This is a genomic window from Methylophilus sp. 'Pure River' (assembly GCF_046765995.1).
In the GTDB taxonomy this organism is placed as follows: domain Bacteria; phylum Pseudomonadota; class Gammaproteobacteria; order Burkholderiales; family Methylophilaceae; genus Methylophilus.
In genome coordinates, this window is record NZ_JBKOUE010000010.1 from 1 (window position 1) to 54,945 (window position 54,945).

Sequence of the window (54,945 nt, forward strand, 5' to 3'; positions counted from 1 at the left end):
TACCACTCATACTGCACCTTTCTTTTATTGCCATTATTACGGCTTAAAGGTGTCTAGTAAATTAGTGGCGATTCACACATTTGGGAAAAGTGTTTTTAGGCCCAACGGAGGATTTGCATTACATCTTTTTGATTCAATTGCGTATGCTCTTCCTAAAGTTTATCCGTCCATCATGGGTAATGAGGCAGCTGTAGCTCATAAAATTGAAGTGTTAACTACAGATGCTCAATATAACAGCATTGGTACAAGTACATTTTCTAATACACGTATTAGAAACCGAATGGACAGGGCACTGGAGATTTTTGCTAGTGACTAATGTACTAGAGGAAATCGTAGAGTCAAATAAATGGCGTGAAAATGAGTTTACTAAGTTTAAGCTAAACTCGGAAAATGTTGATTCAGAGCTTTGGTGTCGAATGTGTGTGCCGATGATCTATGCACATTGGGAAGGGTTTGTTGTAAGTGCATTAAAAATAGTGATAACCCATTTAAACACGCTAGAATTAATTTCAGAAAATACATCTACTAATTTATTAGTGCTCGCATTTAGTGAGAAATATAAGACATTAAGTGGCAAACAATCATTCGGTCAAAGAGTCAGTTTTACAAATGAGTTTAAGTCACTGCTAAAAGACAGTATAAAAATAACCACAAAAATAAATACCAAGTCAAATCTAAACAAGGCTGTTTTAGAGGAGCTTTGTGCAACCTTTAATTTTAACTTTCAATCGTTCAATTCTGATTTTTTACAGCATATTGATCGATTGGTAAATATTAGAAATTCGATTGCTCATGGAGAAAATTCGTTTGTTATAAATCAAGAGAACATTGAGAACTATATAACTGCAGTGCGTCATAGCATTGATACTTTATCTACTGAGATTAAGGATTTTTTAGATAATCAAAAGTATTTATTAGTGTCAGCTAGCGAAGCTGAAAGTTAAGTTGCGCACTACTGACCAGCGCTGAGTTTCTACTATTGCAACATCCTCACTCTAAAGTGGAGTTGAGTAGAATTCCAAAGCAAGAGTGAGAGTTTTTTGAATTGCATGATCTTGTATCTTTCACTTATCACATGGAGATCAAGATATGTTGAGTTCAAAAACGAAAGATGCAGCAGCACAAAAAACCTTAAATGACCCGCGCTGGTGGCAAGTACTGGCGAGGGATGCTCAAGCAGATGGTCAGTTTTATTATTCAGTCAAAACCACGAGTGTTTATTGCCGTTCATCGTGTGGCGCTCGCCCGGCCCGTCCTGAAAATGTTGAGTTTCACCTGACCAGCGAAGCAGCAGAAGCTGCTGGGTTTAGAGCTTGCAAACTTTTCGAGCCTATTCGTACTTAACACCCTTGTAGCTGCTGACTTTTACACTGCCCTGCCAAATTTGTGGCAGCGGCCTTTTGTTCTTCGGTCATTTGCGCAGAAAGATAACTCAGCATTTTCATATGGCGAGTCACAAAGCGCTTATCTTCGTTTTGCGTGGCCAGCATCAACCACATCGCCGCTTTGACGGTACTCTGCTCAACGCCAGCGCCTTGCTGGTATAAGTCGGCTAGATAACCTTGGGCTTCACTATTGTTGTTGCTCGCGGCTAGGTTTAACCATTGCACGGCGGCGGGCATATCTTGCGCAATCACATCACCGCGCAAATACAGCATGCCCAAATTAAGTTGCGATTTCACATGCCCCTGTTTGGCCGCTTGCTCGTAATAGGTCACCGCTTGCGGGTAACTGATGCTTTGAATCTGGCGCTGAAACACCAGTGAGGCCAGCGTGTACTGTGCCTCTTTGTAATTTAACTCTGCCGATTTTGTGAACCACTTGACCGCTTCATCCATGTTTTTGCTGACGCCATCGCCATCCTGGTACATCAGGCCCAGGTTGTAGCAGGCTTTGGCATCGTTTTGATTGGCGAGTGACAGATAAATCGCGTGGGCACCAGCATAGTCTTTTTGCGATAGCTTCTGTTTGGCTTCTTCTAAAGTGTTTGCCTGCGCCAGGCTGACCGCACACAGCGCGAATAGCATCACCGCGGTGAACATCGTTTTGGTGAGTAACTTTGCCAAAAAGCCACTTTCTATTTGCGCCATGCCTGTTCCTTGTGTATGGGTTTGCGTCGAATAATAGTCTCAGACTTGAGCCGTTTTGATAAGTGCTTTATCCAGCCAAGCCCATCCGCTGAGCGGCACCAAGTGCGGAAGCGAGCACTGCTTGTTGATAGGTCGCTGTGGCTGGCAAATGGTCAGCCAGCTGGTTTAGCGAAATATAACCGGGGTCTAAACGGACATCTTTTTCGCGGAAGATGCTGTGCTCTTTGGCGTAGCTTTCCGCCAGTGCCCTGAGCAATTCGGCCAGAGGCTTGTTAGGGTCGCTGGGGGTAAAGTCGCCCAACAGCCACAGGTGCACATCTTCCTCTTGCGTATAACCCGCTTTCGGGTCTGCCAGCATAAATGCATGGTCAACTCTGGTCTGGTTTTCTACCTCTTTCGGGTCGCCATAGGCCACTTCAAAATATTTCACTTCGGCTGTGAGCAGTGAGGTCGGGCCATCAATTGGCACGTTGCCAACGGCATAATAGCCAGCAATGGCGCGCAGGCTTTGTAAATGATGCTCTTTGCCCACAAAGTGGATGGTTTCACCGCGTGCTTGTAGTTCTTTAATGCCTGCCGCCATGTCTTTAGTGGCCGCGTAGATAAGCGCCGCGTAACTGGGGAAAGAGTGGTTCTCGGCATTCTTTCTGGCAAGGCTGTAGTTGATCATGGCTGTGCCATTGTCATACAACTCCATTGCGCTGGTGGCGGCCACCTCATTTTGCGTATCCAGCACCACAGAAACCGCCATTTTGGTGCCGTTGCCATTACCGCCCGCCAAGGCATCGAGCCAGTTTTGCAATTGCTCAGCGGGCCACTCTGGATATTGTTCTCTGGCTAGCGCAAACACTTGCGGCAACAGCCTGGTTTGTTCTGGCGCGCTGAGGTTTTGTAGCCGTGCGGTTGTGTAGGTTGGTGGCAGGTTGAAATCATAGGTCATGGTGATGCACTCATCGTTGGCTGGGGTAAAGCACTAAACATTTTAAAAAACTATCACTGCAATGTGGGTTTTTTCTGCGCGTTTAATATGTTGTCTAGTTTTATGGTTAATATATTTTTCATTTTTACACAAACCCACATTTGTGATAATGTGGGTTTGTGTTTTTAAAAGGAGTACAGTATGGGTAGGCTAACAATTGATATCACTGACCAACAACATCAGGCTTTAAAAGCGATGGCGGCTTTGCAGGGTAAAACTATTAAAGAGTATGCGCTGGAGCGTTTGTTGCCTCAAGCTGGGGATGAGGATGGTTTGGCTGGGTTGAGGTCACTCTTGGCGACTCGTGCAGCAGAAGCTGGTCGTGGAGAGGTGTCTGATAAGAGTATTTCTGAAATTGCTGCTGACGTAATGCAATCAGGCAAGGCTGCGTGAAAACTTACATACTCACCAAAAGCGCAGAAGCTGACCTTAGGGAAGTTGTGCGTTATACGCTCAATGAATGGGGTGAGGCACAATGTAGCCGTTATGTGGCAGCGTTGGAAAAGCAGGCAGAGGCAGTGGCAACGGGTAATGGTGTGTTTAAGGTGATGGATGAGCTCTTACCGACGCTGCGAGTGGCTTTATCTGGCAAGCATTATATTTTTTGCCTGCCTAAAGCGCAGGGGCCGGCAATTATTTTGGCGATTTTGCATGAAAGAATGGATGTAGTTGCAAGGTTAAAGCAGCGTTTATGACCATATTGAGCATTCGATTACCTGACTCACTTTACCAAGCCATTAAAATGGTTGCAGCTGAGGACTCTATCTCGATTAATCAGTTTAAAAAACTAAAGCCGCCAGTCGCGGCTTTTTTGTTTAAAGTGTTTGTTTAGTTGCTGGCAGCAGATGCCTCAGTTTTCTTCAGCAATTTTAATCTCCCCGCATTTATTCATCTTGGCTGTGGCACAGGCGTATTTGTCGGTAGTTGCCAATTCTCTCGCTTTGGCCATGTATATATCGCCAGCTTGATTATTCTGCATGCCGTATGCGGCCTGGGCCAAATAGTAATAGGAGAGGTCAAACATATAGTTAATGTTGATGACTTTATGCACTAAACCTCGCCAGTCTTGTTTGCTGTGCAGCCCCTTTAAGTCACTTTGATTCATATAAAACTTAAGCCCACAGGTTTCGCATTTCATTTCGAGCGTGCCTGCCTTAAAGGCTTCAAAGTCACTGGAATAAAATGCGATGGCTTTGGTGGCGTCTATGGCTGGTGGATCAACCAGGCTGGATTTGCCTTCTTCAATGACCCTGACATTGGACGAGTTCTCCAGCCAATCATTTTTGGCGGTTCTTACATAGTTGTACTCAGGTTTGTAGTCGGCATAGACGGGCAATCTGACTTCGTAAATTTTCAGCATGGGTTCTTGCAGGGCTTTTAATGCTTCGATGCGGTTGGGAGGGGAAGGGTGTGTGCTTAAAAAATCGCCTTTGCTTTTATTGCCGGTGGCCTCCATCATTTTTTCCCACAATGTGACTGAGGCGGCCGGGTTGTAACCTGCCTGTGCAGCAATTTCGATCCCCAGCTTATCCGCCTCGGTTTCTGCGCCACGACTGTTAGGTAGTGTGACAAATGCACCCCCGGCAAGAATGGCTAACTGGTTGGCTGTTTGCACATTGTTATTATTTTGTTGTTGCGTGCCGTTGCTCGATGCGGCGACCGCCACGGTGACTGTTGCGACGGCAATTTTGGTCAGGATATCGACCGACATTTTTTCTGCGGTGTGGTTAGCCAGTGCGTGCGCAATTTCGTGGCCCATGACTTGCGCCAGCTCATCGTCTGTCGGTTTGACCTTTTCTAGCAGGCCGGTATATACCGCCATTTTTCCGCCAGCCATGCAAAACGCATTAATCTCGTCGGACTCAACGACATTCACTTGCCACTTCCATTTTTGCGATTCTGGCTTATACAAGACGGCACGTTCTACAAGCCTGTTGGTGATTTTTTGCACACGCTGATTCGTTTCAACGTCACCACTGAGTTTCTTTTCTTTATCGTAAGCGTCAATCATCGAGCTATACAGTGAGGAGCTTTTATTGATGGCTGCATCTTCAGACACAATCATCAATTGCGATCTGCCCGTCATATTATTAGTAACGCAGCCCGAAAGAAGCGTGACTAAAGCAAACAAACACCCGACTGAAATAGCTTTCATTCATTAAGCCTTATAAGGATTTTTTAAGAACTATAACTAAATCTGATTGAAATTCAAATGCCGCGAAATAGTCAGGCATTTTTATGCAGTTTTGATCACTGCTCACTGATGGGTAAGCAGAGGTGAGTGGAAGAGATGTTCAGTGTGAGGTAGAAAGTTTTTAGGACTAATGGAGATAGTCGACAGTGGGTAATTGAGCGTCAAATGCACGAGGTTTTCTGGGAGGAGGCTCCTTGTTATTTAGCTCGAACCTTATTGGCGCAATCACTACCGACTGACGAAATACATCATCTAACGATGCAGGTGTAAATTTCCAGCTTTGAGCTGATTGAATAGCAGCCTCATTTAAATTGTTATTGGTCGATTGATATATCAAAGCGTCAATAACGTCCCCTGTTTCACTGATTAACAGAATGACCTCAACACGACCCTCCTGTCCAGAGCGTCTTAACTCTCGTGAGTATACGGGGGCGCTGACAGAGAGCATCTTTGGGGATTGATATTTCTTATTAGCTTCTTCTGGATCGGGAAGGTTTGTTGCATTTGGAAAGGTCTTTTTGTTACTTGCAAATAACTTTGCTAACTTTTCGCTTTGATTGATTTTCTTATCGTAATCCGCACTTGTCTCATCAAATTGAGCTTTGTCGAATATTAGCTCGGCCTCCGCTTTCGCAAAGCCTGGAATCATGAAGGCAACGATGAGTATGATGATATAAGGCATTAAGAAGATATTTTTATTTAGATTTCTTCGGATTTACTTCGCATGCAACCTGGCGTTCAACTGATCGATCACCTCTGCCCAATCAGCATCTTTCAAAATCTCTTCACGTAAAAAGGCGGCTTGTGCTGGTGTCCAGTATGGTGCGTCAGCCAGTGAAATGTAGCCTGCCAAATGACTGTGCGTTTGAATAAAACTTTCGATTTCTGCATCACTCGCAGGCAAGCCGAGTTGGGCGAATAGGTTGTTCAGTGTGTGTAATGACGCTTCCATGAGGCTGACTCCTAAGGTCGTTATTTCAAAGTAACTCTTCCACGTGCTTTTGAATGTTTGCGGCCATTTTTGGCGTGGGCAAATCATTGGTATCGGTGCCAAACGGGTCTTCAATTTCTTCGGCGATCAGTTCCAGGCTGGCGAGTACATAAAAGATAAATACCACCACCGGGATCACGTAGTAGCCCAGGCTGAACACGAAGCCAAACGGCAGCGTCATCACATAAAAGAAGATGAATTTTTTGATAAACGCGCTGTAAGAGTACGGAATAGGCGTATTTTTAATGCGCTCGCAGACGCCGCATACGTCGGTAAACGACTTGAGTTCTTCGTGAATAATAAAAAACTGGTCGCCAGTGATTTTGCCGCTGGTGTAGAGCTCATTGGCTTTTTGGAAGATACGTTGCGCAATCTGGTTGGGGTGGTGTTCGTGGTGGTCGATTTCTAAATCGAGGCCGTCAAACAGCATTTTGCTGACGTCTTCATTCATTAAATGTTTCGACAGCACGGCGGCGTAGGTCGGGATGATTTTTTTAAAAAAATCGCGGTCGCTTTCATCAGACAAATAAGCTGACAGTTTAATTGACAGGTTGCGGCTGTTATTGACCAGCGCGCCCCAGGCTTTGCGGCCCTCCCACCAGCGGTCGTAGGCGGTGTTGGTGCGGTAGGCGAGCAATAATGAGAGTACAAAGCCAACAGTGGTGTGGATTAATGAGAGGTTTTTCACATGGCTGCTGTCGGCCAGCTTCCAATACTCGATTTCAAGGTAGGCAATGCCACCGGCATAAGCGCCGATGAGCGCCATCATGGGCATGAGTTGGCGGAAGGTATCTGACTCGTGAAAGCGGAAGATGAAGGTGAGCCAGTCTTTGGGATTGTATTGAATCATGGTTGTTGCTTGGTTGAATAATGGAGTTGAGTGTAGCACGACAGGCGGGCAAGGCCGGTCACTGCGATTGAACTGACGCTGAAATGTTGTGTTTAAGGCAGGCTACGCTGATAAGCGGCAGGGTCGTGCCCGTTTAAAAAGGCGGCAAAGTCATCCGGTGACAGCGGTTTGGCAAACAGGTAGCCTTGCAGCATATCCGCGCCTAGCTCGCGGCACAGGCTGGCTTGTTCCAGGGTTTCTATGCCTTCTACAATCACGTCGAGATCCAGGCTTTTTGCCATGACAATCAGTGCTTTGAGGATGCGGCTGTCGGCTTCACTTTCTGGCACGTTTTGCACAAAAGAGCGGTCTACTTTCAACACAGAGGCGGGCAGGCGTTTTAAATAAGACATGGATGAGTAGCCGATGCCGAAGTCATCGAGCGCGACCTGTACGCCTAAGGCTTTGAGGTCATTTAATACGGCAGACGCTTTTTCAAAGTCTGATACCAGTACGCTCTCGGTGACTTCTATGGACAGACATGCGCCCGGCAGGCCTGTGGCTGCCAAGTCATTTTGAATGTCCTGGTACATGCTCTCTTGCTGTAGCAGTTGTTCACTGGCATTCACCGCTAATACAAACGCGTTGTTGATGAGCCCATCGTTGCGCCATTGCGCGACCTGCATGCACGCCAGCCGCCTGTTTTGGGCGTCAATAGCCGCTAAAAAGCCAAGTTCCTCAACAATGTCGATAAACGCAATCGGCGGTAGCAGGCCTTTGACCGGATGGTTCCAGCGCACCAGCATTTCAGCGCCGCACACCTGGAAATTTTTTGCATCGATGACTGGTTGATAATATTGCACCAACTGGTTTTGCAGGCGTTGCGAACGCAGTTCGCTTTCAAGCATGATTCTGTGCAGAATCTGGTCTTGCAGGTCTTCGCTGTAAAAATGAAAGCCATTACGGCCTTCGCGTTTGACCTGGTACATGGCCAGGTCGGCGTGCTTTTGCATGTCTTCTGCAGTGAGTGCACACTTGGGATAGGTGGCAATGCCTATGCTACAGGTGACAAAATGTTCTGTGTTGTTGATGATAATCGGCTCGCGCACGCTTTCGAGCACCCGTTGAGCCAGCGCACCGACCGAGGTTTCGGTATCCAGGTCGTGGACGACGATGGCAAATTCGTCACCGCCCAGGCGGCACACCACATCGCCGTCGCGCACAACGGCGAGTAGTCGCTGTGCAATCTGCTGCAATAGCTGGTCGCCGGAGTCGTGGCCTGAACTGTCGTTGATCAGTTTGAAGTTATCAATATCGAGGTAAATGAGGCCGAGCTGGAAGTTGAGGCGATGGGCGCGTTGAATCGCGCCGCGCAAATGCTCTTCAAAATAATAGCGGTTGGATAGCCCGGTCATGGGGTCGTTTTCGGCCAGGTATTTGAGGCGTTTATGGGTATCAATAAGTTTGCTGTTGAGGGCATGGCGTGCCTGCGCGTGTACCAGGGCCTTGGTCAGGTGCCGCTCAGACAACTCTTTTTTCAGCAGGAAGTCTTGCGCGCCGGCAAAGATACAGTTGCGTTCTATCACTTCGTTATCTTCCATGCCGGTGAGGATGACGACGGCGGCATGCTTGTCGGTGTGTTGCGTGAGTTGATTTAAGACATCCAGGCATTCCATGTCGGGCAAGCGGTAATCGAGCAGGACGACATCAAAGTGATTTTCATCATAAAGTTTGAGCGCTCTCACAGCGGTATTTGCCTGCACGATGTCTTTAACCAGCTTGGGGTTTTGCAATACGCGGATTACCGCCATCCGATCCAGTTCATCGTCATCCACAAGTAGCAATCGCATTGTTATTCCTTTGTGACCGGGAGTTCGACCAGTCGCCAGTAGTGCTCAATAAAGCCGATGACTTCAAGAAAATCCCGGTCCATATGTTGTTTGAAGACATAGCCTGCGACGTGGTTGCGATAGGCAGCGACCAGGTCTTCGTCAGATTTCGAGGTGGTGAGCACAAAGACCACGGCATGGGTCAGCAAAGGGTCGGTGCGCAAGGTTTGCAAAAACTCGAGGCCGTTCATGCGAGGCATATTGAGGTCTAGCAAAATAATATAGGGTGCTGGCACGGCACCAGTACGCAATAACTCCAGCGCTTCACGGCCATCACGCGCCCGCAGCACGGTGTTTAATAGCCGCAATTTGCGCAGTGCACGTTCCAGGGCGATGGCGTCAATGTCATCGTCATCCACAATAAGCAGGGTGACTTCTTTATAGTTTTGCTTCTGCAAGATTTGCACGCGTCAGTCTCTCTTCTATATTGATGGGCCAGGTAAAACGGATGGAGCAACCACGGATACCGTCGGATGCAATGCTGGTCTGGCCGCCGTAGGTTTCCACAATCTTTTTCACTAGCGCTAATCCCATGCCGCTGCCTTCTACCTCATCGCGCGGCCGCAGGGTTTGAAACATGATGTAGACGCGCTCCTGGTATTCTGGCGAAATGCCTGGTCCGTCGTCGGTCACGCTGAATTCATAGTAGTTTTTACCGGCAAGTTTCCAGCTGAGTTGGATGCGGCCTTGCGACTGATCATGGTGTTTGATGGCATTGGTAAATAAATTACGCAGCACTTGCTCTAATGGCGTGGCGAGGGTGGTCAAGGTGGGCAGGTCTGTGGCGACTTCAAGGGTAAAGCCTTCTGGCGGGGCTTGCAGCTCAAAAATGTTTTGCGCCCATTTGCCGAGGTCAACCTGGCTGACACTACCTTCCATGCGTCCGGCACGTGAGTAAGCCAACAGGTCATCCAGCAAGCGTTCCATCCGGCGCAGGCGCCCGCGTAACAAGTTCATGTGTTGTGGAATCGCGTCGATCTGGCCATTGTTGAGATCTTCTTCTATCCAGTGTGAAATCTGGAAGATGCCGCGCAATGGCGATTTCAGGTCATGTGAGGCGACATAGGCAAAGGTTGCCAATTCTTTATTGCTTCGCTCCAGTTCATCACGGTGCTCAGCCAGTTTTTCACTGGCTTTCACGCGGGCAGAAATATCGGTAATGGCAGAGAGGACCTTGACGCCGTCATCGGTTTCAATCGGGTTGAGGCCGACTTCTACCGGAAACTCACTGCCATCTTTGCGGCGGCCGAATAGGTCGCGGCCGGTGCCCATGGCGCGCGGGCTGAGGTCAGAAAAGAAAGACGCTCTGTGATGCGGATGCTGGTGACGGAAGCGCTCAGGTAACAAAATGTCGATGGTTTTGCCCAGTAACTCGTCCCGGCTGTAGCCAAAAATGCTTTCCGTCTGGTTGTTGACCATTTCGATGATGCCGGTTTTATTCACCATCACCATGGCATTGGGGGCGGCTTCTACCACCTGGCGGAAGCGCTCTTCCATGCGCTTGCGGGCGGAGATGTCGGTAATGGCTGATAGCACTTTGATGCCATCATCGGTTTCAATTGGGTTGAGGCCGACCTCTACCGGGAACTCGCTGCCATCTTTACGGCGGCCAAATAAATCGCGACCGCTGCCCATGGCGCGTGGGCTTAAGTCAGAAAAGAAGGAAGCGCGGTGATGTGGGTGCTGGCGACGGAAACGTTCCGGGAGCAGGATGTCTATCAGTTGGCCCAGAAGCTCGGCCCGGCTATAACCGAAAATGAGCTCTGTCTGGGTATTCACCATTTCGATGACGCCGGTGTTGTTCACCATCACCATGGCGGTCGGCGCGGCTTCCACCACCTGGCGAAAGCGCATATTTGCCCGTTCAATATCCCCAATGTCATCATGCATGACAGACCCCTTTTGAACCAACAAAAACTTGTCTGACGAGTGTGAATTTAACTGCGAATGTTGCTGAAAAGCGTGTTACGGATACTTTATTCTATTGATGCTCAAGTATATCCATGTCATCGTTGGAAATGCAATGCGCTGGCCATTGTTTGCCGCGAATTTTTATTAGCAGGGGCGTGCCTGACAGGGGGATTAGGGAATGCCAATAATCTTTAAATACTCTTCCAGGGTCAGGGTGAGCTCCTGTAACGAGTTATTCACTTCGTCCAGGTGCGCATTGCCGTTGAGGTGCAGTTTTTCTAGCAGCGCTTTGTGTTTATCTACAGCTTCTAAGTGTGCTTCCAGTTTGGCTTCTTTGAGTTCGTTGCTCATGATGCATCCCCTTTACAAGATGTGTTTACTCTAACAGGCTTTGACCGTCTGTGTTTAGCTTATATCAAGGCCTTGAAGGTTGGAGTCATTTAAAGGCTGCAAAGTTTGCGGCGTGTGTGTCACTTGGTCACAAACAGCATGTCTGGGTTGTTTCAATGATGATGGCTCTTTAAAATGGCGGCATGTCTGCTGCATTGATTCAACAATATCTTCCCGGTTACCCGGCGCATTTACGCGCGCAGATCACGCAGTTGTATGCGCAGGGGCAGTTGGGGACGTATATTCAACAGCGCTATCCGCAGGTGCATGCGATTCAAAGCGATAAGGCTTTGTATGATTTTTGTATTGAACTCAAACAGCGCTATTTAAAAAATGCGCCTTTGCTCGACAAAGTACATTTCGATAACAAACTGACAATTGAAAAGCAGACCTTGGGCTTGAATACCGCAATTTCGCGTGTGCAGGGCGGCAAACTCAAGGCCAAGAAAGAAATCCGTATTTCTGCGTTTTTTAAAACGGCACCGCTGGAGTTTTTGCAGATGATTGTCGTGCATGAACTGGCACATTTGAAAGAGCGCGACCATGACAAGGCGTTTTACCAGTTGTGTCTGCATATGGAGCCCAACTATATGCAATATGAGTTTGATTGCCGCGTGTATTTGTTGTGGCAGGCCTTAGATAAGCCTGTGACGCCTGTTGCCTAGCCAAATAAGTCATCTAGCGGATTTTTACCGTTAGATAAAGGCTTGCTGGACACGCGGTTGGCCGTGAATTCTTCTTCAATATTGTCGCGGTAGTAGCTCCATGCTGCGCTGGCGTTTTTTAAATTGCGCCAAATGCTTTCACCCACATTGGCATACTCCAGCGCGTTGCCATCTTCGAGCTCTACCCTCAGCAGGCGTTTGCCAGCGTCGTAGCCCATCGCACGCAGTTTGCCAGAGTGGGTTTTAATCATGTCCATGCGAATATCCTAGCAGCAGCCACCCGTTTTGCAGCCGCAGGATTTGCCTGCTGGTTTCAAGCCTTTGTTTTGCCAGGCTTTTAAAAAGGCTTCTTTGCTCATGGGCTGGATATTGAGCGATTGTTGCAGTGCGTCATCGACGACTTGTGTCTGGTAGTGTTGAAAGTGCGCCAGGTATTTGGCATAGGCGCGGTCGGCACCACGTATTTTCTGCCATTGCGTCCAGAGCCATTTTTTCAGTGCAAACATACAGCCTCCTGCGAGTTTATTGCGTGACTGACGACATATTAAACTAAATTTTGCCGTCAATTTAATGTGCATAATGATTAGAGCCTGTTTGTTTAGTCGAGTTCATAACGCGTGGCCTGGATGCGTCTGACGGTGGCGGGAATCTCGCTGGCGGGCAGTGGTTCTGAAAATAGGAATCCTTGAGCGCCATAGCAGCCCATGGCGACGAGTTGTTGTAAGCAGGCAATGGCGTGTATGCCTTCGGCAATCACTTCTATCTGCAGGTTTTTTGCCAGCTCCAGCGTGGAGCGCACGATGGCCAGGCTGGAAGCGTCGTGGTGCATTTCGCGGATAAATTGCTGATCTATTTTGAGGTAGTGCAAAGACAATTGTTGCAGGTACAGCAGTGAGCTATAGCCGGTGCCATAGTCGTCAATACTGATTTTGACGCCGAGGGCAATCAACGCCGACAACAGCTTTTTCACGCGCCTGGGGTCGGCAATTGCGCTGGACTCGGTAATTTCAACCTCTATACGGTTGGCAGGCGTAGCATGTTTTTCCAGCGCTTGTGCCACCTCTTTTTCCAGGTCAAAATTCATCAGGTCGCGGGCGGTGACATTCAAGGCCATGGTGAGGTCCAACTGCTGTTGGTGCCAGTGTTGCCACTGTCGGGTAGACTCATGAAGCACCAGTTTGAACAGGGTATGGATGAGGTCGGTGTTCTCAATCTGCGGCACAAACTCGCCAGGCATGATCAGTCCGCGCACCGGGTGTTGCCAGCGCACCAGTGCTTCTACGCCCATCACTGTGAGTGTTTGCAAACGTACTTTGGGCTGGTAGTAGACCACAATCTGCCGATAATAAATGGCTTGCCGAAACTCACTGATCACCCAGCTTTTGTCGTTTGTTTTATCGCGGATGGCTTGGTAAAACTCTACTTGCGATTGGTTTTCTTTCGCCCATAGGAGTGCACGCTCACTTTCTCTTTGCATATTGGAAAACGTATGTTTGGTGAAAGAGTCTGCGATGGAGATGCCAATGCTGCAACTGACCTTGGCGGTTAAGCCATTGACCACAAAAGGTTGCTCAAGCAAGTGGTGAATGTGCCAGGCCTGGTGTTCGACCATGGCTTTTTCAGGCACATTGAGCATGAGCAAAATAAACTCATCCCCGTCGACGCGGGCAAAGTGGTCACCGTGGATTTTGCTATCATGATGTAGCCTTTTTGCCACCGCTTTTAAAATCAGATCGCCCAGGCCAAAGCCGAAAATATTGTTAAAAGCCTTAAAGCCGTCTATGTCCATCAGCAACATGGCGTTCAGGCTGTGCGGCAATGCGCGCGTGGAATAAAGGCTGTTTTCAACCACCTGCTCAAGATAGTTGCGGTTAGGAATGCCGGTCAGGTAGTCGGTGCGATTTTGTTGTAGCAGTTGCTGTTTCACCTCGATGATATTGCGCATGGTGGTTCTGAGTTGATACCAGCCGATGATGAACACAATAAAAAATCCCAACAGAATGCCGATGGTGGCCGGATGCAGCGCCTGGAAATAGCGCAGTAGCAAGGCGACTGGAAACAGCATTGCCAGTGGTAAGAGTAGTGTCAGGATATGGTTGGCATGACGGTCGTCTTCACTGGCACGTGGTTGGCCAAGTTGCGCCAGCGCTGGGTGTAGCGCGACACTGCCAAAACTGACATAGCCCAAGAGCCAGAACATGAGGTTGATGTCGTGCGGCACCGCCAGGCTATTGCTGGTACCATGAAAAATGCATTCGCCGATGGCAAAAAAAAGGATGGCCAGGCAGAGCTGTATAAACACCCGCGACGCATAGGCAGCACTACTGATCCATAGCCACAGCAACATGCCCAGTTCTACAAATGACAGCGATGGATATAGCATGCGAAAGACCTGTGGCCGGTCTAGCGAAAAGCCATGTTGCAGGATGGTAGGTAAAAACAAAAACTGCCAGCCGATCAGCATGAGGCTGGTGGCCAGAATCCAGCCCTGAAAAAAACCATGGCGCGGAAATTGTGGCTGTTGATGACAGGCCAGCAGCCACAAGCTATTGACCAGCGTCAGGTGCCCGGTGAGCAAGCATATATCTGCCAGCGATAGCTGCATGCCAAAAGCGCCACTGGCGTCAGTGTTGGCTTCTATGAGTCCGCCCAGGCATTGGGCGCTAATGGCGATGGAAAACTGTTGCCATGGCCGGGAGGGCTGCGGGCGTTGTTGCCAAATGCCTAGCCAGATCGCAGCTGCGCTTAATAAAGCGATAAAAAAATACCAGCTATCCCTGAGTCCCAACGGGCTGAGCAGTGGCAGGCAGCCTGTTGCTAGCAGGCCCAGCAGCCAGAAGAGCTTCCAGTCTAACTTCATGGCTGCCAAATACTGCGGCATGATGACTCCCGGTGGTTGGTGCGCAATACGATAAGAACCTTGGAGCCGCTATTAAACACTGCTTTTATAACATATGTAAATATATGTTTGCAATGTGTGGCCAACCATTTGTGCATACTGTGCCTGACGAAAGACAATCATGCTATGGGCTGCGGGTTAAACAGGTTTTACCTGTTTAAATCAAACCTCTGCCTATGTTTTCCATTACACTCGTTCAGCGTCTGTAGAGGACGTCGATCTGCCTCGTTTTTGTGTGTTTGTCTTTGAAAGTATTGCTGGTTGCCCGCGGGTGGATGCCAGCGCATCGCTAATTTATGTCTAACGAATTCTATTTCAATCTGATTTTATTTTTTCTGGTAGCGATTATTGCGCTGGAAGTCTTGGCAAAGAAATTACGCTGGCCACCTGCTGTAGCGCAACTCATCGGCGGGGCGCTGATCGCCTTTATTCCGGGCTTGCCTGCGTTTGAAATTGACCCTGCGCTGGTGCTGGTGGTTTTTTTGCCACCGCTGCTGATGGCGGGCGCGTATTTCACGGTCTGGCACGAATTCAGGCGTCATCTGGCGGGTATTTTGTTGCTGGCGATAGGCGCCGTGCTGTTTACTACTTTGGTGGTGGGGTTGGCGCTGCATAGCCTGACCCCGGCGCTGCCGTGGGCGGCCTGTTTTGCCTTAGGCGCCATTGTGTCGCCGCCGGATGCCATCGCCGCCAAGGCGGTGTTGCAACGGGTGGCATTGCCGCGCAAATTGCTGGTATTGCTGGAGGGGGAAAGCCTGCTCAATGATGCCACCGGACTGGTGTTGTACAAGTTTTCGATTGTGGCCATGCTCACCGGCGTGTTTTCCATGACTGGCGCGATTGAAGAATTCGCCTGGCTCAGCGTCGGTGGCATCTTGCTCGGTGGCGCGTTTGGTTATCTGGTGTATAAAACCTTGCGCTATCTGCACGACACCGAGCTGATGATTCTCGCTTCTGCCTTGCCGGGCTGGATTTGCTATGTGGTCGGCGAACATATTGGCGTGTCAGGCGTGATCGCTACCGTCACTTACGGCATGATGCTGGGTTGGCACCAGCACGAAATCATGACCGCCACTGCCAGACGTCGTGGTGCTGCTTTTTGGGAAATCATGATTTTTGTCTTTGAGTCGCTGGTGTTTATCCTGATTGGCCTCTCGTTACGTGGTGTATGGGATCGCATTGCCGAAGGCAGCAAATCCATCGCCGATTACAGCATGGAAGTGTTGCTGGTATTGGCGGTGGTGATTGTGTCACGCTTTGTCTGGGTGTTTGCCGTTGATGGCCTGGCTAGGTTGTTCAGCAAGCGTGCCTCACAGGCGCAAAGTAGCTGGCGCGAATCGTTTGTCACCAGTTGGGCTGGCATGCGTGGCGTGGTCACATTGGCGGCGGCGCTGGCCGTGCCTGCCGAAGTGCCGGGGCGGGACCTGATGCTGCTATGTGCGTTTGCCGTCATCCTGGTGACGGTGTTGTTTCAGGGGACGACCATCGGCTGGATCATCCGCGTGCTCAAATTAAAAGCCACGGCACATGAACGGGTTTATTTAAATGAGCCACAAACCTGGGCGCGCATAGAGCAGGCGCAATATGCAGTGGTGAACAAGCTGGCTTACGACGAGCAAGGTGTGCTGAAACACCCGCGTTTGCTGGAACAATATGGCTATCGCCAGAGCTTGTCGGACAAGCATAAAAATGACGCCATGTTGCCGGACGATATCCGTAAAGCCCATTTTAATGTGGTGCTGGCCGCGGTGGCTGCTGGGCGCGAGGAGCTGCTTAAACTGCATCGCTCCGGCCAGATTCATGATGAGTTGCTGCATATGATGGAGCGCGACCTGGATATCCAGGAAATTGCCGCGCTGCATAGCCGTGGTTAGTGCATGGCCGCTTATTTCGCTGGCAGGTTTTGATAGTAGGCTGACGGACTGAGGCCGAAGTGCTTTTTAAATACGGCTGAGAAAGCACTTTGGCTCTGGTAGCCTACAGACAGCGCCACATGCAGTAGTTTGTGCCCTTGGGCAATGGCTTCGAGCGCTTTAAGCATACGTGCCTGTTCACGCCATTGGCCAAAGGTGATGCCCGTCTCCTGCTTGAAATGCCGATGCAGCGATTTGTCGCTAATGCCCAGCTGCAACGCCCACGCCTGCGAGGGTCTGGCATCATCCAGTTGTTGCGTCATTTGCTCACACACTTGCTTTAGTCGCGGCGAGCTGGGCCAGGGCAAATGAAAAGGCAGGGCCGGGTATAACTGGATCTCATCCAGAATCAGTTGTGCGATCCTGGCCTCGCGCGAATCCTGGGCATAACTTAAACCGGCCTGGGCAATTTCCACAATCAGTGCTTTCATCAGTGGCTGGATATCCAGCACACAAGTGCTAGTGGGCAAGCCTGCCGCTGCATCCGCATCAATAAACAGTGTATGCATGCTGACGTCACCATGCATTTTCACTGAGTGCAACTCGCCTTGTTTGATCCATACCCCGCGCGTAGGCGGTACAATCCAGCGGCCATGGTCAGCATCTATCGCCATCACCCCGCGAATGGCGTACAGCAATTGCGCACGGCAATGGCTGTGGGGCGGAATCAGCCAGCCATTGGCGTAATCAGCACGCATGCCTGTGACCGGCATGGTTGCCAGTTCGTAGGGTTTATGTTGATCGTGTGCTGGCGTCAGTAAGTCCATTTTTAGATAAAGATTGACTGATTGTCGAGAGATGGTGATGGTTTTGCACTTTACCATGTTCATTTTCAACGTGACAGGAAGATGTGCATGAAGGGGATTGCTTTTCCATTGCTGGCTATCATGATGTGGTCGGGGAATGTCCTGGTTTCCAAGTTGGCTGCCGGATTGATCCAGCCGCTGGCGATGACATTTTGCCGTTTGCTGGTTGCCCTGGCCGTGATGGCGACATTTATACTGCCATCCATCTGGCGCGATCGGGCGGTGATTATTCAAGTCTTGCCCAAGCTGGCCGTGCTGGGTTTTCTCAGTATGGCGTTGTATCAGTGTTTGTCTTATCAGGCGGCATCGACAACCACGGCAAATCATATGGCGGTGATGACGGCGCTGAACCCTTTGCTGACGATGCTGGTAAGTGCTTGCTTGCTGGGTGAGGTCCTGACCTTGGGCATGGTCATGGGCGGTTTGACCGCCTTGCTGGGGATTATCGTTCTGGTGGCGCATGGCAACCTGATGTCACTGGTGCAGGAGGGGGCACCTGAGGGGGATGTACTGATGTTGGTGGCCTCCGGGGTATATGCGTTTTATAGTGTGCTGATCCGTAAATGGTCGCTGCCACTGACCGTGTGGCAATCGACATGCATGCAGGCAGTGAGCGCCTGTATATGTATGGGGTTTGCATTGCTACTTACCCGGCCTGCTATCAGTATCACTTCGCAAACGTTGCCACTGATTTTGTATGCTGGTGTACTGGCATCGGTACTCTTGCCTTATTTCTGGATTAAGGGTGTGCTCTTGATAGGCCCGGCGCGCTGCAGCTTGTTTATGAATGTGTTACCGGTCTTGACGGCCATCCTGTCCAGCGTCTGGTTACAGGCGCCAGTAGATGCTTATTTTGTGGCCGGCACCAGCCTGGCATTGGGCGGGGTCATGTTGGCGCAAGTGCTGCAACGCCCGCTGCGGCAGCGGTAAAAACAGGGGCACTTGTGTGCTGTCCACATTTTTTGTGGATAACTTTTTGGTTGTGTTGTGGGTGAGTGCTGTAAGTGTATGATTTAATGATGTAAAACAGGGGTGATTAAAATCTGCACGCAAAAAATAAATAGCAAACAACCTTGCTGGACGCTATTTTTTGTGTATTGCCAGCCCGCAGTCGGCGGCGTAGCATAGGCTGATCACTGTTGCAAATCAGGAGGCCATGATGAAACGTCTGTTTTATATTGATTATCCGCAAGAGCATTTTGAAGGCCAGGCGCATCGTTATCGTTGTGTGTTTTGCAAGCAGGAAACCACGCAGATCAACGGCCGTCTCGAAGGGCATTTGCCCAGTTGTGAATACCGCGTGACGCTGGAAAAGGCAGGTTTTGAATGTAATCGCAACTCGCCCACGCCGCATGAAGATATGGCAGATGAAGTTGATTAGCCAGCTTTTGACATTTAACCATTCACACTGAGTCCCGCATGACCACGTTTACCCCTTTGTCATCGCTGATCGGCGGCTTGCTGATTGGTTTTTCTACCTTGTTGCTCATCCGTTGGCTGGGCCAGATTGCCGGTATCAGCAGTATTGTGGGCCAGTTATGGACCGCAACTGCTGGTGACCGCGGCTGGCGCTTTGCTTTTGTGGCTGGCCTGATGATGGCACCGCTACTGTATGCGCTGGTGACAGCTTTGCCTGCCATGCAGATTGTCACCAGTACGCCCGGGCTGATTGTCTCTGGTTTGCTGGTGGGGTTTGGTACGCGACTGGGGTCAGGTTGCACCAGTGGTCATGGCGTATGTGGCTTGTCGCGCTTATCGTTACGCTCGCTGGTAGCGACGCTGATGTTTATGCTGACAGCGATGCTGATGGTTTGGCTGGTGCGCCATGTGCTGGTGGCTGGCTAGGGGGCGCATGATGGTCATTGTGATGGCATGGTTGGCTGGTGTGGTGTTTGGGCTGGGCTTGATTGTGGGCGGGATGACCAATCCTGCCAAGGTCCTCGCGTTTCTGGATATTAGTGGTGATTGGGATCCCTCACTGGCGTTTGTCATGATGGGCGCGATTACTGTTGGATTTTTTGCGTTTAAAGCGGCGGCTAAACAATCGCGCAGCTTATTGGGGTTGCCGATGCAGTTACCTGCCATGAAACAGGTGGATCGCAAGTTGGTCATAGGCGCACTACTGTTTGGTGCCGGCTGGGGCCTGGCTGGCTTTTGCCCTGGTCCGGCGGTCGCCTCGCTCTTGGTTGGCGGTTCTGCCGTGTGGATATTTGTCGCCAGCATGTTGGTGGGCATGGCGCTATATACGCTGGCCGTGCGCCGCGGCTGGCTTTAATCACTCGCTTTTCACCGTCTCTCATAAAACTCTCCTGAGGCACTGACGCATGATTTTCCAACAGTTTTTTGAGGCAGAGAGTTGCACGTATACCTATCTGCTCGGGTGTGAGCAAAGCAAACAGGCGGTGTTGATCGACCCGGTGGAAAGTGAGGTTGCGCGCTATATTGAAACCTTGAATAGCCTGGGGCTCACGCTGGCCTATACGCTGGAAACCCATGTGCACGCTGATCATGTGACTGCAGCGGATGCACTACGCCAGCGATTGGGTAGCCAAAGTGTTGTCCACCGTGATGCGGGGGTGCTCTGCGGTGACCTGCTGGTGACCGATGGCATGCATTTGGGCGTGGGGTCACTGCATATCGAGGTGCGCTACACACCTGGCCATACCAACGGTTGCGTCAGTTACTACCTGGGTGACCGTATTTTTACCGGCGATGCTTTGCTGATTAATGGCTGTGGCCGGACTGACTTTCAGCAGGGGGATGCCGGTCAGCTATACGACAGTGTACATCGTCAAATTTTCAGTCTGCCGGATGCCACCCTGGTCTACCCCGGCCATGATTATCATGGTCAAACGGTATCGACGGTCGGTAAAGAAAAGCAGGATAACTCGCGCCTGGGTGGCCAAATTTCGCGTGCCGCGTTTGTACAGCTCATGGCTAACCTCAAGCTGGCAACGCCAAAACAAATGGCGGTGGCACTGCCAGCCAATCAGTCTTGCGGCAGGCAAGTGATTAATCAATCGTCATGATTTTTTGGCGATAGACAGACAATCCATCGCGGTTAAAACATTAAATTTGCAGACAGATTTTGCCAAAGTGCTGGTTAGTTTCCTGGTATTGAAACGCCTGCACGATTTCCTCTATAGCAAATACTTTATCTACCACAGGCTGCATGCCGTTAGCATCAATCGCTTTGATCATGGCCTGTTGCTGCGCACGATTGCCGACCAGCACACCTTGCAGGCGTAATTGCTTGATAAGTGCGGTCACCAGTGGAAAATCGCCTGCCAGGCCAGTCAATATGCCGATGACCGACACATGGCCACCGACGCGGGCCGCAAGCATGGATTGTTCCAGTGTTGCCGGACCACCCACTTCGACGATATGGTCGACGCCGCGACCGCCCGATATTTCACGCGCCAGTGTGCCCCATTGCGGCGTGCTTTTGTAATTAATCAGGTGGTCTGCGCCCAGGGCGTTGAGTTTCTCCAGTTTGGCGTCGCTGGACGAAGTGGCAATCACGGTGGCACCAGCCAGTTTGGCAAATTGCAGCGCAAAAATAGACACGCCGCCTGTGCCTTGCACGAGTACGGTATCGCCCGGTTTCAGGTGGTCATCTGCCATCAGGGCCCGCCATGCGGTAAGGGCCGCAGTCGTCAGGGTGGAGGATGCCAGATGGCTCCAGCCTTTGGGGGCCAGGGTAAAGGATGATACCGATGCGGTGACCAGCTCGCGGGCGTAACCATCAATGCCATCACCCGGCACGGTGGCAAAGCCTTCAACCAGTGGTTCACCTGACTGCCAGGTGGGAAAGAAGGTGCTGACTACAGCATCTCCTATTTTAAATTCAGTGACGTCTGCGCCTACGGCAATCACTTCCCCGGCGCCGTCGGCCATCGGAATGCGTGGCTCAGTCGGCCCCCACATGCCGCTAACCACGGCAAAATCATGATAGTTCAGCGAGTTGGCATGTAGCCTGACCGTGATCTCGCCTGCTTTGGGGGCGGCCGCTTCACGATTGCCTATAGTCACGTTTTGGTAGCCGCCGCCGGGTTGCACAATGATGGCTTTACTCATTGTTGGTCTCCTCAATGAATGTGATGATTATCATCATCGGATGCGTGTGATAGTTGGATTGTGCCGTGTTGTGATGACGATGTAAATTCTCAGCCCCTTCGTTATATACGGTCTTATATAGCGTGCCTGTAGATAAAATTTAACATCGTTAAATTTCCTGTTTTATCGTGCATGAAATACACATACATACAGATGTGTATGTTAGTATATTTTTCATCATAGCCAACGTTCAGATTGGTTTAGCCACCAGGCACAACAGATATTCACAAGGAACCTACCCGATGAAACTAACGATTAATGGCAAAGAGACCGAGTTAAATGTCAGCGAAGACATGCCTATTTTGTGGGCGATTCGCGACGTGGCTGGCATGACTGGCACCAAATTTGGCTGTGGCATGGCGCAGTGCGGTGCCTGTACCGTGCATCTGGATGGCCAGGCTATCCGTTCATGCGTGACGCCGGTGAGTGCTGCAGTGGGTAAAAAGATCACCACGATTGAAGCCATGCAGGAAGACAAAGTCGGGCAAGCCGTGCAGGCTGCCTGGCAGCAGATTGATGTGGTGCAATGTGGCTACTGCCAGTCTGGCCAGATCATGTCTGCCACCTCATTACTCAAACAAAACCCCAAGCCCAGCGATGCCGATATCGACGCCGCCATGAGTGGCAATATCTGCCGTTGTGGCACTTATCAACGTATCCGCACAGCGATTCACGAAGCTGCTGCCAAACTGGCTTAAGGAGAGGCACCATGAACGATATGATTAATCTCTCTCGCCGCAGCTTTATTAAAAGTACCGCGCTGGTCGCTGGTGGCTTGGTGGTGGCGTTCAGCATTCCGCAGGCCAAGCGTTTTATGGGTGTGGCCAATGCGGCCGAGGCTATGCCGTTGCCTGCGCCCAATGCATTCTTGCGCATAGGTGCCGATGACAGTATTACGGTGATGCTGGCGCACAGTGAAATGGGACAGGGCGTGTGGACCACCTTGCCGATGCTGATCGCCGATGAGCTGGATGCAGACTGGAATACGATCAAGGTTGAGCATGCGCCTGCGGCACCGGCTTATATTCACACCGCTTATGGCATACAAATTACCGGCGGCTCGTCTACCACCTGGTCAGAGTTTGATCGCTACCGTCAGGCTGGCGCTTTAACGCGTGCGCTGTTAATGCAGGCGGCTGCCAAACAATGGAACGTGCCTGTGGCTGGGTTACGCACTGAAAACGGGGCGGTGATCAACGGCAGCCAAAAGTTGCGTTATGGTCAGTTGGTAGAAACCGCTAGCCAGTTGCCAACACCGGCCAGCGTCACGCTGAAAAAACCGGAAGAGTGGAAGTTTATTGGCAAAGCCACCAAACGCCTGGATAGCGCAGAAAAAATTAATGGCACCGCCAAGTTTGGCCAGGATGTGCAATTTGACGGCCTGAAAGTTGCCATGGTGGCACGTGCACCGGTATTTGGTACCAAACTGAAAAGTGTCGCTGACGGTGATACGCTGAAAGTACCGGGTGTGATCAAGGTGGTCAAGGTGCCGACAGGTGTGGCGGTGATTGCCGAGCATTACTGGGCGGCCAAGCAAGGCCGCGAAGCACTCAAACTGGAGTGGGATTTGGCCGGGCATGATAAACCGGACTCTGCGGCTTTATTAAAGCAATACCAGGCGTTGGCACAACAGCCAGGCGTGCAGGCTGCCAAGGCGGGTGATATTGCCAGCAGCAGCAAACAGGCCAAGCAGACCGTGACCGCCGAATATGTATTGCCTTATTTGTCACATGCGCCCATGGAGCCACTCAATTGCGCGGTAAAAATTTCTGAGCAGGGGTGTGACATCTGGACCGGAACGCAAATGCAAACCACGGACCAGGCCTCTGCTGCCAAGATCCTGGGTCTCAAACCGGAACAAGTGAAAATTCATACCCAGTTTTTAGGCGGTGGCTTTGGCCGTCGCGCTAATCCGCGCGCGGACTTTGTGTCTGAGGCCGTCGAGGTTGCAAAAGCCGCTGGCTTGCCAGTGAAAACCGTGTGGAGCCGTGAGGATGATGTTAAAGGCGGTTTTTATCGGCCGATGTTTGTGCACCGCGCAACGGTATCCCTAGACAAGCAGGGCAAGCCATTGGCCTGGCAACACACCCTGGTCGGGCAGTCCATCATCAAAGGCACGCCGTTTGAAGGCGTGATGATCAAGGATGGCATTGATGCCACCTCGGTGGAAGGTGTGGCGGATTCACCTTATGTCAAAGGCACGGCCAACCATCTGGTGCAATTACATTCGGTGCAGAGCGATGTGCCAGTGTTGTGGTGGCGCTCGGTTGGGCATAGCCACTCTGGCTTTGCTATGGAAAGCCTAATCGACGAGCTGGCGCATGCCAGCAAGCAGGATCCGCTGGCTTACAGACGCCAGTTGCTTAAAGACCATCCGCGCCATTTGGCAGCGCTCAACCTGGCTGCCGATAAAGCAGGCTGGGGCAAACCATTAGCTAAGGGCGTGTTCCGCGGCATTGCCGTGCATGAATCATTTGGCAGCTATGTGGCGCAAGTGGCTGAAGTTTCGGTCAAAGAAGGCGAAGTCAAAGTGCACCGTGTGGTGGTGGCGATTGATTGCGGCCTGGCGGTCAACCCGGATGGCGTGAAGGCACAAATGGAGTCTTCAGTGGCTTATGCCTTGGGCGCCGCACTGAGCAGCGAAATCAGCTTTAAAGATGGGCAAGTGGTGCAATCCAATTTCCACGATTACCAGGTGTTACGCATGAAAGACATGCCCAAGGTAGATGTACATATTGTAGCCAGCACCGAGAAAATGGGCGGTGTTGGTGAGCCAGGCGTACCGCCGTTGGCGCCTGCGGTGGCCAATGCCGTATTTGCCGCTACTGGTAAACGACTCCGCCGCCTGCCGATAGGCGACCAACTGGCTTAAGCATATGCAATCGTCAGATTGGGAAGTGCTGCAACGTGCCAGCGATTGGCTGCAACAAGGCTATCGCGCGCACCTGTTCACCGTGATCCAGACCTGGGGCTCGGCACCGCGTTTGCCGGGCGCCATTCTGGTGGTGCGTGAAGATGGCCATCTGGTTGGCTCGGTGTCGGGTGGTTGCATAGAGGATGACCTCGCAGATAAAGCCAGGCATCAGCAGTTGCCCACACAGCCCGCCATTCTCGAATATGGCATCCATCAGGACGAAGCGCAGCGTTTTGGTATCCCGTGCGGTGGGCAGCTAAAGATTTTTGCCGAGCCGCTCACACAGGCGGCGCAATTGGCACCCATGTTGCAAAGCCTGGCACAACGCCGTTTGTTAAAGCGTTCGGTCAATTTGCAGAGTGGCGAAGTACGCCACCAGCCTGTGTTGCCAGAGGGCTTGCCTTACCTGGATAACGACTGGTTCCACAGTTATTTTGGGCCACAGTGGCGCTTGCTCATCATCGGCGCCAACCAGTTAGGGTCAGTGCTGGCAGCCATGGCGCAAGCGCTGGATTTTCACGTCATGATTTGCGACCCACGTGAAGAAATGCGTGCCGAATGGCATGTGGAAGGCGCGGACTGGTTGCCCGGCATGCCGGACGATGTGGTGCTAGACATTGCACCAGATCCGCACACGGCGATTGTGGCGGTGACGCATGATCCTAAACTGGATGACATGGCTTTGCTTGAGGCGCTCAAATCAGATGCGTTTTATATCGGCGCGCTGGGCTCAGTCAAAAACCAGGAAAAGCGCAAGCAGCGTTTGCGCAGTTTTGATTTAAGCGAGCAGGAAGTGAATCGCCTGCATGGCCCGGTCGGTTTGCGCATAGGCAGCCGCACGCCAGCCGAAATTGCCGTCTCTATTCTGGCTGAGCTGATTCAGGCGCGGGCACAATTGCAACAAGTCGGACTCGCTCAAGCCAGTGCCAAACTGGCTGCGGCTTGAGCGAAATTGGCTCACGCCAGGTCTGCAGGGGTATCAATATCCTTTAAGACGCCTGCATCCTGGCATTCAAATCTTAAAATCTCGGCCTGATGCGCGCGCAACACTTCACGCGCGCCCTGGTCTCCCTCGACCAGCAGTAATTCCGGTATCAGGTCACTGGTAAAGCCAACCGGGTGCCCGGGTTGGCCCTGAAACATGGGCTGCACCAGTCGTGCTTGCGTCAGTTGTTGCACGACGCGCGTAATGGTTGCTGCCTGAATGTATGGCATATCTGCCAGCGCAATGACCAGTCCGGATAGGTGTGGAAAGTGCGTTTGTGCCGTGACAACCCCTAATGTCAGGCTGTCCGCCATCTGTTGATGCTGTTCTTCACAAGTCACTACCTTAAATCCCAGTGACATGAGCTGGCCAGTGAGCGGCGACTCATAGGCACGTATCACCGCAATGCTGTTCGGCAACGCTTGAATTAAAGCTTGCGCTGCACTCAGCGCCATTAATTGTCCATCGGCGAGTGGTTGTAGCAGTTTGTTCTGCGCGCCAAAGCGGCGTGAAAAGCCACCTGCCAGCAATAAGCCGACAACCGGTTGTTGTATGGGGGCAAGTGGTGTCATATTTCTGTTCATGCATCGATTGAGCTAAAGCGGTCAACAACTCACTTCACTGGCGCGTTCATGTATGCTTTCCATACGCTTGTCTGGAGTATCTATGATGTTGCCTAAACGATTATATTACCCTGTGTTGCTGGGCTTGCTGACTTTTCCTGCGCTGGTGTGGGCCGGTCTTGCGGCGGGTGATGATGAATTTGCCGTGACTGTGAGCGGAGACCAGCGTCCTTATCTGGTCCATGTGCCCAAGCAGGCACTGTCTGGGCAGGCCTTGCCTATGGTGCTGGTGCTACATGGTGGCCTGGGTAATATGCAAGTGCAGGCCAATGAGCGTTTTTACCACCAAGTGTCGGCCGCTGAGAAATACGGTTATATTGTGGTGTTCCCTAATGGCTACAGCCGCCTGCCGGGTGGCAAGTTTGCGACCTGGAATGCGGGCAATTGCTGTGGCCCGGCGGTTAAAAAGCAGAGTGATGATGTTGCTGTTATCCGTGCCATCATCCAGGACATGCAGCAACGTGCCAATGTCGATGCCAAACGCATTTTTGTCGATGGCATGTCGAATGGCGGCATGATGAGCTACCGATTAGCTTGTGAGCTATCTGACACCGTGAGTGCCATCGCCTCGGTCGCTGGCACCGACAATACCCAACGCTGCCAGCCTGCCAAGCCGGTAGCGGTGCTGCATATCCATGCCAAAGACGATGACCATGTGCCGTTTAATGGCGGCAAAGGTCAGCAGTCCATGGTTGATGTGAGTTTTAACTCAGTGCCAGCGACGATACAGAAGTGGGTGCAGCTCAACCAGGCCAATAGCCAGGCCGAGCGCATCCTGGATGTGCCCGGCGCTTATTGCGAAATCCACCGTGGCGGACTGGCCCCAGTGCAGCTGTGCGTTACGGATACTGGCGGCCATTCCTGGCCCGGAGGCAGTAAACCGCGTGGTGGGCAGGCTGGTTCGGATGCGATCTCTGCCAATGATGTGATCTGGCAGTTTTTTAACGCTAACGGCAGCCGCTAGCTGAGTTAAAAACAGGTGAGTTAAAAAGGAATACTGTAGCCGACATAGGCCATCGGCTGGATTCTGGTTTCGGTAATCGGGCTGTTATGTTGTGCGTTGCTCAGTCGCGTCACAAAGGCGCCAAATAAAAGGGAGTGGTCTTTAAAGGCAGGCATCATGCCATTGACACCCGCCTGCCATTCCACGCCAGAGCCTGCGCGGTAAACCGGGCGGCTGGCAGTTGCTTCGCTGTTGTCGACGCCGAAATAATAGTCGTTAAATTTCTGGTTATTCCATGTCGCGCCAACCACCCCGTTCAAGCGTAGTTGCGGAGCGCGCACCAGGCTTTTAATGTATTGCAACTGAACCTGTTGGCCATTGCTGTTGCCGCTGGCATCTGTGGTCCATTGCGCATTAAACGTGCCATAGTCTGTTTGCCAGCGTAGCAAGGGGCCGACAAAAATCGAGAAGTCGCGGTCATGCATGCCACGGGTGCGATCGCCTTTGCTGGCATCCCAGCCAAATTTGGCTTCAGCAGACAGCCCAAAGCGCACACGCTGGTCATCGCTGTCCAGCAGCCAGACACCTGCTTGTAATGCATTGATGAAAAAGCGATCACCATAGTTGGCATTGATAATTGGCAATGCAAGTACGCGGTACTCATCAGAGCCTGAGGTCTTGGGCAAGACGCCTACGCCTATGCCGTATAAGTTTTGTGCTCTGGGCACGGCCGTTTCAGTTTGGCGGTCTATGCGAGACTCAGCTTCTGCCATGGCACTAAATAAGGCGATGGTCAGCCCGGTGGTGGTGCGTGTTACTGCGTGTTTCATCATGTGTGTATCCATTATTGTTATGCGCTGCATGCTTGAACAGCATTTGCCTGAGAGAGTTCCCGCAAGCAAGATATTTTCTGGCTTGTTTCACAAGCTTAACACGGCGTGTTAACTGCCTTGTTTCAGTTGAATAATTTGCTGCGTGACTTTTTCGCCCTGGTCTTTATCCACTGCGCTGATCGCCGGTTGCAGTGACTGCAAGGTAGTCAGATCTTTTTGCGTAAATGCCACGCGTGACAATGCCAGCATGGCGTCATAGTCGCGCTGGTTCAAGTCATAAGCATGCTTGAGGTCTTGCTCGGCCTGCGCAAACTGTTGCAGGCCTTCTTCTGCCAGGCCGAGAAAGTACCACGCATCGGCTGAGCTGGGCTCTTTATGCGCCCATTCGCTGGCAATGGACTTCAAATTAGCCCAATCTGCATTCTGGTAAGGAATCACCACCTGCATAAAGTAAGGCCGTTGTTCGAGTGGCAATGCCCAGAACGGTACCTCATTGGTTTTGAGCGAGATAATTTCAGGTGCCTCCATGAGCTCTTTGATCCACTCCACTGGCAGGCTGTAGTAAAACGCCTGGTGGCCTGGGCTCTTGAAGGTGGTGAGCCCGATCAGGTTGAAATTTTGGTCAAACAGGGCACCGCCACTGGAGCCCATTAAGAACGAGGCGTTCGAGCGCACAATCATGCTGCCATCGTAAGGGTAAATACCTTTGATATTGCCATAAGACAGTTGTGGCACCGGCGCGGCCGCTGGAAAACTCAAACTAAACACTTCTTCTTCGTATTGCAGGGTTTTGCTATCGCGCATGGGGAGTGGCTTGAACGGCAGCGGGTCAAACTTGAGCAGGCAGACATCGCGTTTCCAGTTGGCCTTGAGCGCAATAGGGCGGTAACCATCACGGAACTTGGCAATATTGGCGCCATTGCTATTGGCAATCACATGGCAGTTGGTGGCCACATATTCCGGGCTCACCACCACGCCGGAGCCTCTGCCATTGGAGCCACCAGGTATATCGGTCGTGACCATCACAATCGAGTGGCCCAGTTCCAGTGTGTCGACGATACTAGGCTGCGCCTGCACAACCCCTGTCCACATTATCAGCAATAGCAATAACCGTTTCATACAGGCTCCCATCGACAAAGGCCAATCGTTCTGATCATGCATCATGCACGAGTCTGAGCTCTCTGACCAGAATATCGCGTAAATGTTTTCTGCGGTAGCTATTTTGTAAGCATTATCTGACAAGTAAATCGGCACCTGCCTACTTATTCAATCCATTTCGACTCTCTACCATAGCGCATGAGATCGTCTGAGAAAAATCGAGTATTAAACATGCAACGAACCAAGTCCTATATGTTACCCAAGCTGATTTTATTAAACATGCTTGCCTTGATGATGATTACTTTCGAGCACGAAGTCCCCGCTGATAATAATCCTTTACTGAGTGCAACTCAGTCCGGGCAGGTGGTGGCACCGGAGGCCGCTGAAACCGTGGCCGCCGCCAATGCATCGCCGCCTGCGGTAAAAGTGGCAGCGGTAGATGAAGCGAAAGTCGACGAAGATAAACAGACTGCCATGAAAAAACCGGCTGTTTATAAAAAACGGGTGCAACAAAAGCATTCGGCGAACAAATCATCTGGCATGGTGTTAAAGGCTAATTACACCGCCAATACGCCGTTGGGCTGCTGCTTCCGCGGTAACCGCATCTAGCATTCATACACGTGACAACACATAAAGCCTCCTCACGGAGGCTTTTTTGTTGCAGGTCTTTTCAAGAGCCAATACACTGGCAGACAATTACTTTCCCCACAAACATCCAAACAAAAATCGTCAAAGAAAGCGCTATGTTTAAATCTTTTTTCCCTGATTCTCGCTGGTTCTGGCCTTCTGTCATTGTGTGGGCAACCGTGTGTTGTGGTGTCTGGTTTGAATTTTCTACTGCCATTGGTGCCATATTCGGCTTATCCGTGGCTGAGGCGGAACCTGTCATTGGCCTGGGCCACTTTGTCACCGATTCATTCAAGTTGTTTTATGGCTACTATGCCGTGAGCGTGGCCCTGTTTGCGCTGGCCTGGTTTCAGTTAAAGCCTACACGCTGGCAGTGGTGGTCTATTGTCGGTTCGTCGTTTATCCTGTTTTCGACCTATTACTCGGTGCAAGTATCCGTGGCGATTAATAACTGGCGCCGACCATTTTTTGACGGCGTGCAGGCAGCCTTATCACCCAACTCCAAGGTGACCACGGCCGAGCTTTATACCTTGATGCTACAGTTTGCCGAAATTGCGTTTGTGGCGATTTTTATCTATGTCATCACGCGTTTTTTTGTCAGCCATTATATTTTCCGCTGGCGCACGGCGATGAACGATTTTTATACCAGCCAGTGGTCACAGGTGCGCCGCATTGAAGGTGCTTCGCAGCGGGTACAGGAAGACACCATGCGTTTTGCCACCATTATGGAGGGCCTGGGTGTGTCTATGGTGGAGGCGATCATGACGCTATTCGCGTTCTTGCCTGTGCTATGGAGCCTGTCTTCTTATGTCAGCGAATTGCCGGTGTTTGGCACCGTGCCTGCGCCACTGTTTACCTCGGCGATTGCCTGGTCGGTATTTGGTACTTTATTACTGGCTGCCGTAGGGATTAAATTGCCGGGGCTGGAATTCAGGAACCAGCGTGTCGAAGCCGCCTACCGTAAAGAGCTGGTGTATGGTGAAGACAATATTGAGCGCGCACAACCGGCAACACTCAAGTCATTGTTTATGGATGTACGTAAAAACTACTTCCGCCTGTATTTCCACTATATGTATTTCAACGTGGCGCGCAGCCTATATTTGCAGGCAGACAATATTTTCGCCTACCTGATTCTGGTGCCGACGATTGCGGCCGGGCGTATCACCTTTGGTATTTTGCAGCAGATCCTGACTGCGTTTTCACAAGTCAGCAACTCATTCCAATACCTGGTGAATTCCTGGACGACGATTGTTGAACTCTTGTCGGTATACAAACGGTTGACCGCATTTGAAGCGGCCATTAAACACGAGGCGTTGCCCGACATTGAAGTAGAGCAGGCTGCGGTTTAACTAGAAAGCACTGTGGCCAGGGTTACCTGGCCACCTGCTGAAAGTGATCGAATTTTGGCTGCTGTTCGCGCATAAACTGCGCCAGCGCTTCATCCGATAACGGTCGGCTGTAATAGTATCCCTGCCCGACATCACATCCACTATGCAGTAAAAAGCGGTGCTGGTATTCGGTTTCTATGCCCTCGGCAGTGACCGATTTATGCAAGCTTTTGCCCAGGTTAATCAGCGCCAGCAAAATGTTGCCATTAGTAACACTTTGCTCCAGGTCTTGCACAAAAGCCTTGTCGATTTTGAGCTCATCAATCGGATAGTTTTTGAGGTAGGCCATATTTGAGTAGCCGATGCCAAAATCATCAATCGCGATGCACACGCCCAGTCGCTTTAGCTGCTCCAGCGTGCGCGTGAACATGGCCTCATCCTTGAAGCGGGCATTTTCGGTGACTTCTAGCGTAATTAAATGTGGCGGTACGCGCTCCTGCCGCAGTACGCGTTGCACGGTTTCAACCAAATTGCCGCGCAAGAACTGAATCGGCGAGACATTGACCGCAATCGGCACCATATAGCCCCACTCGGTTTGCATGGACTTGATCTTCTGGCAGGCGGTTTGCAATACCCATTCACCAATGGCAAAAATATGGCCGGTTTCTTCGGCCACCGGAATAAACTGGTCGGGCGGAATGAGGCCGCGCTCAGGATGTTGCCAGCGGATCAGCGCTTCCAGTGCACTGATATTGCCGTGCTGCATATTGATTTGCGGCTGGTAATACAGCATCAATTCTTGCCGTTGCATGGCATGGCCCAGGCCATATTCAATTTCGTTGCGTTCGCCCAGTTGTTGCGCCAGTGTGCCGCTAAACATCTGCACCTTGTTTTTGCCTGCATTTTTGGCACTGTAAAGCGCCGAGTCGGCGCAACTAAGCAGCGTGTCGATTTCCTTGGCATGGTCGGGGTAAATACTGACGCCCACACTGCAGGTCATATTAAATACATAATCGCCAATGGCAATCGGTTGTGAAATGGCTTCCATCACGCGTGCTAGCAAGGGCTCGGCATCTTCTGCCACGCGCAGGCCGGGGTAGAGCATGACAAATTCATCACCGCCAAAGCGCACAATGGCATCGGTCGGGCGCGTGCTCTGGATCAGCCGTTGCGCGACATTCTCCAGCAGTTTGTCACCAGCGCGGTGGCCCAGCGTATCGTTAATCAGCTTGAAATGGTCGAGGTCGATAAAGGCAATGGCAATCTTGTTTTGCGTTTTATCGGCTTCAGCAATCAGGCTGGCCAGTTTGCCACTGAAGGCGTGGCGGTTGAGCAGGCCGGTCAGGTTGTCAGTGACAGCCAGTTGGCGGATTTGCAGCTCATGGTTCTTGCGGTCGGTAATGTCTTCTACCGTGCCTTCGTAATAGAGAATAGCGCCTTGCGGGTCGCAGACGGCATGGGCGTTTTCTGAAATCCAGATGGTTTCACCATTGAGCCGGTAAACCTCAGATTCAAAATTATGTACCCGGCCTTGCGCGCGGATGGCTTCGGTAAATTCACCGCGCCTGCTTTCGGCCACGTAGAGCTGGGTGCTGATATTGTTGAGGTCGCTGATGAGTGCTTCCGGCGACACATAGCCATACAATTTGGCCAGTGCTGGGTTGGCGTTGAGGTAGGTGCCGGACTCCGTGGTCTGGAACATGCCCAGGGTGGAATTCTCAAACATCGAGCGGTATTTTTGCTCGGTGCTGAATAGCTCGTGTTCGATGCGTTTGCGGCAACTGATGTCTTGGATAATGCCTTCCAGCGCCACTGGTTTGCCCTCACTATCAAACACGGCACTGCCGCGCTCGGCGACCCAGGTGATGTCGCCATTGGCGCGCACAATGCGGTATTCCAGCTCAAAACGCTCGCCTTTTTTAATCGCAGCATCAATCACGGTGCGCGCTTGATCCCTGTCATCTGGGTGCGTGATGATTTCGTAAGAGGTGGTTTTGTTTAGCAGCAACTCATGTGCCGGATAGCCAGTGAGGGCTTCGCAGCCCTTGCTCACATAAATCATGGTCCAGTTGCTGTCATACAGGCAGCGGTAAATCATGCCATCCAGGTTATCCAGCAGCGTATCCAGCAATCGCTGTTGCTGCGCGGTGAGTAAGGATTCCATGATGTCGTTTTGCATGAGTCCGAAAAGGGTAGTCTGACTATTCATCAGGCATACACCTGCTCTGCAGATTGCGAACGCACGGAAAGCACTTTGTCCCACAGGCTTTGTGCGGTGATCAGGGTGAGCATGCTGTTCTGGGCAATATTGGCAATGGCAATGCCAGGATTATGGCTGGCGCCCCTGAAGAAGGTCGTCATCGGCTGAATCTGCGATGGCGCCAGGTAAGGAATTTCGCCCAGGGCAGAGACAAACAGGCCAAACCGCAGCGAGGCCGCTTTGTCTTCAATGACGATGATCTGCCGGTAATCAGTGAAGTAGTGCGGATGCCCCAGCATGCGCGCCAGGTCGATCACCGGAATCACCTCTCCGCGGTAGGCATGCATACCGGCGATAAACGGTGCAGACTCTGGCAAGGTACGCAACTGGTCTTCATCAATCGCCTCGCGCACAAAGCGTGCTTCTATACCCATCCATGAATCACCGACGTAGAAGGTGGCATATTCCTGGCAGTCCTGCCCGGATTGCGCAAACAGGTTGGGGTTGAACTTGTTGTGAATGACTTGCGCTTCGGCGTGGATGCGCTGGTTAATTTCATCCACTTTGCCCAGTGGTGTAAAAATCAGGGCAACCACTTTATTGCGGTAGCTATCCTGTTCGCTCTTAAACTCACGGTAACCATAGGCTGCGCGGGCACCAACGGCGTAATAGGTGTTCTGGTAAATGGCAATATCAAACAGCTGTTCGCTGTCTTTAAGCTTAGCAATGGCGGGCATCAGTTCAAATGTTTCACCGATGGCAAAGTCTTTGTGCGTGCTTGAAATCACACTCATCTGTACATTTACAAACAGGGTAAAACTGCCATTGACCGGCGTATCTGTTTTATCGCGTGGAATCACATCGCGCAGCATGGCCTGGAATTGCGGTGTACTGTCAAACACGATGGCAATGCCACCGACGATACCGCTACCATCTAGGTGACGGATAGGCGCGGCATAAATATAAGTGTGTTTGTCGTTGTAGAGCGGGGTGGGTTCAAACGGGGAGACCACATAATCTTGGGTTGAAGCGCAACTGCGCGTTCGGCCTACCCATTCATCCGCCAGCTGGGTGCCGAGCAGATGGTTATACTGATGGTTAGACACCGCCATCACTTCACCTTTGCGGTCAAACACAATCAGATTGTCATACACGGTATACAGGCTATTGATATAGCGCAGCACCTCTGTCATGGTGCTTTTATCTTCAGCCTGCAAGCTAGCCTTCGCCAGCAAATCCCTGAACACATGCGTCAGTGCCCACCAACGCACATCGTTGGCACGTTCATATAGGTTGCGGTCCATGATTTCTACCGCCAGCTGTGCATAAAAACTGGAGTTTTCCAGCATCACAGACACCACGGTCTGGTAGAGCTCAGAGACCATGTTTTCAATGATCTGCTGTGTTTTGTGGCCGGTATGGCTGATCTCGGAAAGCAGGCTTTTGGAGAAATTTTTCTGCTGGGTATTCACATCATTGCTTTGCCGGATATTACCGTTCCACACTGACTGATTCAGTTTGCTCTGGATATTGGCCGCCTGCTTGGGAATATTCAACAAGCTTTCGGAGAAAATCAGCGGGCTACGCATCACTTTACGCAGAATGTCCGCATCAATATTGTTGACCATGTCGCGAATGCTCTGGTTAAACGCATGTTCTATCGGGATCATGGCCTGGCCCAACCAGCCTGGCCCCAGGTAACCCTGGTAGCCCTCTGACTGTTTGGTCACGCACAGGTATTCGCGCCCGCTAAAACGCGTAATAAACCAGTCCGTGTCGGTATCCACACATAGCGAAATGCCTAGCGGAATCTGGTAAGGGTCGCTGGAGGCAATCACGTTGCGTTCTTCGTCCAGCAACACGCCTATGGTCCAGTCATGATGCGGAATCAGGTTATGGAAGATGGTATCCAGCTCATTGACGAACTTAAAGCACAGGCATAGCACGCCCAGTGTACGCTGGCCGTCTTTGCTGCGTACAGCATGCGCGTAGACCAGCGACTTGTGCATCTTGCCGCCGATCTCTGTTTCATAAAAACGCTCTACATATGGTTCTGTCGATTGCCGCGCCAGTGCCACAATCGGGTGGTAATGAAACAAGGTGGTTTGCGTGTCATCCAGTTGATGCAGCAATTGGCCCTCTTCATCAAACAGCACAATGTTGTCGTAGACGGTGTATTTTTTCTGGTATTCCTGGAAACGAAATGCAAGTCTGTCCTGATCGGCATCTTCCACGATGTCCGCAGCCTGTTTTTCGAGATAGTCGCGCACATCATCGTCGGTCGCGAAAAATCCAATGTCAGCCGTACGCTCAAACAGGTTGCGCACCAGCAGGTTGATGATTTCAAACGCTTTTGACGACAGTTGTGCAGCGGTTTTATGCAGGGTTTCCTGCGATAAATGACGTAATACATCATTTGAAATGGTGTTAAACGCGCTGCGGGTTTCCTCCATTTCGGAGCCGGTGCCGGACAGTTGCGCCATCAATGCCAGGCTATCCCAGGCGTGTTGCAGTTGGTAAATATTTGAACGAAAGTCATTGACCTTCTTGAAGTGGTTAGCCAAGTCCTCGGTTAACGGTTGCGGGTGCATCTTGTTGCCTCTTTCCCTATACATATTTTATTGTTGCCAGGGCGTATACAGCAAAAATGGTTCCCGTTTGGGTAGGTCGAATTGAAAAACAATGGCAAGAAAAATGCTTTTATTACAATATTAAGGCCCTAAATGCACTCAATGTGGCTTGAAAATCGCTTATGAATCGTTGAACTAACATTTAAAACGTTATTTTTTCGAAGAATTGTTTTCTTCATGCTTTTTTCTAGTGCATCCAAAACCAAAAGAGTGCATTTTTGGTGCCTGACTCTCCGTTTGCAAGTACTTTCCTGCCTATGATTAATACCATGATAGAAATCCACAGTGTGTCTGAAGCCATCCGTGATGCGGTAGCGCCGGTGTTTTTATTAACCGGTATCGGCTCGATTTTAGGCGTGCTGATTGGCCGCCTGGGGCGCTCGATAGATCGCGCCCGTTTTTTGACCGATGCACCAGAAGAAAAGCGTGAGCGCTTTAAAGATGAGCTGAGGATTATTGTGCGGCGCACAAAGTGGCTGCGGCGGGCCATTGCTGCGGCCACGTTTGCTGCCTTGTGTATTTGCGTCTCGATTGCCAGTATGTTTTTGTCGGTAGAGACGGGTTTGCGGCTGCCGCACTTGGTGATGGTGTCATTTATTATTTCGATGGCCTCGCTGATTTTCGGCCTGTTATGCTTTTTGCGCGAGATTGTGCTGGCGTCACGTGAAGTGATTGTGCCGTTTCAGCAGCGCGACAAGCCTGCCCAACCTTAACGGTATAACGCACGAATCACGTCTGTTTGCGTCAGAATGCCGACCAGTTTGTTGGATTCATCGACCACCGGCAGCAATTGCAAATGGTGGCTGGTCATGAGCGGGATGGTATGCATGAGATGCATGTGCTCGGTGATGGTGATCGCCGGTGTGGTCATGATCTGGCCGACCACTTCCGGTTTGTCGCTATGCGTGGTGGGTGACCAGCGGATCAGGCGTTTTAAGGCAGGTGCCACTTCGCGGTAGCTCTCTGCCTTGGCGTGGCGCATAAAGTCAGACACGCTGAGCAGGCCTATCACCAATTGGGCCTTGTTCACGACGGGAATCGCTGGCTCGGTCTGTTTGAGTATGGTTTGCCAGGCGGTTTCCAGCGCGTCGCCAAACTCCAGCATGGTTGAGACCGGGCGCATAATTTCCCGGCACTCAATCGCTTCCAGCTTGCGCCTGTAAGCAATCAGTTCGGTTTGTTCCAGCAAACTTTGTAATTGTTCCGGGTGGATATCCAGCACTTCATGAAACTGCCCCAGCGCGGTCTGTAAGTCTTCTGTTTTAAAACCAAACTGGTAGTGCATATGGGTAGGCGAATTGGGCGCGTGCTCGTGATGTGCGGCAGGATAGCGATAGCCGGTCAGCGTATGGTACAGCCAGGCCGTGAGCACCAGTAACACACTATTTGCCAGCACCGGCCACCAGACAAAACTGTAGCCCAGGCTATGAATGGCTTCGCCGCCTAACACGGCTGTCAATGCCACCGCGCCACTGGGTGGATGCAGGCAGCGCAGCGCGAACATGAGTGCGATGGCGCTCAGCATGGCCAGTGCCGCGGCAAACACCAGTTGTTGCGGTAACAGTTGCGTGAAAAATACCCCGGCCAGTGCTGCCAGGGTGTTGCCCGCTAAAATGGCCCAAGGTTGTGCCAATGGGCTGGATGGCAGGCAAAACAGGATGACGGCGGAGGCGCCCATGGGGGCAATTAAAAACACCACACTATGCCAGTCACCAGGTACCACATTCAGGGCAATCAGCCCGGTACACAAAATTCCTAATCCGGCACCGATAGCCGCCCGCGCATAGTCGCGCAAAGTGCCTGTCATTCGGCGGGGCCAATAGGGCTTTAAAAAAGACGGTAACTCTGTCATTGCCTGGTCAAAAAACAAAGAGTGTGAAGTGTATCACGATCAATGCATTTTCCATTTTCTACCGCTGCATGGTCTGTACCGTGAGCGCCAGTGGGCCTGATACATCAAGATACAAAAACAGTGAAACTTCGGCACATTTTTACTGCTCATATGCGCAGAGGTTCTTTGAATGAAGTGCCAATATTAAAAAAGCAAGAAAGGATGTTGTGATGCAATCGTTTTTACAATCAAAACTCACGCATTGGGTGACTGTACCGTTAGCCGTGGCCGCTTTGTTCGGCGCAGGCTATTTCATTAAGGGCAATACGCTGGTGAACCATGCGCAGGCAACTGCGCCGGTCTCGGCAAAAGCCATGACGGCGCCGAGTGCGTATATTACCTTGCCAAACTTTGCCAGCATTGCGTCTAGCCAGGGGGCGGCTGTGGTCAATATCAGCGTCACCGGGACGGTGAAAACGGCAGGCATTCCGGGTGTAGATCCAAACGATCCGATGTTTGAATTGTTCCGCCGTTTTCAACCTAACCTGCCACAAACCGAAACCCCCATGAACGGCCTGGGTTCGGGTTTTATCGTCAAGTCTGATGGCGTGATCCTGACCAATGCGCATGTAGTTGATAAGGCGGATGTGGTGACGGTAAAACTGTCTGATAAGCGTGAGTTTCAGGCCAAGGTGATCGGCGTGGATAAATTGACTGACGTGGCGGTGCTGAAAATTGATGCCAAAGATTTACCGACTGTGCATATCGGTAGCACTAAAAACAGCAATGTCGGTGACTGGGTAGTGGCGATCGGTTCGCCATTTGGTTTTGATAACACGGTGACCGCAGGCATTATTTCTGCCAAGTCGCGCGCATTGCCGGATGAAGGCTATGTGCCGTTCCTGCAAACTGACGTGGCGATTAACCCAGGCAATTCGGGTGGTCCGCTGTTTAACCTGAACGGCGAAGTGATTGGTATCAACTCGCAGATCTACAGCCGTAGTGGTGGCTATCAGGGGCTGTCATTCGCGATCCCGATTGATGTCGCCATGGGTATTGAGCAGCAATTGCTAGAAAAAGGCAAAGTCAGCCGTGGCCGTTTGGGCATCGGTGTGCAGTCGATCAACCAGGATCTGGCGAGCTCGTTTGGTTTGCAGTCGCCGAGCGGTGCGCTGGTCAGCAATATTGAGAAAAATGGCCCGGCCGATAAAGCAGGCCTGGAACCTGGTGATGTGATTGTCAAATTCAATGGACAAAGTATAGACCGCTCCAGCGATTTGCCACCAATGGTGGCCAGTGTCAAACCGGGTAGCACCGTGAGTATGGAGGTGTGGCGTAACAAGCAGTTGAAGAAACTGTCTGTGCGCATTGATGAAATGCAAACGGCTCAAGCCGGTCCGGCGGTCGTGCCAGACAGCCAGCAATCCAAACTGGGCGTCAGCGTGCGTCCGCTGACGTCGCAGGAGCTGGCGCAAACCCAGCTCAAGCAAGGCTTGCTGGTTGAGGAAGTGGCTAAAGGGCCAGCAGCCACCGCTGGGATACAACCAGGAGATGTGATCCTGGCGGTGAATGGCGACCAGGTGAAGAATGTGAGCCAGCTGCACGACAAGCTGTCGCAAAACGGCAAGAACGTGGCCTTGCTGGTGATGCGTGGTGACAGCAAGATTTATGTGCCGGTCAAAATCAGTTAACTTTTGCGTGTAATCCTTCGAGCTTGCCCCGCTTAGGCGGGGCTTTTTTATATGCTGGGTAAATTCAGGCCAGACGTTGCATAATTCTGCTACGCTTTCGTTTTCGCTCGTTAAAATAATTAATTATGCAGACATTTCATATTGAGCCTACTCATGACGCGCTGTTGCAAGCTGCGCTGGTGAATCAGATTAATCAAAAGACCAAACCACTTGGCGCATTAGGCCGTCTGGAAACCCTGGCTTTGCAATTAGGCCTGGTGCAGCAGACCGAGCGTCCTGTGTTGCAGCAGCCGACCATGCTGGTGTTTGCCGGCGATCATGGCATTGTGGAAGAAGGGGTGAGTCCTTATCCGCAGGCAGTCACCGCACAAATGGTGCTGAATTTTCTCAATGGTGGTGCAGCGATTAACGTGTTCGCACGCCAGCATGGGTTTGATTTGCATGTGGTGGATAGCGGCGTGAATGCTGTGTTCCAGCCGCATCCGTTGCTGATAGATGCCAAAATCGGTATGGGCACGGAGAATTTCCGGCATCACCCTGCCATGACCGCTGACCAATGTGCGCAGGCGATCACACGTGGTGCACAAATTGCGCGTAATGCGATTGCGCAGGGCTGTAACGTCATGGCGTTGGGGGAGATGGGCATAGGCAACACGTCCAGTGCCAGCTGCCTCATGAGTGTGCTGTGTGACTTGCCTATGCATCAGTGCGTAGGGCGTGGCACCGGTTTGAGTGACAAAGGTTTGCAGCACAAGCTCTCTGTGCTGACCTCTGCCTTGCAGATGCATCATGTTGCAGCCGATGAACCATTGCAGGCGTTGGCGGCATTTGGCGGTTTTGAAATTGCCATGATGGTAGGTGCATTGCTGGCTGCCGCAGAAGCCAGGACAACCTTGCTGATTGATGGCTTTATTGCGACCTCTGCCTTGCTGGTGGCTGCCAAGCTGTATCCGCAAGTGATTGATTATTGTGTATTTGCCCATTGCTCTGATGAAAGCGGGCACAGCATGATGTTGTCGCACCTCAAGGCACAGCCTTTGCTGCATCTGTCCCTGCGTTTGGGGGAGGGCACTGGTGCAGTGCTGGCGTATCCCTTGTTGCAGTCAGCCGTGGCTTTCCTTAATGAAATGGCCAGTTTTGAAAGTGCTGGCGTGAGTGGGCAGTTGCAGTGAGGCTGGCTGTAGTGAAACTGCAATGGCGCTATTTCGTGCTGGCGGTTGGTTTTTTCACGCGACTGCCTGTGCCTGCGGTGACGGACTTCCAGGAGTCTGACCTCAATCACGCTGCCAGGTATTTTCCGCTGGTCGGTTTGCTGATTGGCCTGATTGCCGCCATCGCCTGGTGGCTGGCCAGTTGGGTGTTTCCACCAGCCTTGGCCGTCTTATGCAGTATGGCGATGACCATTTACCTGACAGGCGCGTTTCATGAAGATGGCCTGGCAGACAGCGCCGATGGCCTCGGTGGCGGCATGGACCGCGCGCGCAAATTGGAGATCATGCAGGATTCACGCCTGGGCAGCTACGGCGCGATTGCGCTGGTCGGCATGCTGTTGTTCAAGTTTCAGGCTTTATCTGCGCTCACGCCTGCCATCTTGCCGTTTGCGCTCATTTCCGCGCATGCGCTTAGCCGACTGGCGGCGGTGTACATCATGGCGAGTGCTAGCTATGTGCGCTTTGCCGGTAAGTCCAAACCCCTGGCGACCACACTTTCAAAGCAGGATATCTGGTGCGCCAGTGCCTTTGGCCTGGTGTGCTGGCTAGGCTTTTGCCTGATGCTGGGCGTGAATCATTCTGCGCTGAGCACGATACGCTTTGCCCTGATCACTGGTTTACCTGTGCTGGCCATCTGGTGGTGGTGGCGTCGCCTGATTTTGCGCCATTTGCAGGGCTACACCGGCGACACCTTGGGTGCAACACAACAATTGACTGAACTGGCTTTTTATTTAGGCTTGCTGGCCTGGGAACATTTAGCATGAAACTGACCTTAGTCCGCCATACCAGTTTGCAAATCGCCGAGGGCATTTGCTATGGTCAGAGTGATATTGATGTTTCGATTAACTTTGCCAGTGAGTTATCACAACTCAAGCAGAAGCTGATTCACGAGCAAATTGATGCCGTCTATGCCAGTCCTCTACAGCGTTGCAGCAAGTTGGCATATGCGTTGGGTTTCGACGGCATTACGCATGATGAGCGCCTGAAAGAACTGCATTTTGGCGATTGGGAAATGCGGTCGTGGAACGATATTCCACGCGAGTTGTTTGATGTGTGGGCACAGAATTATGCTGAGCTGGCGCCACCCAATGGTGAAACATTTGCCGGGTTGCAGCAGCGTGGTGTGGACTTTTTGCAGGAAGTGCAGGCGCGTCATGCAGGCCAGCACGTACTGGTGGTCACGCACGGCGGCATGATACGCGCCCTCATTGCGCACGTGCTCAATATGCAGCTCAAAGGCCTGTTCCGCTTTCACGTCGACTATGTCAGTCTGACTCGGCTGGATCTGTCTGGTGCGATTCCCAAAATTGAGTTTGTGAACCGCTAAGCTTTTCTCAATAATTCAAATACCTTGTCATGCTCACAATGGGCCACGTTAAAACGTAGCCACGACGAAGGTTCCTGATAAGGCCGGAACAGGTTGCCAGGGGCCAGCATAATGTTCTGTCTCGATGCCTCGCTTGCCACCTCCGCAGCATTTTTGTCGTTGGCCAGTTTTGCCCACACAAACATGCCACCGGCAGGCTCGGCATGAATACTCAAACCACATTCTTCCAGGGCACGTATCACCTGCGTCCTTTTCAGCTCCAGCCGGTTACGCACTTTCTCCATGTGCTTGCGGTACCTGCCTTCGACCAAAATCTGGTACATCACGCGCTGGTTAATTTCTGAGCTGGTGAGGCCGGTGAGCAGTTTGAGGTCGAGCAATCGGTTGGCCAGTTCGGCCTGGCAGGCAATAAAACCCACGCGCAAGCTAGCCGAAATGGTTTTGGAGTAACTGCTGACGTAAATGACGCGGTTGAGCTGATCCAGTGCCGCCAGGCGCGGCGCATTTTGCGGGTGAAAGTCACCGTAAATATCGTCTTCCACAATATATAAACCGTATTTTTCTGCCAGTTGTAAGATCTGGTGGGCGACCGCCAGGCTAGTGCTGGTGCCAGTGGGGTTGTGTAATACGGTATTGGTGAAAAACAGTTTGGGCCTATGTTCTTGCAGGAGCTGCTGCAAGGCGCTAACGTCCGGGCCATTCAGGAGTCGTGGCACTCCCATAATGCGCGCGCCCATGGATTTTAAAAATCCAAACAAAGTGTAGTAGCCAGGATCGTCTACCAATACCACGTCGCCAGGTTTGATGAACAGCCGTGCGACTAAATCCAGGCCATGTGAAGCGCCATTGGTCATGAGGATATGTTGCGCCTCTGCATGAATGCCAATGTCGGCCAGGTTCTTTTGTGTCAATTGTTGCCGCAATGGTAAGTACCCACTTACATCGCCATAGCCAGTTAAAAAATACCCCGATTTTCGTGACAGCTCATTCAGGCTTTTTTGAATGACTTTTTCATCCAGCCAGTCTTTGGGTAACCAGCCACAGCCAGGCCGGATGGCATCGGGCACGTCCCTGAAAGTGTTATGCAGCAGCCATAACACATCGTCAGCCCTATCCAGGTAAGAGGTGCTTGAAACGGTTTCTTCGGGTTTGTTGAGGGGGGCAACATAGAAGCCTGAGCCGCGCCGCGACAGCAGATAACCCAGCGCTACCAGGCGGTCATAGGCATCGACCACCGTAAAGCGACTGATGCCATGTTGCAATGCAAAGTCACGGATGGAAGGCAGGCGTGTGCCTGTGCGCAACACACGTTGCTCCACCAGTTGTTTGATGCCAATGACAATTTGTTCGACCAGTGGTACCGGGTCTTGCGGGTTGATGGTAATGAGTGATTGTGTGACCGGCATGGTATATGGACCTGTACAGTGCTTTATATTGATGTGTAAATTGTACATGTGGTGTACATGTTTGGGGCGATAGTATGTGGTTTATATTTTCAGGATAAACCGTCGATGAAATCCTCACTTGCACTATTAATGTTGGCATTGATGACTTTGCCGCTTTTGTTAAACGGTCAACATAATTCAGTGCATGATGCGCGTATGGAGGCTACCAATCAACCGGTATGCCTGAGTAATCTACATGGCATGGAGGCGTGTGATGCAGCGGTGATCTCACAGCAAATCATGCAGCCTGCCAAGCAACAAACCATGGTGCTGGTGAGAGGGCAGTTGCTGCCACTACAGCCGGATCATCGCTAAATACCGCAATCTTCTCATGTATACACCCAAACATTTTTCTGCCCCCAGTGAGGCGGCGTTACACGAACTGATACGGACATATCCATTTGCCACCTTGATCATGACCACAGGCAGTGATGTGGAGGTGAATCATTTGCCGCTGTATTTAGATGACGAAGGTGTGTTGAGCGGCCACCTGGCGCGTGCAAATCCCTTATGGCAAGCCGTGCAGGCTGAGCAACCGGTGATGGCGGTTTTTCATGGTCCGCATGCCTATGTGACCCCTTCCTGGTACCCTACAAAAGCCCAAACCGGCATGGTGGTGCCGACCTGGAATTATGTGGTGGTGAATGCGCGTGGCAAGCTGCGGGTGATAGAAGATGCCAATTGGTTACGCGCCCATTTGACTGCGCTGACGGCACAACAGGAAGCGGCGTTTGAACAACCGTGGCAACTTGAGGATGCTCCGGCCGGATTTATCGACAAGCTCATGCAGGCGGTAGTTGGTATTGAGATTGAGGTTACCGAACTCACTGGTAAATGGAAGCTGAGCCAGAACCAGTCGCCGGAGAATCAAGTCGGGGTGTTGCGGGGTTTAAGTGCGGGTGATGATGTGTATGGCCCCGAGATCGCTGAATTGGTCAAGGTTGTGAATCGCTTAACTGTTGGGTGACGTGGCGTAGGGCTTGTGTCAGCCGAGACCAGTCGTTAGCTGGCGGCAAGCCAAAACGCAAGGCTGACGGCGATTCAAAATAACGCGTCCATATGCCTTCTTTCGCCAATGTTTGCTGTAACTGGTGGCTGTCAGAATGTAGTACATATTGAAATAAATCGGTACCGCCCGCAGGCTGTAGCCCATGCTGGCTAAGTAGTTGTGCTAATTGCCTGGACTGTGCAGGCAGATGCACGCGCATCTGCTGTTGCCAGTCATGGTCGGCCAGCGCCTGGCTGGCAATCATTTGGCTGGGGCCTGCGATGGTCCAAGGGCCGAGTAATGACTCCATTTGCGCCAGGGCTGTGGGTTCGCCCAGTAAGAAGCCCACCCTCAGGCCTGCCAGTCCAAAAAACTTGCCCAGTGAACGCAATACCCATAAACCTGCCTGCCCGGTATGGCTGGCGAGGCTGTACTGCGGTGTTATGTCCATAAACGCTTCGTCGACGACCAGCCAGCCACCTCTGGCGGCCAGCTGCGCATGCCAGTCCAGTAAGGTGTCTGGAGCGTACAGGTGCCCGGTCGGGTTATTGGGGTTGCATACTAGTAATACATCTGACTGATTGAGTAGGTGTTGACTCGGTATCTGTTCAAAAAATTGTACCTGGTGTCCGGCGCGTTGCCAGGCATATGCATGCTCCTGATACATGGTGCGCGGCATCGTGGCGCGGCAAGGTGTGCGCAAGGTCGGCAATAGTTGCAAGGCAGCTTGTGAGCCTGCGCAGGCCAGCACATGCTGGCAACCATAATACGTGCGCGCGGCCGCATGCAGTGCCTCGGGGGCAGGCGGCAAGCGTTGAAACAATGCTGGAGCCAATGCCGGAATGGGATAGTGTTGAGGATTGATGCCAGTCGATACATCCAACCAGTCTGAGAGTGGCCGGCCGTATTGCTGCGCGGCTTGCTGCAAATTACCGCCGTGTTCAAGCATAGGCGTATGCTCCAATCAATACAGCCACGATCAGCCAACTCAGCATACCGTTACTTACCAACTGCAGTGCCCTGAGAATATCTTCAGCAATCGGTGTTGTGAGCGTGCCCAGGCGCGGGCGATCATGCCACTCACCATGATAGCGGGCGCGTCCGCCCAATTGCACATTCAGCGCGCCTGCTCCGGCGGCCATTACCGGGCCTGCATTCGGGCTATCCCATAACGGCGCTTGTTGCCGCCAAGCTTGCCATGCCAGCCGTGTCTGTCCGAGTAATGCATAGGTGAGTGCCGTCAGTCTGGCGGGCACATAATTCAGCGCATCGTCCAGCCGCGCGGCTGCCCAGCCATAATAGAAATAGCGCGGTGTTTTATACCCCCACATGGCGTCCAGCGTGTTCACCAGGCGGTAAGCCAATGCACCCGGCCCACCGGCGATAAAAAACCAGAACAATGCCCCAAACACACTATCGCTGCCGTTTTCTAGCACGGATTCAATCGTCGCACTCACCGGCTCAATCGCGTCTACATCACGGCTGACCATATAAGAAGTCGCGCGTTGGGCCTCTTGAAACTGGCCATGTTGCAAAGCATGGTAGACCGCCAGGCCATGCTGGCGCAGGCTGCGGTGGCCGATGGCAAAGTACAGCAGGTAGATATGGAAGGCGAGCGCAAGCCACATGGATAGCTGCATGGCATAGATGACCAGCAAGGTAGGTGGCAGCACGAGTAAGACCACCCCAAAGGCACCAGTGAGACGTTGGCGAGTTTGTGGCTGCTGGCTGGGGGGATTCAGGCGCTTTTCAAGCTGTGTCACCAGCCAGCCAAAGCCCACCAGTGGATGCCAGCGCTTGGGTTCACCTAGCCAAAGATCAAGCAGCACAGCGCCGCAGGCAAGCCCGGCGAGTGTGAGATAATTGATCGATGGATAAACAGGCAGTGAAAACATTAATGATTCAGGGCACCACGTCGGATGCCGGTAAAAGTACGCTGGTGGCCGGATTGTGCCGCGTATTGTACCGCAGCGGGGTGGCGGTGGCGCCATTCAAGCCGCAAAACATGGCCCTCAATGCCGCCGTGACTGAAGATGGCGGCGAGATTGGCCGCGCGCAGGCAGTGCAGGCGATGGCGTGTGGATTGCCTCCGCATACCGATATGAACCCGGTGTTGCTTAAGCCGAATTCTGACACTGGCTGCCAGGTGATTATTCACGGCCAGGTGGTGGGTAACCAGGAAGCGAGTACTTACCACGACTATAAAAAGACCGCCATGCAGGCGGTGTTGCAATCCTACCAGCGCCTGCAACAGCAGTATGACTGCGTGGTAGTTGAAGGCGCTGGCAGCCCGGCTGAGATCAATCTGCGCGCCAACGATATTGCCAATATGGGTTTTGCCGAAGCGGTGGATTGCCCGGTGATGTTGGTGGCCGATATTGATAAAGGTGGCGTGTTTGCGCACCTGGTTGGAACGCTGGCCTTGTTATCTGAAAGCGAACAAGCGAGGGTAGTCGGTTTTGTGATTAATAAATTCCGTGGTGATATTGCCTTGCTGCAGCCAGGCTTGGATTGGCTGGAAGAGCGCACTGGCAAACCCGTGATCGGGGTGTTGCCCTATCTGCATGACTTGCACCTGGAGGCAGAAGATGCCGTGGCCAGGACGAGGAGCAAAAAGACCGGTGCACAGTTAACGGTCGTCGTGCCCGTGTTGCCGCATATTGCCAACCATACCGACTTTGACGCACTGCGCCTGCATCCGCAAGTAGACTTGCAGTTTGTGCGCTTGAGTGAGCCTGTGCCCGCGGCTGATTTAATTATTTTGCCCGGCAGCAAGAATGTGCGTGGCGATTTGGCTGCTTTGCGCGAGTATGGCTGGGAGCCTGCGATTGCGCGGCATTTGCGTTACGGCGGCAAAGTGCTGGGGATTTGTGGCGGCTTCCAGATGCTCGGCCAGCAGTTGCATGACCCGTTGGCGCTAGAGGGCGAGGCGGGCAGTAGTGCTGGCTTTGGCTGGCTGGAGATGGAGACGACGCTAGAAGCACACAAACAACTCAAACAAGTCTCCGGCAAGCTGGCTTTTGCCGATGCAGAGTTGCAGGGTTATGAAATTCATATGGGCGTGAGTACCGGCGCTGCGTTGGCGCGCCCGGTGCATGTGATCGCGGGGCAGGCAGAGGGTGCATTGTCCGCCGATGGTCAGGTCGCAGGCAGCTATATTCATGGTTTGTTTGACCACCCGCAAGCCTGTGCCGCCTGGTTGCAATGGGTGGGGTTGTCTACCCAGGTGGATTACGACTACACGCAATTGCGCGAACAGAGCCTGGAACAATTGGCCGACAGTGTGAGCCAGCATCTGAACTGGTCCGCACTCGCTCCTTATCTGCCAGCAGGATTTAAGCCAGTTTAGCCTGCCACCACTTTAATCGTCTGCTCAAAGGCTTGCACCACTTGCCCGGCGCGGATTTTGGCGGTTTTTCTGCGCTCAATAGCGCCATCGACCTTAATCAATCCTTCGGCCACCATAGACTTGCCCTGGCCGCCACTGTCGGCCACGCCTTCCAGTTTGAGCAGGTCACACAGCGCGATAAATTCGCCTCTCAGTTCAAAAGTCGTCGTTGCCATGGTTAGTCCTGTGCTTATCTGAAAACGTCATTTTAAGGCTTGTTTGCGGTTTCTGGCGGTAAATTCACCTCCAGTGTCAGTGAGGCATTCTGGCTTTCCCACAAATTTTCATTCAACTGGTGATGCACGGTGACAAATAGAAAATTCAACCCGGCTTTTTGCGGATGAAAGCTAAACTCGCCTTGCTGGTTGGCATGAAGGTTAGAAGTTCTGACATTGTCGAGGTCGTATAAATCTTCAACTCTGTGTTTAATAAAATGCTCGTTATCCGTCACCACTATAATGCGAGCATCCGGCACCGGTTTGCCATTTTCCAGCACGCGGAAACTGAGTTCACCGCCCAGCAGCAGGCCATTAGGTGACGCCAGTGGAATAATCTCCAGGCCTTGGTTAAAGGGCTTGGCGACGTATTTTTGCTGGCCTTTAAAAATATAGGTGTCAGCATAGCTGTAGTAATTCATGGTGGTCGGCTTGCCGGTCACGCGTTTCATATCGGCGGCAAAATACAGTTTTTTATCCGCCGTCTCCACCGCTTTATATACCGGGCCCACGCGTAGGCCGGTGCTAATGCGATAAGTGCCTTCTTCTTTTAATTCTGGCTCGAGATACACCGCTGCTTTGGTCTTGGCGATAGGTTTGATCGCCGAGGTCGTGCCGTTAGGCGCCGTGATCGTAAAGTTGGGGGAATCCATGGCAAAGTCAGCCTGGAATGGAAACTCGGTAAACGCCGATTCAATGGTCAGGCGGTGATGCGTGACATTGAACTGGTTGGGCTTTAAAAACGGCACATGCGCCTCGGCAGCCAGGGAGGCAACGAAGGCGATGATGGCTAAGGAAAGTTTTTTCATGGTATTTCTTTCTTGTTATTTAAGCTTTAACGGCAAGCCTGCTGCAATAAAACTGACTGCATTGGCAATTGCGGCCACATGCTGGTTCAAGCGACCTTGTTCATCCTGAAATTGGCGATTTATTTCGCCCAGCGGCACGATGCCCATGCCGACTTCATTACTGACCAAAAACACTGTGGCTTGCAATTGTGGCAACGCGTCCAGCAAGGCCTGCTTTTCGGCCTGCCAATCCAGCCGCTCTGGTTTGTCGCAGTCGGGGCAGATGCATTGTGCTAACCACAAGGTGAGGCAATCAACGATTAAACAACTGTCGGGCGCATCGTTATCCAGCAATGTTTGCCCGAGGTTAAACGGCGCTTCTACCAGCGCCCAATGGGGTGGGCGACGTTCTTTGTGGTGCGACACCCGCTTGGCAAACTCATCGTCATACACTTGCGCGGTGGCGATATAAGTCACTGGTAACTCAAGCGCAGAAGCCAGCCGCTCTGCATAAGCACTTTTGCCGCTACGCGCACCGCCTAAAATCAGGTGACTAGTCATAAAACACTCCCGTGCTGTTGTTGCCAGCGTTGAATAATGAGTTGCAATTGCGGTAGGCCTTCCGTAAACAATGCGGGGCCGGGCTGCAAAATATCGACGGATTTGATTTCGTAAATGTGCCCATCACGAATCGCTGGCATCGCTTGCCAACCTGCACGTGTAGCCACTTTTGTTGGCTGAAATTTTTTACCGCACCAGGAGCCGATGATGATGTCAGGCTGCGCGGCTAATACCTGCTCGGCGGTGACTTGGCGGTCACGTGCGCTGTGAAACTGGCTTAAGTGCGGGAAGCAATCGACGCCACCTGCGGCTTCAATGAGCTCGGCTGCCCAGCGGATGCTGCACATCATGGGCTCGTCCCATTCTTCAAAATAGACCTTGGGTTTGCGTGACCAAGCTGCGGCTTGCTGGCGCGCGGCAGTCAGTTGTGCCTGGTAAGTTCCTACCAGTTTCTCAGCTTTGTCGCTGGCCCCGACCAAGTCGCCAACGGTGAGTATCATTTGCAAGGTTTCGTCCAGGCTGCGCTGGTTAAACACATGCACCTGGCAACCGGCTTTAATCAGTGACGCGGCAATGTCGGCCTGCAAGTTAGAAAAACACAGCACCAGGTCTGGTTGCAGGGCCAGAATTTTTTCGATATTGGCGCTGGTAAATGCACTGATTTTAGGTTTTTCTTTGCGTGCAATCACCGGGCGCGTGGTGAAGCCAGAAATGCCGACAAGGCGGTCTTGCTCACCCAGCAGGTACAACACTTCCACCGTTTCCGTGGTCAGGCAGACGATGCGTTGCGGCCAGCGCTTCATGGCTGCGCCTCGTGATTGTGCCAGCCGTTTTCCATCAACATGTCTGAGAGTGGTTTTTCGGTGGCCCAGCCTTGTTCAACCAGCATGGGTGATTTGTAAAAAGTATTCACGTAGCCCAGGCATAAAATCGCCACCGGTTTGGCATCCTCTGGCATGCCTAATAATTGCGCCAGGGCTTTCGGGTCAAACAGGCTGACCCAGCCCATGCCTATGCCTTCTGCGCGCGCAGCTAGCCACAGGTTTTGAATCGCACAACTGACTGAAGCCAAGTCCATTTCGGGCAGTGTGCGACGGCCAAATACATATTTCTCGCGCTGGTCACACAAGGTGGCGACCAGTAATTCGCCACAGTCCAAAATGCCTTCAACCTTGAGTCGCATAAATTCGGCCATGCGCGCGGTATTTTCAACTTCGCCTATCGCCTGTGCCGTGCGTTTACGCTCTTCATCCACCAGCGCGTGTATATGTTTGCGTAAGCTAGCGTCGTTGATACGGATAAAGCGCCATGGCTGCATCAGGCCAACGCTGGGGGCATGGTGTGCGGCTTGCAATAGTGTTTGCAATAATTCAGGCGCAATCGGCGTCGGCAAAAAATGCCGCATGTCGCGCCGCTCGGCAATGACTTTGTAGATCGCCGCTTTGTCAGTCTCTGAATAGGCAAAACTCATGGCAGGAAAAATTGTGCGGCCAGCGCCGGGTTGGACGGGAAGTAAAAATGCAGAAAACTGGCGGTGATATTCTGGTGGCGATAGACCGCTTCACCCGCGCCATATTTGCCTTTGCCTTGGGCGATCACTGGCATATCAGTTTCAAAGCGGCCATAGTGAAAGGTGTGTGCACCTATGCTGGCCGCGTCGTCGTCCGTCGTTGCAAACGTGGCGTGTTGCGTGCCCAGGCCTTGTAGCTTGGGTTGAATCTCACTGTTGCCTGGCAACAGCCCGAACACAGGCTGGCCATTCAGTGTGTCACCCAGCGCCAGCATGCCGCCGCATTCGGCCAGGATAGGTTTGCCTGCTTGGGCGGCGGCGTGTAGCCCGTCGCGCATGCTGTGGTTATGTTGCAATTGGTCCAAATGCAGTTCGGGATAGCCACCAGGTAGCCAATAAGCATCTGCGGCAGGTAACTGCGCATCGTGCACAGGTGAGAAAAACGCAATATTGGCACCCAGTGTTTGCAGTAAATCCAAATTCGCTTGATAGGTAAAACAGAACGCAGCATCTTTCGCCACGGCAATGGTTTTGTCTTGCAGCAATGGCGTCGTAGCAAGTGACTCCGGTGCTTGAAAACTAACGGTGGGCGGCAAAGGAATCTCTGGCCCAATTAATTGCGCAGCGGTTTCTATGCGCTGCTCAATATCGTCAATCTCTTGTGCCAGATGCAGACCGAGGTGGCGCTCTGGCAAACTCAGTTGTGGGTCATGCTTCATGGCGCCCAGCCAGGGGATATCGGCTGGCAAGGCGGCTTGGATCATCTTGGCGTGGCCATCGCTGCCCACCTGATTGGCAAATACGCCTGCCCGTTTCAAGCTTGGCCTAAACGCGTACAAGCCAAAGGCAATCGCGGCAAAAGTTTGTGCCATGGCTTTGGCGTTAATCACCAAGCCGACGGCAATGCCAAAACGCTCGGCAATGTCGGCACAAGAAGGCGTGCCATCATACAGGCCCATCACGCCTTCGAGCAGAATAACGTCATTTTGCTGGGCGGCTTGATAGAGCAAGTGCTGCGCATCGGCTTCACCACACATGCCGAGGTCGAGGTTATAGACTGGCTTGCCAGTGGCGACTTGCAGAATCATGCCGTCAATAAAGTCCGGGCCGCATTTAAAGGCTTGCACACGCAGGCCGCGCTTGCGGTAAGCGCGAGCCAACGCGGCTGTGGTCATGGTTTTGCCTTGGCCGGAAGCAGGCGCAGCCATGAGCATGGCGTGACAGCTGGCAGCTTGCATTAGAGGTCTATCCCAGCCTGGGCTTTGATGCCTGCGCGCCAGGCGTGTTTGACGTCCATCAGTTCAGACACAGTATCGGCCGCATTTCTCAATGCCTCAGAAGCACCGCGGCCAGTAATCACCACGTGCTGCATGGGCGGGCGCTTGGCGATGGCCTCCAGCACCATTTGCTCATCCAGGTAACCGTATTTGAAGGTGTAAGTGAGTTCGTCCAGCACCACGAGATTGATCGCAGAGTCTTGCAGCATTTGTGCCACGATTTGCCAGCCACGCATGGCCGTTTCGGTGTCACGCTGCCGATCTTGTGTGTTCCAGGTAAAGCCTTCGCCCAGCACATGCCAGGTCACTGACGGATGCTGGCGGAAAAAGGCTTCTTCGCCGGTATCTGAACGGCCTTTGATAAATTGGGCAACGCCGACACGCATGCCGTGGCCGAGGGAGCGGGCCACCATGCCAAAGGCAGAAGAGCTTTTGCCTTTGCCGTTGCCGGTGAGAATGAGTAGCAGGCCTTTTTCCTGATTGGCCTGCTCGATTTTTTCGTCAATGACCGCTTTTTTGCGGATCATGCGCGCCTTATGGCGGCTGTCACGGTCATTGGTTTCCATGATGCCGTGTATAGCTTAAGCGTTTTCGCGCACGGAACGCTTGGCCAGGCCAAACACCACATGTGCAATCAGTGCTACCACCACCCAGAATGCAATCGCTTCGAGCTGTTTTGGGAAGTATTTCACTAAACGTGGCACGAATTCGGCAAAGGTCGGGTCAGGATAACGACCACCAAAGAAGTAGAAGCCACCACTGGAGAACAGCTCAGCAATCGCAGAAGCGGCAACCACTACGCCCGTCAATTTAAACAGGCTGCTGAATGCCCAGGTGGTGTTGTCTGCCAGCCAGCGGCCAGCCAACCACATGGTGCCATAGGCTGGTAACAAAAAGCCATAGGCAGGCGTCACGCAAAAGTTGCTCACGCCACCCCAGGTCACTGCTGCCATATCCAGGCCAGCGCACAAAGCCAGCAGGGCAACAAACATGATTGTCGAGCGCAGGTAGTAACCGGCAATCAAAAACGCAGCGTAAGAAGCGCTAGGCAAAAAATCGATAGAAGCGAAATGATGACCGCGTGTGACGATGACCATCAGCGCAATAACAAGCGCAACTGCCAGAGATTGAGTTGAAATTTTACTTGGCATGCCAACGACTCCAAAAAATAAGATTAATCACAAGGGGTGAATTTTAGCCCAATTCCTTTAGGCTTGGGCAAAATCCACCCTGGCAGGGTTACTTCATGTCGTAATTCAGACTGATAAACACGTTGGTGCCCATTGTGTTGTAGTCAGGTGCATTGGGTGAGAATGTGCTTTTGGTGGTTGCCACTACATAGTCCTTATCCAGGATGTTGTTTGCACGTGCCAGCAGCTTCCAATGAGGACTCAATCGATAGCCTAATGATGCGTTGACCAAGGCATAACCGCTGAGTCTGAAGTTGTTGTCCGCGTCGTTGTAGCGTTGCGAAGAGGCGCTAACTTCGGTGCCAACATCCCAGTCGCCAGACTTGTATTGCAATTGCAGGTTCCCGTAGCGCTGACTTCTTCTCACAAGTAAATTATCTGTGTCATCGTTGCGTGGAGACTGGATGGTCAAGTTTCCTGTGAGTTGCCACTGAGGGTTCAACACGATGCTGCTTTCAGCAGTGATCCCTTTAATTTCTACCTTGCCTGAATTGGTTGGGCAGAATCCTGCAAAACTACAGCCTGATGTTGCAGGGCCTGCATTCTGGATAAGGTCGCGGATATGGTTTTCAAATACGGTCAGCTTGGCCTGGATAGCCGAGGTTTGATAACGTAGGCTGGCTTCAACGTTATCCGATTTTTCCGGTTTCAGGGCCGGGTCGCCAAAGCTTGGAAAGTACAATTGGTTAAAGGTAGGCGCCCTAAAGGCTGATCCATATTGAGCGGTGATTTGCCATTCGGGTGAGATGGCGTAGCCATAACCTGCGCCGCCGGTGACGTAGTTGCCATATTGGGTGTTGTGATCTTCACGTGCTGAGAGTTGAATGCTGTGCGCTTCGTGATTGCCAACGAAGCCAAGCATGAAGCCGTCATCGTTACGCGTCTTGTCTATGCTGGGGTTGCCATTGGAAAATGTCAGGACATCTTGCTCCAGCCTATCGTAGGCAAAGGTCAATGTGCCGAACGGTAGCGTGTAATCATGTTGCCAGGTAATCTGGGTTTGTTCTGAGTCGAATTTACTGCGGCTGCTCGCGCTGTTTAAGCTGAATGAGCGCTCACGCCCGATGCCATATTTCAATGTGCTCGTCCAATGCTCGGTCAGCCGGTTTTTCAGTGTCGCACCATAGGCTTGCTGGTTGGTGGTGGAGTAATTACGGTAGGCATTATCAAACTGGTTTTGGCCATCAGATTCCATAAAGCGCAAACCGAGGCTATGGCCTTCTGCAAGCTCTAGGTCTGCATAAGCCGTGCCGCTCAGATTGTTATAACCATCACGGTCACGGTCAATCGTTTGCGGGGGACGTTTTTTTGCAGAAATGCCTCTCGTGTCATAACTGCTCATTTGAGCACCAAATTGTAGTGCCTGATAGCGACTGTCGAATCCTGCACTGCCGGTGTATGTGTCGTAACTGCCAGCACCTACACTACCGTAAAAGAGAGTCTGGTCGGTTTTTGCTCGTCGAGTAAAAATCTGGATAACGCCGCCAATAGCATCAGCGCCATAAAGGCTGGAAGCAGGGCCACGTAGAATTTCAATTCTGTCTATCAAGGATAATGGCAGGTTTTCGAAGGCAGTGGTTCCCAGTGTCGCGGAGTTGACTCTCAGTCCATCGATAAGCACAATCAGTTGTTCCGCATTGGTGCCACGTATAAATACACTGCTGGCCGTT

At 51.9% G+C, this 54,945-nt stretch carries 59 protein-coding genes (1 of these 59 only partly in view); 26 read left to right on the forward strand and 33 right to left on the reverse strand.

The window, feature by feature from the left end:
* From ACIDE9_RS12095 to ACIDE9_RS12105, 3 genes are all read left to right on the forward strand, one after another.
* Window positions 1–316: hypothetical protein (locus tag ACIDE9_RS12095; RefSeq protein WP_411995008.1), on the forward strand; the 316-nt coding region annotated here is incomplete at its 5' end.
* Entirely contained in the window at window positions 309–944 is a 636-nt protein-coding gene (locus tag ACIDE9_RS12100; protein WP_411995009.1) for an MAE_28990/MAE_18760 family HEPN-like nuclease, read from the forward strand. The genes ACIDE9_RS12095 and ACIDE9_RS12100, both read left to right, overlap by 8 nt.
* A 145-nt stretch (window positions 945–1,089) precedes the next feature.
* A complete protein-coding gene (locus tag ACIDE9_RS12105) occupies window positions 1,090–1,344 on the forward strand; it encodes an Ada metal-binding domain-containing protein (protein ID WP_411995010.1) in 255 nt (84 codons plus the stop codon).
* On the opposite strand, the gene ACIDE9_RS12110 is transcribed toward ACIDE9_RS12105, so the two are convergent.
* Both ACIDE9_RS12110 and ACIDE9_RS12115 read right to left on the reverse strand, forming a co-directional pair.
* On the reverse strand, window positions 1,341–2,090 hold the full coding sequence (locus ACIDE9_RS12110; RefSeq protein WP_411995011.1) for a tetratricopeptide repeat protein: 750 nt from the start codon (window positions 2,088–2,090) through the stop codon (window positions 1,341–1,343). The genes ACIDE9_RS12105 and ACIDE9_RS12110 overlap by 4 nt on opposite strands.
* Window positions 2,091–2,157: 67 nt before the next feature.
* Window positions 2,158–3,030, reverse strand: a complete 873-nt coding sequence (locus ACIDE9_RS12115; protein ID WP_411995012.1) for a hypothetical protein — start codon at window positions 3,028–3,030, stop codon at window positions 2,158–2,160.
* A gap of 180 nt (window positions 3,031–3,210) precedes the next feature.
* Here ACIDE9_RS12115 and ACIDE9_RS12120 point away from each other — a divergent pair, with 180 nt between their 5' ends.
* Both ACIDE9_RS12120 and ACIDE9_RS12125 read left to right on the forward strand, forming a co-directional pair.
* A complete protein-coding gene (locus ACIDE9_RS12120) occupies window positions 3,211–3,462 on the forward strand; it encodes an antitoxin (protein ID WP_411995013.1) in 252 nt (83 codons plus the stop codon).
* Window positions 3,459–3,764 carry a type II toxin-antitoxin system RelE/ParE family toxin gene (locus tag ACIDE9_RS12125; RefSeq protein ID WP_411995014.1) on the forward strand — a complete coding sequence of 102 codons (306 nt, stop codon included), beginning with the start codon at window positions 3,459–3,461 and terminating at the stop codon, window positions 3,762–3,764. The genes ACIDE9_RS12120 and ACIDE9_RS12125 overlap by 4 nt, the downstream gene beginning before the upstream one ends.
* Window positions 3,765–3,919: 155 nt before the next feature.
* Here ACIDE9_RS12125 and ACIDE9_RS12130 read toward each other — a convergent pair whose 3' ends face one another.
* The 8 genes from ACIDE9_RS12130 to ACIDE9_RS12165 all read right to left on the reverse strand — a co-directional run bounded on the left by ACIDE9_RS12130 (window position 3,920) and on the right by ACIDE9_RS12165 (window position 11,234).
* The gene (locus ACIDE9_RS12130) at window positions 3,920–5,155 is read right to left on the reverse strand and encodes a M48 family metallopeptidase (RefSeq protein WP_411995015.1); all 1,236 of its coding nucleotides are present in this window, start codon (window positions 5,153–5,155) and stop codon (window positions 3,920–3,922) included.
* Window positions 5,156–5,390: 235 nt separating this feature from the next.
* On the reverse strand, window positions 5,391–5,945 hold the full coding sequence (locus tag ACIDE9_RS12135) for an energy transducer TonB (protein WP_411995016.1): 555 nt from the start codon (window positions 5,943–5,945) through the stop codon (window positions 5,391–5,393).
* Window positions 5,946–5,978: 33 nt separating this feature from the next.
* Window positions 5,979–6,215 carry a DUF2789 domain-containing protein gene (locus ACIDE9_RS12140; protein ID WP_411995017.1) on the reverse strand — a complete coding sequence of 79 codons (237 nt, stop codon included), beginning with the start codon at window positions 6,213–6,215 and terminating at the stop codon, window positions 5,979–5,981.
* 25 nt (window positions 6,216–6,240) lie between these two features.
* Window positions 6,241–7,104 (reverse strand): bestrophin family protein, encoded by an 864-nt coding sequence (locus ACIDE9_RS12145; protein ID WP_411995018.1) that lies wholly within the window; start codon window positions 7,102–7,104, stop codon window positions 6,241–6,243.
* A 92-nt stretch (window positions 7,105–7,196) separates the two neighbouring features.
* Entirely contained in the window at window positions 7,197–8,933 is a 1,737-nt protein-coding gene (locus ACIDE9_RS12150; protein WP_411995019.1) for a putative bifunctional diguanylate cyclase/phosphodiesterase, read from the reverse strand.
* A gap of 2 nt (window positions 8,934–8,935) precedes the next feature.
* A complete protein-coding gene (locus ACIDE9_RS12155) occupies window positions 8,936–9,379 on the reverse strand; it encodes a response regulator (RefSeq protein ID WP_019881049.1) in 444 nt (147 codons plus the stop codon).
* The gene (locus ACIDE9_RS12160; RefSeq protein ID WP_411995020.1) at window positions 9,351–10,862 is read right to left on the reverse strand and encodes a sensor histidine kinase; all 1,512 of its coding nucleotides are present in this window, start codon (window positions 10,860–10,862) and stop codon (window positions 9,351–9,353) included. The genes ACIDE9_RS12155 and ACIDE9_RS12160 overlap by 29 nt, the downstream gene beginning before the upstream one ends.
* Before the next feature lie 192 nt (window positions 10,863–11,054).
* A complete protein-coding gene (locus ACIDE9_RS12165; protein ID WP_194752678.1) occupies window positions 11,055–11,234 on the reverse strand; it encodes a hypothetical protein in 180 nt (59 codons plus the stop codon).
* 182 nt (window positions 11,235–11,416) lie between these two features.
* Between ACIDE9_RS12165 and ACIDE9_RS12170 the strand changes: the two genes are divergently transcribed.
* A complete protein-coding gene (locus tag ACIDE9_RS12170; protein WP_411995021.1) occupies window positions 11,417–11,938 on the forward strand; it encodes a YgjP-like metallopeptidase domain-containing protein in 522 nt (173 codons plus the stop codon).
* Here ACIDE9_RS12170 and ACIDE9_RS12175 read toward each other — a convergent pair.
* From ACIDE9_RS12175 to ACIDE9_RS12185, 3 genes are all read right to left on the reverse strand, one after another.
* Complete coding sequence (locus tag ACIDE9_RS12175; protein WP_411995022.1) at window positions 11,935–12,195, reverse strand: KTSC domain-containing protein; 261 nt, start codon at window positions 12,193–12,195, stop codon at window positions 11,935–11,937. The two genes, ACIDE9_RS12170 and ACIDE9_RS12175, sit on opposite strands and share 4 nt — an antisense overlap.
* 9 nt (window positions 12,196–12,204) lie before the next feature.
* A complete protein-coding gene (locus ACIDE9_RS12180; protein ID WP_194752683.1) occupies window positions 12,205–12,444 on the reverse strand; it encodes a hypothetical protein in 240 nt (79 codons plus the stop codon).
* Between the two features lie 92 nt (window positions 12,445–12,536).
* Window positions 12,537–14,819, reverse strand: coding sequence for a putative bifunctional diguanylate cyclase/phosphodiesterase (locus ACIDE9_RS12185; protein ID WP_411995023.1), 2,283 nt, complete (start codon window positions 14,817–14,819; stop codon window positions 12,537–12,539).
* A 314-nt stretch (window positions 14,820–15,133) separates the two neighbouring features.
* On the opposite strand from ACIDE9_RS12185, the gene ACIDE9_RS12190 reads away from it, so the two are divergent.
* The gene (locus ACIDE9_RS12190) at window positions 15,134–16,711 is read left to right on the forward strand and encodes a Na+/H+ antiporter (RefSeq protein ID WP_194740239.1); all 1,578 of its coding nucleotides are present in this window, start codon (window positions 15,134–15,136) and stop codon (window positions 16,709–16,711) included.
* 11 nt (window positions 16,712–16,722) lie between these two features.
* Here the strand turns inward: ACIDE9_RS12190 and ACIDE9_RS12195 are convergent, their stop codons facing one another.
* The gene (locus tag ACIDE9_RS12195; RefSeq protein ID WP_411995024.1) at window positions 16,723–17,574 is read right to left on the reverse strand and encodes an AraC family transcriptional regulator; all 852 of its coding nucleotides are present in this window, start codon (window positions 17,572–17,574) and stop codon (window positions 16,723–16,725) included.
* A 30-nt stretch (window positions 17,575–17,604) separates the two neighbouring features.
* Between ACIDE9_RS12195 and ACIDE9_RS12200 the strand changes: the two genes are divergently transcribed.
* From ACIDE9_RS12200 to ACIDE9_RS12220, 5 genes are all read left to right on the forward strand, one after another.
* Complete coding sequence (locus tag ACIDE9_RS12200) at window positions 17,605–18,486, forward strand: DMT family transporter (protein ID WP_411995025.1); 882 nt, start codon at window positions 17,605–17,607, stop codon at window positions 18,484–18,486.
* 226 nt (window positions 18,487–18,712) lie between these two features.
* Window positions 18,713–18,937, forward strand: coding sequence for a hypothetical protein (locus ACIDE9_RS12205; protein ID WP_411995026.1), 225 nt, complete (start codon window positions 18,713–18,715; stop codon window positions 18,935–18,937).
* Between the two features lie 38 nt (window positions 18,938–18,975).
* Window positions 18,976–19,401: a YeeE/YedE family protein gene (locus ACIDE9_RS12210; RefSeq protein ID WP_411995027.1), complete on the forward strand. Its 426-nt coding sequence runs from the start codon at window positions 18,976–18,978 to the stop codon at window positions 19,399–19,401.
* A gap of 10 nt (window positions 19,402–19,411) precedes the next feature.
* Window positions 19,412–19,831 carry a DUF6691 family protein gene (locus tag ACIDE9_RS12215; RefSeq protein ID WP_411995106.1) on the forward strand — a complete coding sequence of 140 codons (420 nt, stop codon included), beginning with the start codon at window positions 19,412–19,414 and terminating at the stop codon, window positions 19,829–19,831.
* Between the two features lie 49 nt (window positions 19,832–19,880).
* On the forward strand, window positions 19,881–20,585 hold the full coding sequence (locus tag ACIDE9_RS12220) for an MBL fold metallo-hydrolase (RefSeq protein ID WP_411995028.1): 705 nt from the start codon (window positions 19,881–19,883) through the stop codon (window positions 20,583–20,585).
* Window positions 20,586–20,625: 40 nt separating this feature from the next.
* Here the strand turns inward: ACIDE9_RS12220 and ACIDE9_RS12225 are convergent, their stop codons facing one another.
* Entirely contained in the window at window positions 20,626–21,633 is a 1,008-nt protein-coding gene (locus ACIDE9_RS12225; protein WP_411995029.1) for a zinc-dependent alcohol dehydrogenase family protein, read from the reverse strand.
* A 281-nt stretch (window positions 21,634–21,914) separates the two neighbouring features.
* Between ACIDE9_RS12225 and ACIDE9_RS12230 the strand changes: the two genes are divergently transcribed.
* The 3 genes from ACIDE9_RS12230 to ACIDE9_RS12240 are packed head-to-tail and all read left to right on the forward strand — an operon-like array spanning window position 21,915 to window position 25,532.
* A complete protein-coding gene (locus ACIDE9_RS12230) occupies window positions 21,915–22,370 on the forward strand; it encodes a (2Fe-2S)-binding protein (RefSeq protein ID WP_411995030.1) in 456 nt (151 codons plus the stop codon).
* An 11-nt stretch (window positions 22,371–22,381) separates the two neighbouring features.
* Complete coding sequence (locus ACIDE9_RS12235; protein ID WP_411995031.1) at window positions 22,382–24,544, forward strand: molybdopterin cofactor-binding domain-containing protein; 2,163 nt, start codon at window positions 22,382–22,384, stop codon at window positions 24,542–24,544.
* Window positions 24,545–24,548: 4 nt separating this feature from the next.
* Window positions 24,549–25,532 carry an XdhC family protein gene (locus ACIDE9_RS12240; protein ID WP_411995032.1) on the forward strand — a complete coding sequence of 328 codons (984 nt, stop codon included), beginning with the start codon at window positions 24,549–24,551 and terminating at the stop codon, window positions 25,530–25,532.
* An 11-nt stretch (window positions 25,533–25,543) separates the two neighbouring features.
* Here ACIDE9_RS12240 and ACIDE9_RS12245 read toward each other — a convergent pair whose 3' ends face one another.
* Complete coding sequence (locus tag ACIDE9_RS12245; RefSeq protein ID WP_411995033.1) at window positions 25,544–26,143, reverse strand: NTP transferase domain-containing protein; 600 nt, start codon at window positions 26,141–26,143, stop codon at window positions 25,544–25,546.
* A gap of 94 nt (window positions 26,144–26,237) precedes the next feature.
* On the opposite strand from ACIDE9_RS12245, the gene ACIDE9_RS12250 reads away from it, so the two are divergent.
* Window positions 26,238–27,158: an alpha/beta hydrolase family esterase gene (locus ACIDE9_RS12250; RefSeq protein WP_411995034.1), complete on the forward strand. Its 921-nt coding sequence runs from the start codon at window positions 26,238–26,240 to the stop codon at window positions 27,156–27,158.
* Window positions 27,159–27,178: 20 nt separating this feature from the next.
* On the opposite strand, the gene ACIDE9_RS12255 is transcribed toward ACIDE9_RS12250, so the two are convergent.
* Both ACIDE9_RS12255 and ACIDE9_RS12260 read right to left on the reverse strand, forming a co-directional pair.
* Window positions 27,179–27,970 carry a MipA/OmpV family protein gene (locus ACIDE9_RS12255; RefSeq protein WP_411995035.1) on the reverse strand — a complete coding sequence of 264 codons (792 nt, stop codon included), beginning with the start codon at window positions 27,968–27,970 and terminating at the stop codon, window positions 27,179–27,181.
* A gap of 108 nt (window positions 27,971–28,078) precedes the next feature.
* A complete protein-coding gene (locus ACIDE9_RS12260) occupies window positions 28,079–29,089 on the reverse strand; it encodes a trypsin-like peptidase domain-containing protein (RefSeq protein ID WP_411995036.1) in 1,011 nt (336 codons plus the stop codon).
* A gap of 210 nt (window positions 29,090–29,299) precedes the next feature.
* On the opposite strand from ACIDE9_RS12260, the gene ACIDE9_RS12265 reads away from it, so the two are divergent.
* Complete coding sequence (locus tag ACIDE9_RS12265) at window positions 29,300–29,677, forward strand: hypothetical protein (RefSeq protein ID WP_411995037.1); 378 nt, start codon at window positions 29,300–29,302, stop codon at window positions 29,675–29,677.
* Between the two features lie 134 nt (window positions 29,678–29,811).
* Window positions 29,812–31,044 (forward strand): peptide antibiotic transporter SbmA, encoded by a 1,233-nt coding sequence (gene sbmA / locus ACIDE9_RS12270; protein WP_194752697.1) that lies wholly within the window; start codon window positions 29,812–29,814, stop codon window positions 31,042–31,044.
* Between the two features lie 22 nt (window positions 31,045–31,066).
* Here sbmA and ACIDE9_RS12275 read toward each other — a convergent pair whose 3' ends face one another.
* Window positions 31,067–33,232: an EAL domain-containing protein gene (locus ACIDE9_RS12275; RefSeq protein ID WP_411995038.1), complete on the reverse strand. Its 2,166-nt coding sequence runs from the start codon at window positions 33,230–33,232 to the stop codon at window positions 31,067–31,069.
* On the reverse strand, window positions 33,232–35,814 hold the full coding sequence (locus ACIDE9_RS12280) for a chemotaxis protein CheW (protein WP_411995039.1): 2,583 nt from the start codon (window positions 35,812–35,814) through the stop codon (window positions 33,232–33,234). Before ACIDE9_RS12280 ends, ACIDE9_RS12275 begins: the two co-directional genes overlap by 1 nt.
* A 260-nt stretch (window positions 35,815–36,074) precedes the next feature.
* Between ACIDE9_RS12280 and ACIDE9_RS12285 the strand changes: the two genes are divergently transcribed.
* Window positions 36,075–36,566, forward strand: a complete 492-nt coding sequence (locus ACIDE9_RS12285) for a DUF2721 domain-containing protein (RefSeq protein ID WP_370583242.1) — start codon at window positions 36,075–36,077, stop codon at window positions 36,564–36,566.
* Here ACIDE9_RS12285 and ACIDE9_RS12290 read toward each other — a convergent pair.
* Window positions 36,563–37,660, reverse strand: a complete 1,098-nt coding sequence (locus ACIDE9_RS12290; RefSeq protein ID WP_411995040.1) for an HPP family protein — start codon at window positions 37,658–37,660, stop codon at window positions 36,563–36,565. The two genes, ACIDE9_RS12285 and ACIDE9_RS12290, sit on opposite strands and share 4 nt — an antisense overlap.
* A 254-nt stretch (window positions 37,661–37,914) precedes the next feature.
* Here ACIDE9_RS12290 and ACIDE9_RS12295 point away from each other — a divergent pair, with 254 nt between their 5' ends.
* From ACIDE9_RS12295 to cobC, 4 genes are all read left to right on the forward strand, one after another.
* Window positions 37,915–39,375, forward strand: a complete 1,461-nt coding sequence (locus tag ACIDE9_RS12295) for a DegQ family serine endoprotease (RefSeq protein ID WP_411995041.1) — start codon at window positions 37,915–37,917, stop codon at window positions 39,373–39,375.
* Between the two features lie 125 nt (window positions 39,376–39,500).
* Complete coding sequence (cobT, locus tag ACIDE9_RS12300) at window positions 39,501–40,547, forward strand: nicotinate-nucleotide--dimethylbenzimidazole phosphoribosyltransferase (protein ID WP_411995042.1); 1,047 nt, start codon at window positions 39,501–39,503, stop codon at window positions 40,545–40,547.
* Between the two features lie 11 nt (window positions 40,548–40,558).
* Complete coding sequence (locus tag ACIDE9_RS12305; RefSeq protein ID WP_411995043.1) at window positions 40,559–41,350, forward strand: adenosylcobinamide-GDP ribazoletransferase; 792 nt, start codon at window positions 40,559–40,561, stop codon at window positions 41,348–41,350.
* Window positions 41,347–41,913 (forward strand): alpha-ribazole phosphatase, encoded by a 567-nt coding sequence (gene cobC / locus ACIDE9_RS12310; RefSeq protein WP_411995044.1) that lies wholly within the window; start codon window positions 41,347–41,349, stop codon window positions 41,911–41,913. The genes ACIDE9_RS12305 and cobC overlap by 4 nt, the downstream gene beginning before the upstream one ends.
* On the opposite strand, the gene ACIDE9_RS12315 is transcribed toward cobC, so the two are convergent.
* Window positions 41,910–43,319 carry a PLP-dependent aminotransferase family protein gene (locus ACIDE9_RS12315; protein WP_411995045.1) on the reverse strand — a complete coding sequence of 470 codons (1,410 nt, stop codon included), beginning with the start codon at window positions 43,317–43,319 and terminating at the stop codon, window positions 41,910–41,912. The two genes, cobC and ACIDE9_RS12315, sit on opposite strands and share 4 nt — an antisense overlap.
* A 105-nt stretch (window positions 43,320–43,424) precedes the next feature.
* On the opposite strand from ACIDE9_RS12315, the gene ACIDE9_RS12320 reads away from it, so the two are divergent.
* Both ACIDE9_RS12320 and ACIDE9_RS12325 read left to right on the forward strand, forming a co-directional pair.
* Complete coding sequence (locus ACIDE9_RS12320; protein ID WP_411995046.1) at window positions 43,425–43,673, forward strand: hypothetical protein; 249 nt, start codon at window positions 43,425–43,427, stop codon at window positions 43,671–43,673.
* 16 nt (window positions 43,674–43,689) lie between these two features.
* Window positions 43,690–44,325 carry an FMN-binding negative transcriptional regulator gene (locus ACIDE9_RS12325; protein ID WP_411995047.1) on the forward strand — a complete coding sequence of 212 codons (636 nt, stop codon included), beginning with the start codon at window positions 43,690–43,692 and terminating at the stop codon, window positions 44,323–44,325.
* Here the strand turns inward: ACIDE9_RS12325 and cobD are convergent.
* Together cobD and cbiB are read right to left on the reverse strand one after the other, a co-directional pair.
* Window positions 44,294–45,295, reverse strand: coding sequence for a threonine-phosphate decarboxylase CobD (cobD, locus tag ACIDE9_RS12330; protein WP_411995048.1), 1,002 nt, complete (start codon window positions 45,293–45,295; stop codon window positions 44,294–44,296). The two genes, ACIDE9_RS12325 and cobD, sit on opposite strands and share 32 nt — an antisense overlap.
* Window positions 45,288–46,241, reverse strand: a complete 954-nt coding sequence (gene cbiB / locus ACIDE9_RS12335; RefSeq protein ID WP_411995049.1) for an adenosylcobinamide-phosphate synthase CbiB — start codon at window positions 46,239–46,241, stop codon at window positions 45,288–45,290. Before cbiB ends, cobD begins: the two co-directional genes overlap by 8 nt.
* Before the next feature lie 2 nt (window positions 46,242–46,243).
* Between cbiB and ACIDE9_RS12340 the strand changes: the two genes are divergently transcribed.
* Complete coding sequence (locus ACIDE9_RS12340) at window positions 46,244–47,695, forward strand: cobyric acid synthase (protein ID WP_411995107.1); 1,452 nt, start codon at window positions 46,244–46,246, stop codon at window positions 47,693–47,695.
* Here ACIDE9_RS12340 and ACIDE9_RS12345 read toward each other — a convergent pair.
* The 9 genes from ACIDE9_RS12345 to ACIDE9_RS12385 all read right to left on the reverse strand — a co-directional run.
* Window positions 47,692–47,910 carry an RNA-binding S4 domain-containing protein gene (locus tag ACIDE9_RS12345; RefSeq protein ID WP_194740271.1) on the reverse strand — a complete coding sequence of 73 codons (219 nt, stop codon included), beginning with the start codon at window positions 47,908–47,910 and terminating at the stop codon, window positions 47,692–47,694. The genes ACIDE9_RS12340 and ACIDE9_RS12345 overlap by 4 nt on opposite strands.
* Before the next feature lie 32 nt (window positions 47,911–47,942).
* The gene (locus tag ACIDE9_RS12350) at window positions 47,943–48,758 is read right to left on the reverse strand and encodes a DUF4198 domain-containing protein (protein ID WP_411995050.1); all 816 of its coding nucleotides are present in this window, start codon (window positions 48,756–48,758) and stop codon (window positions 47,943–47,945) included.
* Window positions 48,759–48,773: 15 nt separating this feature from the next.
* The gene (gene cobU, locus ACIDE9_RS12355; protein ID WP_411995051.1) at window positions 48,774–49,298 is read right to left on the reverse strand and encodes a bifunctional adenosylcobinamide kinase/adenosylcobinamide-phosphate guanylyltransferase; all 525 of its coding nucleotides are present in this window, start codon (window positions 49,296–49,298) and stop codon (window positions 48,774–48,776) included.
* Entirely contained in the window at window positions 49,295–50,101 is an 807-nt protein-coding gene (locus ACIDE9_RS12360; RefSeq protein ID WP_411995052.1) for a cobalamin-binding protein, read from the reverse strand. Before ACIDE9_RS12360 ends, cobU begins: the two co-directional genes overlap by 4 nt.
* Window positions 50,098–50,769 (reverse strand): 5,6-dimethylbenzimidazole synthase, encoded by a 672-nt coding sequence (bluB, locus tag ACIDE9_RS12365; RefSeq protein ID WP_411995053.1) that lies wholly within the window; start codon window positions 50,767–50,769, stop codon window positions 50,098–50,100. Before bluB ends, ACIDE9_RS12360 begins: the two co-directional genes overlap by 4 nt.
* The gene (locus ACIDE9_RS12370) at window positions 50,766–52,046 is read right to left on the reverse strand and encodes a cobyrinate a,c-diamide synthase (RefSeq protein WP_411995054.1); all 1,281 of its coding nucleotides are present in this window, start codon (window positions 52,044–52,046) and stop codon (window positions 50,766–50,768) included. The genes bluB and ACIDE9_RS12370 overlap by 4 nt, the downstream gene beginning before the upstream one ends.
* Window positions 52,046–52,651, reverse strand: a complete 606-nt coding sequence (cobO, locus tag ACIDE9_RS12375) for a cob(I)yrinic acid a,c-diamide adenosyltransferase (protein ID WP_411995055.1) — start codon at window positions 52,649–52,651, stop codon at window positions 52,046–52,048. Before cobO ends, ACIDE9_RS12370 begins: the two co-directional genes overlap by 1 nt.
* 15 nt (window positions 52,652–52,666) lie before the next feature.
* Window positions 52,667–53,236 (reverse strand): hypothetical protein, encoded by a 570-nt coding sequence (locus ACIDE9_RS12380; protein WP_194752716.1) that lies wholly within the window; start codon window positions 53,234–53,236, stop codon window positions 52,667–52,669.
* A gap of 88 nt (window positions 53,237–53,324) precedes the next feature.
* Window positions 53,325–54,945, reverse strand: partial view of a TonB-dependent receptor domain-containing protein gene (locus ACIDE9_RS12385; protein ID WP_411995056.1) — the 3' portion only. Its footprint extends 272 nt past the window's final position; 1,621 of the gene's 1,893 nt are visible here — the last part of the coding sequence; its start codon lies beyond the right edge, outside the window — the gene reads right to left on this strand; its stop codon occupies window positions 53,325–53,327.

Bases quoted from the DNA above. Each gene is read 5' to 3' on its own strand.
- ACIDE9_RS12105 (WP_411995010.1), top strand. From the start codon at position 1,090: ATGTTGAGTTCAAAAACGAAAGATGCAGCAGCACAAAAAACCTTAAAT.
- ACIDE9_RS12110 (WP_411995011.1), bottom strand. From the start codon at position 2,090: ATGGCGCAAATAGAAAGTGGCTTTTTGGCAAAGTTACTCACCAAAACG.
- ACIDE9_RS12115 (WP_411995012.1), bottom strand. From the start codon at position 3,030: ATGACCTATGATTTCAACCTGCCACCAACCTACACAACCGCACGGCTA.
- ACIDE9_RS12120 (WP_411995013.1), top strand. From the start codon at position 3,211: ATGGGTAGGCTAACAATTGATATCACTGACCAACAACATCAGGCTTTA.
- ACIDE9_RS12130 (WP_411995015.1), bottom strand. From the start codon at position 5,155: ATGACGGGCAGATCGCAATTGATGATTGTGTCTGAAGATGCAGCCATC.
- ACIDE9_RS12135 (WP_411995016.1), bottom strand. From the start codon at position 5,945: ATGCCTTATATCATCATACTCATCGTTGCCTTCATGATTCCAGGCTTT.
- ACIDE9_RS12140 (WP_411995017.1), bottom strand. From the start codon at position 6,215: ATGGAAGCGTCATTACACACACTGAACAACCTATTCGCCCAACTCGGC.
- ACIDE9_RS12145 (WP_411995018.1), bottom strand. From the start codon at position 7,104: ATGATTCAATACAATCCCAAAGACTGGCTCACCTTCATCTTCCGCTTT.
- ACIDE9_RS12150 (WP_411995019.1), bottom strand. From the start codon at position 8,933: ATGCGATTGCTACTTGTGGATGACGATGAACTGGATCGGATGGCGGTA.
- ACIDE9_RS12160 (WP_411995020.1), bottom strand. From the start codon at position 10,862: ATGCATGATGACATTGGGGATATTGAACGGGCAAATATGCGCTTTCGC.
- ACIDE9_RS12165 (WP_194752678.1), bottom strand. From the start codon at position 11,234: ATGAGCAACGAACTCAAAGAAGCCAAACTGGAAGCACACTTAGAAGCT.
- ACIDE9_RS12170 (WP_411995021.1), top strand. From the start codon at position 11,417: ATGTCTGCTGCATTGATTCAACAATATCTTCCCGGTTACCCGGCGCAT.
- ACIDE9_RS12175 (WP_411995022.1), bottom strand. From the start codon at position 12,195: ATGGACATGATTAAAACCCACTCTGGCAAACTGCGTGCGATGGGCTAC.
- ACIDE9_RS12180 (WP_194752683.1), bottom strand. From the start codon at position 12,444: ATGTTTGCACTGAAAAAATGGCTCTGGACGCAATGGCAGAAAATACGT.
- ACIDE9_RS12185 (WP_411995023.1), bottom strand. From the start codon at position 14,819: ATGCCGCAGTATTTGGCAGCCATGAAGTTAGACTGGAAGCTCTTCTGG.
- ACIDE9_RS12190 (WP_194740239.1), top strand. From the start codon at position 15,134: ATGTCTAACGAATTCTATTTCAATCTGATTTTATTTTTTCTGGTAGCG.
- ACIDE9_RS12195 (WP_411995024.1), bottom strand. From the start codon at position 17,574: ATGGTAAAGTGCAAAACCATCACCATCTCTCGACAATCAGTCAATCTT.
- ACIDE9_RS12200 (WP_411995025.1), top strand. From the start codon at position 17,605: ATGAAGGGGATTGCTTTTCCATTGCTGGCTATCATGATGTGGTCGGGG.
- ACIDE9_RS12205 (WP_411995026.1), top strand. From the start codon at position 18,713: ATGATGAAACGTCTGTTTTATATTGATTATCCGCAAGAGCATTTTGAA.
- ACIDE9_RS12210 (WP_411995027.1), top strand. From the start codon at position 18,976: ATGACCACGTTTACCCCTTTGTCATCGCTGATCGGCGGCTTGCTGATT.
- ACIDE9_RS12215 (WP_411995106.1), top strand. From the start codon at position 19,412: ATGGTCATTGTGATGGCATGGTTGGCTGGTGTGGTGTTTGGGCTGGGC.
- ACIDE9_RS12220 (WP_411995028.1), top strand. From the start codon at position 19,881: ATGATTTTCCAACAGTTTTTTGAGGCAGAGAGTTGCACGTATACCTAT.
- ACIDE9_RS12225 (WP_411995029.1), bottom strand. From the start codon at position 21,633: ATGAGTAAAGCCATCATTGTGCAACCCGGCGGCGGCTACCAAAACGTG.
- ACIDE9_RS12230 (WP_411995030.1), top strand. From the start codon at position 21,915: ATGAAACTAACGATTAATGGCAAAGAGACCGAGTTAAATGTCAGCGAA.
- ACIDE9_RS12235 (WP_411995031.1), top strand. From the start codon at position 22,382: ATGAACGATATGATTAATCTCTCTCGCCGCAGCTTTATTAAAAGTACC.
- ACIDE9_RS12240 (WP_411995032.1), top strand. From the start codon at position 24,549: ATGCAATCGTCAGATTGGGAAGTGCTGCAACGTGCCAGCGATTGGCTG.
- ACIDE9_RS12245 (WP_411995033.1), bottom strand. From the start codon at position 26,143: ATGACACCACTTGCCCCCATACAACAACCGGTTGTCGGCTTATTGCTG.
- ACIDE9_RS12250 (WP_411995034.1), top strand. From the start codon at position 26,238: ATGATGTTGCCTAAACGATTATATTACCCTGTGTTGCTGGGCTTGCTG.
- ACIDE9_RS12255 (WP_411995035.1), bottom strand. From the start codon at position 27,970: ATGATGAAACACGCAGTAACACGCACCACCACCGGGCTGACCATCGCC.
- ACIDE9_RS12260 (WP_411995036.1), bottom strand. From the start codon at position 29,089: ATGAAACGGTTATTGCTATTGCTGATAATGTGGACAGGGGTTGTGCAG.
- ACIDE9_RS12265 (WP_411995037.1), top strand. From the start codon at position 29,300: ATGCAACGAACCAAGTCCTATATGTTACCCAAGCTGATTTTATTAAAC.
- sbmA (WP_194752697.1), top strand. From the start codon at position 29,812: ATGTTTAAATCTTTTTTCCCTGATTCTCGCTGGTTCTGGCCTTCTGTC.
- ACIDE9_RS12275 (WP_411995038.1), bottom strand. From the start codon at position 33,232: ATGAATAGTCAGACTACCCTTTTCGGACTCATGCAAAACGACATCATG.
- ACIDE9_RS12280 (WP_411995039.1), bottom strand. From the start codon at position 35,814: ATGCACCCGCAACCGTTAACCGAGGACTTGGCTAACCACTTCAAGAAG.
- ACIDE9_RS12290 (WP_411995040.1), bottom strand. From the start codon at position 37,660: ATGACAGGCACTTTGCGCGACTATGCGCGGGCGGCTATCGGTGCCGGA.
- ACIDE9_RS12295 (WP_411995041.1), top strand. From the start codon at position 37,915: ATGCAATCGTTTTTACAATCAAAACTCACGCATTGGGTGACTGTACCG.
- cobT (WP_411995042.1), top strand. From the start codon at position 39,501: ATGCAGACATTTCATATTGAGCCTACTCATGACGCGCTGTTGCAAGCT.
- cobC (WP_411995044.1), top strand. From the start codon at position 41,347: ATGAAACTGACCTTAGTCCGCCATACCAGTTTGCAAATCGCCGAGGGC.
- ACIDE9_RS12315 (WP_411995045.1), bottom strand. From the start codon at position 43,319: ATGCCGGTCACACAATCACTCATTACCATCAACCCGCAAGACCCGGTA.
- ACIDE9_RS12320 (WP_411995046.1), top strand. From the start codon at position 43,425: ATGAAATCCTCACTTGCACTATTAATGTTGGCATTGATGACTTTGCCG.
- ACIDE9_RS12325 (WP_411995047.1), top strand. From the start codon at position 43,690: ATGTATACACCCAAACATTTTTCTGCCCCCAGTGAGGCGGCGTTACAC.
- cobD (WP_411995048.1), bottom strand. From the start codon at position 45,295: ATGCTTGAACACGGCGGTAATTTGCAGCAAGCCGCGCAGCAATACGGC.
- cbiB (WP_411995049.1), bottom strand. From the start codon at position 46,241: ATGTTTTCACTGCCTGTTTATCCATCGATCAATTATCTCACACTCGCC.
- ACIDE9_RS12340 (WP_411995107.1), top strand. From the start codon at position 46,244: ATGATTCAGGGCACCACGTCGGATGCCGGTAAAAGTACGCTGGTGGCC.
- ACIDE9_RS12345 (WP_194740271.1), bottom strand. From the start codon at position 47,910: ATGGCAACGACGACTTTTGAACTGAGAGGCGAATTTATCGCGCTGTGT.
- ACIDE9_RS12350 (WP_411995050.1), bottom strand. From the start codon at position 48,758: ATGAAAAAACTTTCCTTAGCCATCATCGCCTTCGTTGCCTCCCTGGCT.
- cobU (WP_411995051.1), bottom strand. From the start codon at position 49,298: ATGACTAGTCACCTGATTTTAGGCGGTGCGCGTAGCGGCAAAAGTGCT.
- ACIDE9_RS12360 (WP_411995052.1), bottom strand. From the start codon at position 50,101: ATGAAGCGCTGGCCGCAACGCATCGTCTGCCTGACCACGGAAACGGTG.
- bluB (WP_411995053.1), bottom strand. From the start codon at position 50,769: ATGAGTTTTGCCTATTCAGAGACTGACAAAGCGGCGATCTACAAAGTC.
- ACIDE9_RS12370 (WP_411995054.1), bottom strand. From the start codon at position 52,046: ATGCAAGCTGCCAGCTGTCACGCCATGCTCATGGCTGCGCCTGCTTCC.
- cobO (WP_411995055.1), bottom strand. From the start codon at position 52,651: ATGGAAACCAATGACCGTGACAGCCGCCATAAGGCGCGCATGATCCGC.
- ACIDE9_RS12380 (WP_194752716.1), bottom strand. From the start codon at position 53,236: ATGCCAAGTAAAATTTCAACTCAATCTCTGGCAGTTGCGCTTGTTATT.